We start from the raw sequence: 56,209 nt of genomic DNA on the forward strand, positions 1-56,209 counted from the left end.
GGTCAACTTGTCAAAGCCATCCTCGTCCTACAACTCCGCGAAGCCCGCTGAAATGGGTTCACTGCTGCTCAGCACGCGTATTGCCGAGCTCAAGCCGGAGAACATCCCGACGAGGGCCACGATCGTGGACTGCGTCGACGACACGAGGTTCCTGGTCCATGAGAAGAGCGGAAGCAGGGCCAAAGGCGGCGCAGACGTCGGACGGCATCACACCACCGCGGTGCTCACCCTCCGCAGGGGCTCCTGGTACGTCACCTCGTACATCCTCAAGGAGGCGGGGACGTGCTGACCCAGGTCCTGGTCTCCTGCGCGCTGACCACCATGGTGTTCGTGGCCTCCGGTGATGACGGTGGCGGTACCGGAATCGCGGAGTGCGGCAGCTTCGGCAGCCCAGGCTGCGCAACCGAGGCCAGGCGCTGGTGGGCCACCAACCGAACCGATCCGACCGGCGGGGGCCATTCCGGCAGCGGATCTGGCTCCGTTCAAGGCCCGACGTGCTCGACAGCGCCGGCACAGGCGCCGGCAGGAGCTCCCAGCAGCGGGCGATGGGTCCTGATCACCTGCCCAGGCCAGCCGCCGCTCCTCGTCCGCGACGGTGGCACGCCGGAAGGTGAGCCAGTAGACGGAGCGCCGGCGCTGACCCCGATCATGGTTGCTCTCATAGCTCGGGACCGCTTCACACTGCCATCGCCCGCCATCGACTCTTCGCCTAAGCCGTCCGACCCGCAGTTGGTCCGGCTCCCGATCTGGCTATCCGTTGGGCGGAGCATCTGGCATCCATACATGTCGACCGCCAGGGCCGGTGGCATCACCGCGACCGCTACGGCGACGCCGACACTCGTCACCTGGAACATGGGCGATGAAACCACGGTGACCTGTAAGGGCCCGGGAACGCCATTCAGACACGGTCGCGACGACGCACGCAAGGAGTCGCCGACCTGCGGCCACACCTACGTCAAGTCCAGTGCGACGAATCCCAGCGCGAAGTACCCGGTGACCGCGACGATCACGTGGACCATCACCTGGAGCGCCGCCGGGGAGAGCGGCACGTTCCCCCCGCTCATCACCACCTCCAGCACAAGCTTCCGGGTCGCCGAAAGCCAGGCGATCGTCACCAACTGAACGGGGGAACATGTTGGTAAGGACTGCCGCTCCGGCACGCCCGAAACCGGGTATGCCGAAACGACGCCGCAGTGTAGGCAGGGTGCTCTTCGGCGGCATCGTCGTCTTGGCATGCTCGTTCGCCTCGGCTGCGGTGACACTGCGCGTGGGGGCTGTTGAAACTGGGGCGTTGGCCGTCCAGACCGATCTGCAGGTGGGACACACCCTCACCGCGGCCGACCTCCGCGCGGTCAAGGGCTCGATGGATGCGAACCTTGTCCCGCCGGGCATGGCGCAGAAGGTAATCGGACGCCAGACGAAGGTGCCGCTGATGGCGGGCACGCTGGTCACCGAGAACGTCGTAGGGGACCCGGCTTTCCCGCAGCCGGGGCTTGCCGTGGTTGGCGTTGCGGTGAAGCCCGGCCAGTATCCACCGGACTTGGCCCCAGGTGACCGCGTATCCGTCTCACCGATTCCCGAAACCGGAGCGATGACGGATGCGAATACCAAGATGAAAGCCGTGGTCGCCGTGGTCACCAAGGTTGACCGGCCGGAACAGCCGCAGAACCCTGCTGTGGTCACCCTCCTGCTGCCACAGACCGACGCGCAGTCCGTCTCGGCTCCGATCGCCCAGGGTCTGGTGAGCTTGATGCAGATCTCACCGGAGGCACCATGACGGTGATCGGCGTGGCATCGGTGAAGGGCTCCCCAGGGGTGACGGCGTTCGCACTCGCCCTGGCGACCACCTGGCCAGGAAGCGCACTACTCGCCGAACTCGACGCCTCTGGTGGCGACCTGGCCGGATACCACGGGCTCCAACCGGATCCCGGCATCGCATCGCTCGCCACAGAGTTCCGCAGGGAACGCGACCCAGAAGTCCTGACCAGGCACACACAGACCTTGCTCAGCGGACTGAAGGTGATCGCAGCGCCGGCCCATCCCGCGCAGGCGTACGCCGCCATCAACGCACTCGCACCCGCGCTCCCCGCGCTCTTTCCGAAGCTCCTCCGTGACACGATGCTGATCGCCGACCTCGGGCGATTGGTCGGACCCTCGGTCGAGCTGGCTCGTTCAACCGACCGGCTCCTCGTTCTCGCCCGCGCCCATCTGACTGATCTCGCGCACCTCGATGGACTGCCCCCGAACGCGGAGTTGGTCCTTGTCGGTCGCGGTCCGTATCCGCCCAAGGAAGTCACGGACGCGCTCGGGCTGAAGGTCCGCGCGCACATCCGCCACGATCCGGTTGCCCAGGCATTCCTGGAGGGCCGACGCCGCCGTACCCGCCTGGTCAGGGCCGCAGAAGAGCTCTCCGCGACCTTGGCTACGTTCGTCCAACTGGAGCCGACTCCATGAAGGACTTGATCAAACAGATGCGCGTCGAGGTTGCCGACAGGATCGCCGCCCGCAGCCGCGCGGACGAGGAGGCCGGACGTCCGCCGATGACCCCGAAGGAGCGGCGCGAGTACGGCAGGAAGCTCACGACGGAGGCACTGGACGCGCACATCCGGCAGTCGATCGACGCAGGTCGTCCTCCACTGGATCCGGTCACCGAGGGGCAGATCGCAAAAGCGGTCGACAACCGGCTGTTCGGGCTCGCAGGGTTCCAGCAGTACCTCGACAACCTGAACATCGAGAACATCAACGCCAACGCCTTCGACGACGTGCACATCACCTATGCCGACGGGACGTCGGAACAAGTCGGCCCGGTCGCGGAATCCGACGAGGACATGGCCGAGACGATCCGTACCGTAGCCGCTCTGCTCGGCGTCGGAGAGCGCCGGTTCGACCCCGGCTCGCCCATGCTGGAAATGGAGCTCCCGGATGGAGCCCGTCTGGTCGCGACGATGGCCATCTCCCGGCAGACAGCCGCGTCCATCCGCCGCCACCGCTTTCCCGACGCCACCATGGACGATCTGTACAAAACCAGGACGTTCGATCGCCAGCTCCAAGGCTTCCTCTCCGCGGCCGTGCTGGCCCGCAAGAACATCTTGGTCGTCGGCGCGACGGGTGGTGGAAAGACGACCCTGGTCAGAGCGATGGCCTCGGTGCTGCCGCGAGACGAGCGGATCATCACCGTGGAGCACCAGTTCGAGCTCGGCCTGGACCGCGACAAGCAAGCGCACTCCAACGTCCTGGCCTTCCAGGCTCGCAAGTCCAACATCGAGGGTCAGGGCGCCGTCACACTTCCGGAGCTGGTCCGCATCGCACTGGGCATGTCACCCAGCCGCGTGATCGTCGGCGAGGTCAAAGGCGATGAGATCATCCCGATGCTCAACGCCATGACCCAGGGCAACGACGGCTCGCTCAGTACCGTGCACGCCAGCTCCAGCGATGGCGCGTTCAAACGGCTCTCATCCTTCGCGATGCAGGCCCCTGAGCGACTGTCGGCCGAGGCCGCGGCCATGCTCATCTCCGAAGCGCTGCACTTCGTCGTGTATCTCACGCTGACCCGCGACGGTATCCGCGTCGTCTCCAGTGTCCGCGAGATCGTCGGGTGTGACGGCATCAACGTCATCTCCAACGAGATCTACGCCCCCGGCCCTGACCGCCGTGCCATACGCAACCACCCGCTGCGCACCGAGACCCTGGACGAGTTCGAGGCAGCGGGCCTGAACGTCGACGAGTGGCTGGCCTCATGACGGAATATGCCCTGCTCGCAGCCCTGACAGGTGCCGGTATCGGTCTCGGGGTCGTTCTCGTCGCCACCGGGTTCAAGCCTCGCGTCGTCGAACCTCGCCGCCCGCTCGACTCCCGGCTCCTGGTGCGGCTGGCCGCCTGCGTGGGCGCCGCCGTACTCATCGGAGCCGTCACCCGCTGGCCCGTCGGCGCCGCGCTCGCAGGGCTGGCCGCGTGGTTCCTGCCCAACGCGCTTGGGCCGGATCGAGAGCACGCTCGGCAGGTCGCCCGCATCGAGGCGGTCGCGGTCTGGGCCGAGATGCTCCGTGACACCCTCGCCGCTTCAGCAGGTCTGCACCAGGCGGTCAGCAGTACCGCGGCCATCGCCCCTGAGCCGATCCGCCCAGAGATCATGGAGCTGGCCGCCCGCCTCGACCAAGGAGAACGGCTTCCGCACGGGCTGAAACTGCTCGCCGACGACCTCGCCGATCCGACCGGCGACCTGGCGTGCGGCGCGCTGATCCTGGCCGCCAAGCGGCAGGCCGGACAGCTCGGCGATCTCCTCGGCCGCTTGGCAGAGGCTGCTCGGGCACACGCGGTGATGCGGCTGCGCGTGGCCGCCGCCCGCGCGCAGACTCGCTCGTCGGTGCGGACCATCATGGCCGTCACGGTGCTCATGGCGGGTGGCCTGATGCTGTTCAACCGCGACTTCCTGGCTCCCTACGGCACCGCGATCGGCCAGGTCGTGATGCTCCTCGTCGGTTTGGTCTTCGCCGCGTCGTTCTACCTCATTCAGCGACTCAGCCGAATCGGCGAGCCGCCTCGCGTCCTCACGAACCTGGAGGAGTGATGGCCATCTCGCTGCTGCTCGGAGCCGGGATCGGCCTCGGGCTGGTGCTGGTGGCATTCGGCCTGCGGCCTGCCCGGCTGTCACTGGCTCAGGAGCTCGTACGGCTCCGCCACGGCACGCCGGCCAAGGCCTCTGCGGAGCCTGATGTGGTTGCTCGACTTGGTCGGCCGCTCGCCACCAGAAGGCCGGTAGGCGCTGCCATCGGGCGTGACCTGGCGGTCTGTGACAAGACGGTGGAGCGGTACTTCGGCGAGAAGCTCGCGGCCGGGCTGGTCTTCTCGCTGCTGGGACCAGCGCTGTACGGCACGCTCGCTCTGGCCGATCTTCGCCTGCCCTGGCAGGTTCCGGTGTGGAGCATGGTGCTGCTCGGCGTCGTCGGCTTCTTCGTACCTGACACCGCCATCCGGTCGGAAGCCGCGAAACGGCGGGCGGAGTTCCGGCACACGCTGTCGGCGTTCTTGGACCTGGTCGTCGTGTCGCTGGCGGGAGGCCGAGGCGTCGACGGGGCTCTTACCGACGCGGCAGCCGGTGGCAGCGGCTGGGCGTTCGTACGGCTACGCGCCACCCTGATGGCCGCGACCTCCGCCCGCCGTACCCCGTGGTCTGCCCTCGGGGAGATGGGCGAGGAGTACGGCATCGGCGAGCTGTCCGAACTGGCAGCCTCCGTCGCGCTGGCGGGCACCGAGGGTGCGCGGGTGCGGGCCTCGCTGGTGGCCAAGGCGGCGTCGCTGCGGGCCCATCAGCTGGCCGAGATCGAAAGCGACGCCCGTGCCGCGACCGAACGCATGAGCGTCGTGACCGTCGGGCTGTTCGTCGGGTTCCTGATCTTCGTCGGCTATCCGGCCATCGCGGCCGTTCTTACGGGGTTCTGAATCACATGGAGGTGTCTCGTGTTGCTCCGGCTCATGGTCCTGTTCGAGGCTCACCTGGAGAAGGTGCGCAAGGCCGTGAACGAACGCCCGGACGCGGGCTACTCCACCGAGACCGTGGTGATGGTCGCGATCCTGGTCGCCATCGCGATCGCCGTGGGCGCCATCTTGATGAGCAAGCTGCTCGCGAAGGCGAACTCGCTCGATCTCGGGTAAGCGAGCGGGGAGCGGTCGCCGCCGAGATGGTGATGACGTTCCCGTTCGTCATGGTGCTGATCCTGCTCGTCGTGCAGTTCGCCATGTGGCAGCACGCCGTGCACATAGCCGAGACCGCGGCGGCGGAGGCACTGGCGGTGGTCCGCGCGCACGGGGGAAGCACGGGCGCCGGTCAGGCCAAGGCGTCCTCGTTGTTGTCGCAGGTGGGTCGATCTGTGCTGCGCTCTCCGCAGGTGTCGGTCTCCCGTACGGCTGACGCGGCTCGTGTGGAGATCGCAGGGGTGGCGCAGGCTGTGGTGCCCTTCCTCGAACTGCCGGTCAGCTCGGTGGCGGTCGGGCCGGTCGAGCGGTTCCGAGGTGATCAGTGATCTGGTCAGGAGGGCAGTTGGGTCCAGGATCCTGCCGGATGCTCGGCCTTCGGGATCCACAGCGACGGCTGGAGTTCCCCCAGTGTGTACCCCTCATCCCAGGGGAACCGGTTCTGCCCGTCAGGCCAGAACAATTGCAGGAACGGCAGCGGAGGGCATTGGTAGAAGCGCAACGCCGTGCCGAACAGGGTCGAGTGCCAGCTGGCGTCGATCGTCTTGAGCATCACCAGGCGCTCTTCCAGCACATCGTCCCGCCGCTGGTCGGCGCGAGCCAAATGACCAGCGGCAATCTCCGCTCCCAGGGTGTTCAAACAGCTTCGCATGAGCTCGACGTCCAGCCCGAACATGGCGATCTCGGGGGAGTCGAAGCTGTGTCGCAGGCCGACGGTGAACGCCCATCCCGGCCCAGCATCGTCCTCCGGGATCATGACGACGCTCCAGCCGTACTCGTTGATGTGCTCGATCGTTCGGCGGTCACCACTGTCGAGTTCGAGGCAGACCACACACTGGCAGGAGTCGGGCATGTGGCTGAGCCTAGAGCAGCTCGTCTTGAACGAGAGCGGGGGTCGGCGACGGCAGAGCTGATCATGCTTACGCTGCTGCTGTTCGTGTTGGCGTTGTTCGCTGTCGCGGCGGGTCGGCTGGTGACCGCGCGGCTGGAGGTCAACAACGCCGCGCACCAGGCCGCGCGGGCCGCATCGATCGTGCGTACCCCGGCCGCTGCTGGTGCCGCCGCCCGCGCAGCCGCTGATGGAGCACTGGCCGCCAAGCGGGTCACGTGTGCGAGTCGGCAGGTGAACGTCGGGCTCGGCTCGTTCCGGCCTGGCGGGAGCGTCACGGTGACGGTCACCTGCCGGGTGAAGCTGTCGGATGTCGCGCTCGTCCACATCCCGGGCAATACGGCGCTGAGCTCGTCATTCGTGGTGCCAATCGACTACTGGAGGTCGCGGTGACCGGGTTCGTGGTGGCCATCGTGGGGGCGTTGTTCCTGTTCGCCGGGCTGGTGGTGGACGGCGGGCTGGCGCTGGGCGCGCGGGTACGGGCAGTTAACGAGGCGCAGGAAGCTGCGCGAGCCGGAGCACAGCAACTGGACCTGGCCGCTTACCGGCGGGACGCCGAGGTGCGGCTGGATCCGGGGCGGGCGCGGGCTGCCGCGCTGGCGTACATCGCGGCCACGCCGGACACAGCGATGGTCACGGTGTCCGGGGACCGAGTCACCGTCGTAGTCCACGCCGTCCAGCCCACGCAGATTCTCGGGCTGGCAGGACTCGGGTCGATCCGGGTGTCCGGGGAAGCCGCAGCCGTAGCACAGCGCGGTGTCACGGAGGTGATGAGGTGAGGGTCCTTTTCATCCTCGGCCGGGGAGCTCGATTCATGCTGGCCGGCGTCGTGCTCGTCGGGATCGAGGGCGGCGTGCCGTACATGCTGGTGCGGTTCGCGGGTCTCCCCATCCCGCGCGGTCTGCCGTCTTGGACTGCGGTTGAGCGACTGTTGCTGCACCCGATACCTGACCAACTCCTGCTCAGCGTACTCGCCGTCCCACTCTGGCTGCTGTGGGCCGCCTTCTCCCTGGCGCTCATCGTTGAGATCACGGCGCTGGCGCGGGGTGTCGAGCTTCACGTTCCGCTGCTTGGGCCGCTCCAGGCCATGGCCGCCGGACTGCTGGGCTCGATGGCGATAGCCGTTCTACCGATCGACCTGCGCACAGCGAGCACGCCGATACAGCCAGCCGCGGTACCTGTCGCGGCCGCGCAGGTCGTGGGAGTTGCGACCGTTGCCGACGGTGCTCCGCATGAGCCTCGCGAACGGGTTCACGTGGTCAAGCCTGGAGACAGCCTGTGGAAGGTCGCCGGTCGCAGGCTCGGCAGTGGGCTCAAGTGGCGCTCGATCTGGAAGCTCAACGCCGGTCGGCGACAGGTCGACGGCCAAGTGTTCACCGATCCGGACGTCATCCAGCCTGGCTGGCGTCTCCGTCTACCCGGTGCGCATCGGTCCCGGCCATCTGTTCAGGTCGAGCAGCCTCCTGCCCGAGAACCGTCGCCGCCCGCTCCAGCTCGAACGGCGCAGCCGGCAGAGCAAACACCGTCCGTGACTCCGGTGATCGTCACCATCGACATGCCGTCCGGTGGGGTCGTGGCCCTATCCGCAGTCGCAGGCATGTGCGTGGCGCAGGCGCTTGCCCGGTTCCATCGGCGACGCCGCCGAGTACCGCCCTCCGCCGCAGAAGGCGTCACGATCACGCCCGAGCCCGACATGCCGCCTGTGATCGAAGCTTCTCGCCGTGCCTACAACCAGTCGTTTCGCGAACAGGACCAGGCGCCGCCATCGGACGCCGAACTGATCCGTGCCGCGTCCGGTATCGAGGTGCCCGGCGACATCGTCATAGGTGTCCACGAGGACGGCTCTCCGGTGCGACTGAGTCTGGCGGGGATGAGCCTCGGACTCGCCGGGCCAGGAGCGCTCGATGTGGTCCGAGGGATCCTGTTGGATCTACTGCATCAGGCAGGCGACTTCCGTGTTGAGGTCCTCACCTGTGCGGCAGACGCGGCCCGGCTTCTCGATGTCGAGGAAAGCCGAGCCCACGCCCTGGCGCGAGTCGTACCTGGGCTGACTGTGCTGGAATCGATGGGGGCAGCGCTCGATCGGTTCGAGGAGATCCGCTTCACCCGACGGCGAATGCTGGCCGAACGAGAAGCAGGTCGCGTCGAAGAACTCCGGCAACGCGATCCGGGGGAGGCGCTGCCCATCGTGATCGTCGTTGTGACGCCGGAGGATGAGGTCGACACTCGTCTGAGCACCCTGTTGGAGGCCAGATGCGGCATGGGCGCCCTTCTGCTGGGCGACAGGCCTGCGGCCACCTGCCAGGTGGCCGCCGATCACTCGGTGTCAGCCGCACATGGCCAGGCTGGGAGGCCCTTGGCCGGCACGAACCTCGTACACCTTGCGGCGGGAGATCTCGTCGACGCACTGCGCGTACTTGGCGAGGCCCAACCTGATGCGTACGAGCAGGATGCGGCTGTCCCGCCGGGAGGCACGGTCGCTGAGTGGGAGCATCCGACGCCTGTATGGGTGCAGGTCATGGGGCGACCGGCTGTCCTGGTGAAGGGTCACGAGCAGTCGCTGCGCATTCGCGGGCTCAAGCTCTCGTTGCTCGTCTACCTCGCGTTGCACCCGCGAGGGGCGACGAAGGAGGTGATCAGTGAGGCGTTGTGGCCTGGCAAGCCGCCTGGTCACGAGTTTCACAGCCTGCTCCGGCATCTGCGCGACGCACTGGAGACGGCCACCGGTCTGACCGGCGAGTCGTTCGTCGTGGCCATGGACAACGAGACCTACCGCGTCGACGCCGAACGGATCGGCTTCGACCTGTGGGAGTTCCAGCGAGAGGTCAAGGCTGTGCGGGTCGCCGCCGACACGGCATCCCGGATCGCAGTGCTTGACCGCGCTGCAAGGCTGTGCGTCGGGGAGCTCGGCATCGGCCTGAGTGAGGAATGGATTCTGGAGGAGCGCTACCCGCTAACTCTGGCCCAGGTCGACGTCCTCACCCAGCTCGCGGAGCTGTGCGACGACCACGAACGCAGCCTGGAGCTGCTCGATCAGGCCCGACGTCTTGACCCGGACACCGAAGAGATCTGGTGTCGGATCATGCGACTTCACCAGCGGCTCGGCCACTTTGACCAGGCCAGGCACACCGGCCAACTGCTCCTGGCGCACCTACGGACCCTGCGTGCCGAACCTATGTCTACCACGGCAGAACTGCTGGCCGCGGTCCTGGGACGTCGGGCGCCCTAGGCTGCCTTTGACAGAAGAAGGGTGGAGACAGCCAAAACCAATCCTCATCAGGGTTGGGATCTGCTATGCGAATCATGTTGTTGAATTCTGCCACCGCGTCCATCTTCTCCCCATCGTCGCCATCAGCCGGGGCTGCCGGACGAGCGACGACAACATAGTTGTCCTGTGGACGGTATCCCCATGGCGCCAGCGCCATGGGGATACCGTATGAGGGCCCGAATGCCCCACCCAGGTGATCGCACGCGCTCTTACCCCTGCGGGAAGCGCCGGAGCTCGTCCTCCGCATAGATAGCCGCGAACGGCGGGGTGGCGCCGAACACGTAGACGACCGCTGCCCAGGCCCCGGCCGGATGGCGCCATCGCTCAAGCAGATCCCCCTGGCGCCAGCCATCCTTGGTCTTGGCCTCCCAGATGGCGACCGGGATGGTGCCCAGCACGCATCGAGGGCAAGGCGTCAGCCGGTCGGTGGATGTGTACGGGACCGGAGTGGGATATCCCGGCGCGCCGCACAGCTCGGCCAGGGACAGCGTGGCCTTGAGGACCTCGCACGTGGGTTCGTCGTGGTAGCAGATACCGCGGCGGTGCCCACCCGTCACAATGGATGGCAAAGGGTTGCGCGGGCAGACTTCGGGGTCGTCGGAGTGGTGCTGGTAGGTGGTGAACTGTTCCCTCTCGGGGTCACGCGGCGCCTGAGCATCGAATCCACGCGTGAACTTTCCGGGCATCGTCCCACTCTCCGTAGGTCGCGATGAGGTCGAGGAAGTTGCTGTCGACACCATCCCGTACAAGTCCGACAATTTCGATCTATTTGTGCGTCGCCCGATCGGGTCGGCGTAGATCTAGTCGGCCATTCGCTGGAAGATGAGGCCATTCTTCTCAGTGGGGCGTTGAGAAGGGACGTTGTCAGGGCTGATGATCGCGATGAGCCGGTCCAGGCCCACCTGCTTGAATCGAGTTCCAGACGCGACTCTACGTCTTCATCGTACAAAGGTTCGATATATTGCCAATGGCGTCAGGGGTTGCCCTTATATCCAGGTGTAATTCTCGTCGGTGACGGCAGGCAGAGCGGCGTCGGTGAGCGTGGCATGTGGAGAGGACAGTGCGGCGAGGGCGGGCCCGATCGGAGGGAAAATGGGCAGGTCGGCGGTTTTGCGGTAGTCGATCCATTCGACGATGCCCACCTCGCGACCGCCATCGGGCAGCTCGTCGTGCTCCTCGGCCGCCATCCGGTCACGGACCTCCGGGCTGACATGCAGCCGGTAGACCAGATGCAGTTTGCGCGGCGGCGCGGTGGGGCCAGGGCGGGTGACCATCTGGTCGGCCACCCACAGCAGTTGAGGCGGCGTGGCCTGGTCGATGTTGAGGGCGAGTTCCTCGGCCAACTCGCGGCCGAGCGCCGCCAGGAGGTCCTCGCCGGGTTCGACGTTGCCGCCGGGTGGGGTGTAGTGGACGGAGTTGGCGCGGTCGCGGCGGATGAGTGCGACGTCGTCGCCGCAGAACACGAGAGCACCCGTGCGGATCTTGATCCGAGTGAACGCCGCCGCGTGTTCGGCGGGGTTGGCTGTCATGGCCGTCAGTATCGCGGCCTGAAGGCCGGCACCGGGAGGAATTGGTGAGACGCGCCCGGGCACCGGTGCCGACCTCTGCTCTCGCTGTCAGGCGACGTCGGCCAAACCGGGCAGGGCGAACGTCTGGCTCCCTGCGGCCAGGTCGACGTGCTCGATGAAGCCGTCCGGAAGCACAAGCTGATGCCTGCGCAGCCAGCAGCCGGTGGAGCGCTCCACGGGGGCGAGATGGCAGGGGTCCATCTCCTCCACCAGCAGGCTGGGCGTGGCGGTGGCGGGGTTCTTGCCGCCGGCCAGAGCCACGGGCAGGTATCCCTTGGCGTTGAACGGCAGCGGCGTCAGGCGCCAGATCGGGCCGCGTACGGTGGACAGGCTCGCCTGCCCGAAGCCGCGTTCCTCGCGGGGAGTCATCGGCTCGCCGTTGGTGGCGGCCAACCCGCGGAACAGGCCCTGAGCGCGGCCTTGGTTCACGATCTGGCCGGTGTCGATGGAGAAGCGGCGGGAGAAGAACAGGCGGGGTGGATATCCGGCCAGGTCGAGAGCTCGGGCATAGGCGGTCGCCTGCGGAAGGACCTGCTCGCGCAGGTGGCGGGCGGCGCGGACGTCGATCAGGTCAGCGGCGTCGGCTTGCTCGGCCAGGGAGGCGAGGACGGCTTCTACGTCACCGCGCGTGGCGGCGAAGTCGTCGCGGCGCCGGAGTCCGCGGCTGCTCTTGTGGGCGAGCAGGGCGTTGAGGAACCAGCGGGTGGCGTCGGTGTAGCCGGACACCTTGCGCGCCTCGGTACGGGGGTAGAGGTGCAGGGCGGTGAAGGTGCCGTCGTCATGGAAGTCGGGGTCGGCGGCGTAGTAGGGGCCATCGGCGTTGCTGAAGCGGTGCAAGCGCACGGATCGGGCTCGATGTGGGAGCGCCAGCATCCCGGCGAGCGCGGCCTGCACCGTGGCGGCGTCGGGCGCGGCGGCGTCGGAGACGATGTGCAGGTACAAGGCGCCGGGCTGGGAGAAGACGGGCTGCGTGCGCTCGTCGAGCCTCTCAATGATCGTCTCGGGCATCGGCTCGTGGCCAGGGTGTGCGGCGACGAGCAGATGCGGCCCGCAGGCCAGAATGTGGTGGCCGTCGATGTGTGTGTCGATCAGCTCGCTCAGGCCGAGCAACGGCGCGAACCGCAGCTCGCAGGCAGCGGTTGCCGCGCCGTGGCCGAGCCGGTCGAGCAGCGGCCGGTAGGTGGCCAGCGCGGCGGCCAGGTCCTCGATGTAGGCCTTGCGGGACATACCGACCCCGCGTCCCGCGTAGCCGATGGTGTAGGGCGTGATGGAGAAGCGGATCCCGTCGAAGACGTCGCCGAGCTCCTTGACCAGCCGCTGGTGCATGTCTCGCAGAGGCTGGGACCGGGCTGAGTAGCCGACCGTGGAGACGCGGAACCGGACCTTGAGCACGTCGCGGGCCAACGCCGCGTAGGTGTCCAGGTGCGGGTAGGAGGCTATGTCGTTGTCGAGATAGGGGAAGAGGACGCGAGGCCGGTGGATCCGGCCAGAGGCGATCGCCAGATCACGTTCGGCGGCGACGTCGGCGAGCGACGTCACGAACTCGGTCAGGCCGTACTTGGTGAACTGCCACACGTCGCGGCCTGCGGCTTGTGAGCAGAAGGCGCACCGGTTGAAGCAACCGACGGCGGGCGCGAGGTACTGCAGGCGGGTGAAGGCCTCCTCGGGTAGGCCCCGCAGCTGGTCGCGCAGGCCGGGGAGAGCGGACGTCGTCATCTTGAGTCACCTCTCGAGAGTCGGAGCGGGAACGGAGTGGAGCCGGCGGCCGACAGCGTCCAAGACGGCGCGGCCGAAAGCAGACAGCGAGTGGGGTCCGTCGAAGGGACGGCAGGCGCCTGCGGTGATCGCTTCGGCCGTACCGAGCTCGGCTCCGGGCAGGCACCTCACGTCGGCTGTGGGCAGGTTGGCCAGCAGCAGTTCCCCGCGGTCGGCGTCGGCCTGCGCGGGATGCGCGCCCGGCTTGGTCCAGATGAGGCTGCCTTCCACGAGGCGATAGATGCCGGGCCCGTTCAGGTTGGTCACCGTCACGGGTTCGGTTCCGCGGTTGCGGAGCTTGAGATAGAACGGGCCTGGCTGGGTCTGGGTCGCCGTCGTGACGGTGTCCGCGTTGAACTCCTCGGCTGGCGGTAGCCAGTCCACCTGGCCGCCGAGCAGCGCGGTCAGGTGGGCGGTCACGAACGGCGGCAGGCCGCGCAGCTGCTGGTTGACGCCAGAGACTTCGGTGGTGCCCTGCTTGCGGCAGTTGATCTCGTTCAGCTTCACGCTGCCCTCTGCAGTGAGGATCGCATCCAGGCCGAACAGTCCTGCGTAACGGTGCGTTCTCCACGCCCATACACCGACCTGTACGGCTGCCGCTATCAGATCGGCGGCTGCCTGCTCAGGCCACGGCCGGGACCAGTCGTTGCCAGCGCTCTTGCCCGACCCGATCCCGGCCTCGCCGACGCCCACGGCTTTGTGGGAGGGCCGGTCCACGTACACCGCCACTCCGCCAGAGCCGTCGGGGATGGACAGCGCCGTGGTGTTGGAAGACCAGCCGGGGATGAACGCGGCTACCTTGTACGGGCCGAGCATCTGCGCCGCTTGGGCCAGGTCGGTGTCGGTGTCGACGAACACGGTGCCGCGCCCCCCGGACTCGGCGCCGCACTGCACCACCAGGCGGTTGGTGCCGAGCTTGCGGCGCAGCTCGGCCAAGGCGGGCAGGCGGCCGGTCACGCGGATGGAGCGGATCCGCAGTCTAGCCGGAACGCCTGCGGCTCTCAGGAGATCGTCGAAGTCGGCCTTGTCCTCCAACTGGCGACGTAACCCGCCATCCACCGCGGCGATCGTTCCGCGCGGCCCCGTCCACTCCCGTAAGCGTGACGTGCTGTACCAGGTCGCGATGACTGGCGGAGTCGACAGAGTCGACATCAACTCGCGGGCGGCGCTGTCGACGACGTTCAGCCAGGCGTGCCGCTCGGCCGGGCCACGCACACGGGTGGATGCCTCTTCGGCCAGGCTTGCCTCCGGGGAGGCAGCCTCCCATCCGGCGTAGCAGGCGATGGCGAGCGCGGGACGCGCGGACGGCACCGGATGCGAGCCCGCATAGGCCGTACGGCCGGAGCAGGCGAAGCGTTCGACACTGACCAGAGGCCGCCCGCCAAGGGCAGCACGCAGAGCCCGGTCAGCGGCTTCCACCAGCGACGGGTCCGGCGATCCCAGCCCGGTCATGCCGCGCTGTGTTGGTCGCAGGCGGGACGGGGCAGCAGTTCCCCCGGACGGTCTGTGCCCATTGCCAGGTCGATCACCTGGGCGGCCATTTCCCCAGGGGTGTGTAGCGAGCTGTCGAACACCAACAGACGATCATGACGGCGGCCCATACCGTGCACGAGTGTGGCCGTGAAGGCCTCTGCGAACCGCCTGTCCTCAACCCCGCGAATGTCGACCGCGTCAGGCTTGAGGCGGGTGCCCAGTCGGCGGCGGCGGACCTCTACCGGGGCGTGCAGGTAAACGGCCACGTCGAAGGAAGCGAACAGGCGTGACCAGCGCAGCGCGAGGGCGGCGGCCAGGTAGGGGCCGCCCGCCATGCCGAAGGCCACCGTGCGGTCCACGTACCCGTCTTGGATGATGATCGCGTCGCGCGGGTCCGACTTCACCAAGGCAGCGTCCACCGCGTATCCGGCGAGGAAGGCGGCAGTGATGAAGCCGCTGTCGGGCTGGCGTACCCGCCGCAGCTTCCTCAGCAGCGGCTCCAGTGGGTGATGTTCGGCGAGCATGCCGCGATGGCATGCGGCTTCGATCCCTCGGGTACCGAACTCGCCAGCCAGCGCTTCGACCAGCGTGGTCTTCCCTGACAGATCCAGCCCGTCGACAAGGATTCGCATCGGCGATCTCCCCTTCTATAGAGGCGTGGGGCCGACCCGCTGGTGCGGGCAGAGCAATTTGCCGCCGGGTCGGCGATCAAATCCCCCGCTTGAAGCAGGCGGCTGGGTGACGGGCCGGCCCACCACAGCGGTCTCCTCTGGAGCGGGCTGGCTTGCACCTCACCATCAGTCGCGTGAAGTCGCAGGTGAAGAGCATGGGTGTTGCCTTCGGTTGCCGTTGGGTTGCCTTGCGTTGCCTTTGCCCTGGTAGCTCTTCACAGCGTCAGCACAACGACACACACTGAGGGCCGAGCCCTTGACCGAGGGGACACGATCGTGGACGCGGCCATGTTGGCCTGACTGGCTACTGCTGGCGTTATGTGACGATCGCACCGTTTGCGAGTCGCCGTGGACACCGACGGGTACGTTGCAAGTACTCGACGACGTAGGAGGGCGGCCCGTGGACCGTCGGGGATTCCTGATCACCTCTACCAGCGCCCTAGCTGCCATCGCCGCGCAATGGGCGACAGCCCCGCAGGCGCTGAGCGCGACCACCGGCCGTCGAGTCGGCCACCAGGTTGCTGACCTCTTCGACCAGCGTTTGGACGCCCTGCGGCATCTGGATGACCATGTCGGCTCGTGGCAGGCATACGATGCCGCCACCGCCGAGCTGCGGCTGATCACCAGCACACTGAAAGATGCCTCCTACACAGGACAGGTCGGCCACCGCCTCTACGGCTGTGCCGCCGAAGCGTCGCGACTGGCGGGCTGGTGCGCCTACGACGACGGGCACCACGCCGCTGCCGAGCGACACTTCGTCACCTCGCTGCGCGCCTCCGCGAGCGCCGGAGATACCACCCTCGGTGCCAGCACCCTGGCGTTCTGGGCCAACGTCCGCTACTCCAGCGGCGACCCGCAGGGCGCGCTCGACCTCATCGACGGCGCGCTGGCCAGCTCCGGCAGGATCACATCCCAGCGGGTGTTGGCCATGCTGTACGCACGACAGGCCCGCGCCCACTCCAAGGCGGGCGAGTCCGCCGCCGCCTATCGAGCCATCGACACCGCGCTGAACGCTTACGGGCACGCCGGGCCACCGGATGAGGATTTGGCGGCGATGTACTGGATCACCGCGGGAGAACTCCACCAGGTCGCCGCCAGCGCAGCGCTCAGTCTTGGTGAACCCAGGCGGGCTCTGGCGCATTTCGATTTGGCCGTCCACGGCCACGACCCGTACAACGCCGCGAAAGAGGCGCGCGGTACGGCTATCTACCTGGCCAGGCATGCTGAGGCGTACTTGGCGCTGGATGAGCTGGACGCGGCAGTCGAGACTGCCGAGCGGGCCCTGGACTTGATGGGCGGTGTGGACTCTGCGCGCGGTACGAGCGCGCTGGACGAGCTCCGAAGCGGCCTGCTGCACCACAAGGATGTACCGGTTGTGCAGAGCTTCCTTGTGATGACCGCCTGAGCGATCCCAGCACTTCCCTGGCACATCACTCGTGAGCAATGCAGAGCTGCTCGAAGTGGGCCGTACCACCGTTCTCACTCTCCACGGGAGCCGAACGGGAAATGTGTGTCCGTGCATGCTCCTCTATGTCACCGTGACCCCGGCGGCAGGCCGATCGTGTACTGGCAGCTGACACGATGTACAGCTGACCTGCGGAGACGGACATGGGGATCCTGGAGGCGTTCCACGGGACGCACACTGCTGCCGTGCGGGCCGGGTATCGCGCGATCGATTGGTCGCTGCCAGCGCTGCGGTGCGACAGGGTTCGGGTCCGGGCGCACACGTGCGAGTGCGGCGAGGTGTTGTTCGAGTTCTGCCTGGCGGGTGGATTGTCCTTCATCAGGCGCACGGTGCGGCACGGCGAGGGCGTCGTGGTTCACGAGTCGGACTGGTTCGTCACTCGGGTCGTGGAGCGACTCTGGGAGCAGCTTCTACGTGGCGAGGCTCGTTGACTGGGTGCTCGTGCTTTCCTGCACGCGCCGGGGCGTGCGCGGGGTTGATTTGAACGCGACGGGTGGGCGGGCGCGTATGCCCAGGTGGGGCGGCCTTTGACCCCGTCGTCGCGTACCGCGACTCGTAGGCAGATCGCGGTCATCCACTTCAAAGGGCCGGGCGGCGGCGCTTTCCTGTACAAGAGTTTCATCGGACGATTTCTTTGTTTTCCCATTCCCTGAAAACGCAAATTAACTCACTAGGCCAGTCTCTCTCTTTTTGCTTTTCGTTCTCCATTATAAGCGCTCTGACCTGCGAAAACTCCCTAGATACTCTCCGTAATTCATTGATTCGATCTCGCTTTTGCGGTTCAATTGAATTGAGAGAAGAAAAAGGCGCCGCGCGGGGCGCGGTGCGGGAGATCGGAGCAATCGTGGAAAAGGGAATGCCTGGCAAGTGCGTACCATCCAACGTTCCCGGATCAACTCTTGGGCCGGAAGACATGGCGCGCGTAACGCCGGAAGACTGGTGGGAAATTCAAAAGCTGTCGCGCGGCTACTGCCGTACGGTCGACGCCACGCGGTCACGCAAGCGAATGGACGGAAGCGCAACCGTCGTCAAGGGCGGATACGCCCCGTACGGGACTGACGACGTGTCGGACGATGTCACGCAGGACGCCGTGCTCATGTTCGCTCAGCGTCTGCGCGACATCATCGCGAAGTGCGCCTGTACCCCGGATGGGGAAGGGTGGATCTACGTTAGGCGCGACGGCGCGGAGATGGTCATCATGCGAACGACTCTCAAGCGGTGGGCGGTTCGGGATGCCGCCGCGCGCAACGGCTACCGGGTGGACGTGCCCCCGGAGAAAATCGACGCCACGCCGGGCGCGCAGCTCATGCGTGGGCTCCCCCATGCCCAGAACGTCACCCATGCGGCGATCGCGTTCTGTGCCGCTCAGAACAGCGCCACCATCTTCCGTCAGGCGTTCGGGGACGGTTCGGACTTCCCGGTCCTGGCTCAGGTGTACGACGTCGCCGCTCAGGCAACGGATCTGGGACGTGCGGGCGTGCTCGCTTCGGCAGCTCAGCGGGTTCACGGGGGCGTGTACGGCTCTCGCCGGAACGTGATCCGGGTGCGGGATGCCGCGCGGACGGAATGGCGAGAGCTGTCGGCACGCCTCGACGAGGCCAGAGACGCCATAGTGTACGCCAACGCAGAACCGACCGGCGACTGACGGAATAGCCGTCAAATGGGCCCCAGGGACACCCTGGGGCCCATTTATATGAACGCACACAGCCCTATTCCTGACCTTTCGAGGGATATTGGGAAGGTCAACCGGAAGTTGAAAATCCGTGGACGTTTGGACATCGGATCGCCCCGTATTTAAGTGAGTGCCGAAAGCGCGCCGAACAAACGGCGCGAGCGCGCGACCGGCGGTAGAGCCATCCGCATAGTTTTCAAGAATGCGGACGGTTGAGTCGTTCCGGTGCCCGTATTTAAGTGAAGGCAAGGAACGCTATCACCCCGCGTCAAGCAAGTGCGGAGAGACCAAACGCTCGGCCTTCCGCGCACGGGGGACGCATATATCCGAGAGAAGGAGGGAGACGATCATGGCTGCCGATTGGGCGGTCGGAGATTTGACAGTCGCCGGTGGTGGGCGCGTGATGCGGATCGTGGCGATCGGCGAAGTCCGGGATGATACGGCGACGCTGGTTCCGGCGGCCGACCCGGACAGGAAGCACGAATACGGCGTCACGCGCGCGCTGGACCCAATGCCCGCCGGGGCGGAGGTGATCACGTGCCTGGGGTGTCTGTGGAAGACGCACCTGTGGACGGACGCCACCCACACTAACCGCTGGTCGGGGGTTCGGATGCGGCTGATCCGCTGCTCCAGGTGCTATGTGGATCTTCTCGGCTTCCGTGACATGGAGCTACACACCACCAGTTCCACGATCCGACCGCATCACCTCACCAAGTAAACCGGGAGTGGCGATGAACCATGCCCTCATCCTGCCCACCGGGTGGATCATCAGCCCACGTCTGATGCCCGCCTGGCCGATCGACGCCGATCACGTCCTGGAGTTGGTCCCCGCCGAACGGACGTCCGACGGCCGGATCAGGTGGCGCTACCGGCTCACCCGCAAACGCCGGGTGATCTTCTCGGCGTCCGACATCTACTCCAGCGTCGGCGCGATGTTGAGCACGGCGGAGCTGGTCAACGCCGCGCGTACCGTCCTTGCCTTCCTGACGCTGGACGCCGGGGACACGGACGCTGACTACTTCACCGACTACACGAAAGCGCAGCTCGCATGGCGCGACACGCACGCCGAAGGGCTGTCCCTGTTCGCCATGGACGGTCTCTGCGGTTACTGCGGCTCCGAGGAGCACCCCTCTCCCGGCTGCCCTGCGCGGTGAGGCGGCGTGCCGTACGGCTCCGCTCCCGGCCGGTACGGCACGCTCCCTGACCGCCCGCCGAAGGGAGAAACACCATGTGGTTCGGTCTGTGGTACGGCGGCAACGGCTACAGCACGCCGGAGCTGTCCGACCTGGAAGAGTTCCCGTCCCTGGCCGACGCCGGGGCCAAACTGATCGCCCGCCACCGGGATGGTTACTGGCGCCGCTCGCGCTTCGCGTTCGTCGACCGCGACCCGGCGGACGTACTCACTCCATGCGTCGGCGACGACTGCGAGATCTGGATTTACCGCTCCCGCGAGTCGCTCGACTACCCCGACCGCCGCCTGTGGCTCGGCCCGCGCGGCGGCATTCGTTCCGAATCCTGCTGACCAACCATCCCGTCTGCCCCCGGCCAGAACCCGGCCGGGGGATTTCGCTTCCCTGGAGGTTGACCATGTCCAACGACACCGTACGGCTCAGCAACCCGGCCGACTTCATCGCGATCGTCCCCTACCTGCTGGGCTACCACCCTTCGCCCCCGTCGATCGTGGCGATGGCGTTCGATGCCGAACCCACCCGGTTGCTCGGCGTGGTCCGCTTCGACCTCCCGAACGACTCGGCGGAGACGCCGCAGCTGGCCGAGCGCCTCGGCAAGCTGCTACGGCGCAACGGCTGCCACGGGGTCTTCCTGATCGGGTACGGGCCGGGTGCGCTGGTCACTCCGGTCGTGGACGCGATCACCAGCAGGCTCGACGGGATCCACCTCGTGGACGCCGTCCGAGCTGAGGACAACCGGTATTGGTCGTACTGCTGCGCCGATCCGGGGTGCTGCCCGCCCGACGGCGTGCCGTACGAGATCGCCGAGAGTCGGGCGGCCGTCGGGGCGGTGCTCGCTGGGCTGGTCGCGCGGCCGGACAGGGAGACATTCGCCCGCACGCTCGACCCGGCCAACGGGGACGACCGTGAGCTGGTCACCGCCGCCACCCGGACGGCGTGCGCGCGCACCCGCGAACTACTGAAGTCCGCGAATGGCGCCTACTGGTACCGGGAGGGGTTGGACCGGGTGGCTGAGGCGTTCGACACAGAGCGGCTCACCGCCGATCAGGTCGCGTGGCTCGGCGTGCTGCTGACCGGGATCTTCGTACGCGACGGCGCCATGACCTTCATCGGGCGGTACGACGACGACGCGCACATCCGCCTGTGGACCGACGTCACCCGCCGGGTGGATCCGGCGTTCGCCGCCGCGCCCGCCGCGTTGCTGGCGTTCGTCGCCTACCGCTCCGGGAACGGCACGCTGGCCCGGATCGCGGTGGAGCGCTCGCTGACCGCCGACCCGGGATACCGGTTCGCACTGCTGACCGCGTGCGCCCTGGACCACGGCATGCCGCCGGAGACCCTCGCGTCGATGGACTGCGCTGGGCTGGCCGACGACATCGCCGCGAAGGTCGACGAGTTCCCGCACGTTGCCTGCCCGATCATCCCGGAAGGGTGGTGACGTCGTGGGGTACGCCGCTGCCCGGTCCGCCGTCGTCGACGGCGTGACCGGGCGGCCGGTCACCGTGACGGCGGACGTCTCGCCCGGACTGTCCTCGGTGACCGGCTGCACTCCAGAACAGCGCGACCGGATCCGCGCCGCGATCATTAACAGCGGGTACGACTGGCCGGACGGGCGCATCACGCTGTCCGCCGAGCTGTACGGATCGATGACCGATCTCGCGGTCGCGGTCGCGCTGCTCGCCGCTGACGGACAGTTCCCGGCGGAGCTGCTGGCGAACGTGACACTGCTGGGCGAACTCGACCTCGACGGTCGGCTTCGCCCGGTGTGCGGCATCCTGCCCGCCGTGTCCGCCGCCGGGAACAGCGTGCTGATCGTGCTCGCCGGGTCCGCCGCTGAGGCGGCTCAGGTGCCTGGTGCGGTCGTAATCCCGGTGGTACGACTGGCCGAGGTGGTCAGCTGGCTGTCTGATGGCGCCCTGCCCGTGCCCGGCCGTCCGGCGGACGTGTCGCCGGTGCCTGCCCTACCGGCGTTGGACCTGGCCGATGTGCCCGGCAATCATGCCGCGCGGTTCGCGCTGGAGGTGTGCGCGGCGGGCGGGCACCATCTGTTCCTCGCCGGGAACGGCCCGGGTGTCATGCTCGCCGAACGCCTGCCCGGCATCCTGCCGCCGCTGGACGACTCCGCCGCGCTGGAAGTCGCCGCGATCTACTCGATGGCCGGGCGGTACGACCTGGCGCCGGGCCGGGTGCCGCCGATGTCCGCGCCGCACCATACGACCACGCTGGCCGGGGTCGTCGGCAATCTGCACCGTCCGGGCATGCTCTCCCTTGCCCATCGGGGTGTGCTGGTGCTGGACGATGCGCCGGAGTTCAACCGACAGATTCTCGGCGCGTTGCGGGGGGTGCTGGAGTCCGGCGAGGTGCGGGTCTCCGGACGGGATCGGCTGATCCGCTACCCGGCGCGGATCCAGCTCGTGTTGCTGGCCGCGTGCTGCCCGTGCGCGGGGTCCTGTTCCTGCACCCCGGCGGTACGGCGGCGTTACCTGGAGCGGCTCGCCCGGCCTATGCCGTACGTGGAGGTGCGCGCCCAGCTCGAACGCCCAGCTCGGGTCGTCGGGCGGGGCGAGCCGAGCGCGGTCGTGGCCGTGCGGGTGAGTGAGGCTCGCGAGCGTGCCGCTGCACGGCTGGCGGGCACGCCCTGGAGGACCAACGCCGAGGTTCCCGCCGCTGAGCTGCGTACCCGCTTCCCGGATGCGCCGGATGCGATCGCGCTCCTGGACCAGGCGGTATGCACCGGCCGGATCACGTCGGCGACCTTCCCCCGGCTGCTGCGCGTCGCCTGGACACTGGCCGACCTTCGCGGCGCTCATCAGCCGTCCGAAGAGGACGCCGCGCGCACGCTCGGGCTGTGGAACGGGGTGTGTGATGCGCCCCGGTGACCCGGGTCCTGGTACGGCCGTAGCGGGCTGAGGCGTTGCGCTCGCACTACTTCTATCCCGGGGTGGTCACCGAGACCGCGGCCAGTGGGTGGCTGCGGGTCCGCCTGGACGACGGTCCCTTCCGGGCGCCGTGGGAATACGGCATTCAGACCTTTCACGCGACCGATTTCACGCTCTGGCCTGTGGTTTCGCCGCATGCGCTCTCTGAACGAAAGGAATCCTGTCATGGTCGACTTCGACGACCTGGCGGTGAGGGTCGCCGCGCTGCTCGACGGCTTCACCGCCGACCTCGAACCGCCCCGCCCGCCGTACCTGATCCGCGCGGGACGGCGCCCGTCTCGTCCTCCGTCCCGCGCAGCGCGCCCCGGAGCGGGCGTGGGTGATCGCCGGCTATCCGAACGGGGACGTCTCCCTTGGCCTGCCCCGGCACCAGATCACGGTGGCCGCGGCTCGTGGCCCTTCGGCGCTGGCCGCTGAGATCTCCCGGCGACTTCTGCCAGGCTATGAGAGAGACTTGGTGATCGTCCGCCAACGTCAGACGCGGGCTGCCGCCGAGCGTGTCGGCCGTGCCCAGCTCATCGCCAGGCTGGTCGAGACGCTCCCCGGGGCCCGGGTCGAGGAGCACGACCGGCGAGCTTCCGTCCACTGGTACGGCGATGGTGTGAGCTGCACGATCTCCACTTACGGAGATGGGGGTAGCTGCCGCATCGAGATGAACGGGATCCGCTCCAACACGGCCGAGCGGTACGGGATCAGTAAATGTCGGTGTCCGTCCATAAGATCACCGGTCATGACAGAGATCAGCGCCGAGGCGTGGACGACGACGGTGGGCCTGTGGGTTCACTATGGACAGGCCTATCTCATCGATGACATCGACGATGCGGAGGGCCCGGCAGACTTGACCGACGACCACCCGGAGCATCCTGTTGGGATCATCAGGGTTGGTGACGATTACGCTTTCCTGGTCACCGGTACACACACCGGAACGGTCAGCTTCTCCATTGCCGTGGCTGCGTCAGAGCCTGCCGCAGATCTGGATGGGTACGAGGACGTTGTGGAAGTCAGCTTCGAGTCGGAGGGTGGCAGTGTCTCCCTACATGAATGGGGTGGCGGGAACGTCCACGAAATTCCGGAGCTGCCCGCCGGTCCTGGTTGGTACCGTCTGCGCTACCACGCTGCCGGGATGGACCACGGGCATGAGGGCAATGAGGACGGGCCGGCGCCGGACCGGTATCTGCTGCAGATCTGGCCTGCCGGGGAGTCTGACCCAGTCGTGGTCAAGAGCACGAGCAGCATGCACCGGTACTGGATGACCGCTGGATAGCCGTACCTGAACGAGGGGGAGCGAGATGAACGCGGAGACAGCGGACTTGCTCTTCGACGTGGTCAGACGGCTGGAGAAAGGCATCGTGGCCCGTGATTGCCCGGTGATCGTCGCAGTGGAGGGCGCGCGCAAGCTGGTGCTCAGCGACTACGACTATCTGCGCGACCGGGATACCGCGATCACGTTCGAGCATCGAGCAGCGGCCAAGGGCAGGGAGATCGGCGCGGTCCGGTGGGTGCTTGCCGTACCGCAGGTGTGGTTCTTCGAGCCGCCGAGCACGGTCAGCGTGCGGGCGGTGTCAAACCATCCGCTGCGTGAGGGTGAGCAGGAAGCGATCACCTGGATGAGCTTTGACCTGGCGGACGGTGTCGACTACGGACGGGTGGCCTACGCGCGGCGTCCCAGCGGGGAGCCGGTCTTCGAGGAGCCGGAGATCTTCGATGTGGGCATCAGCCCCAGGCCGGAGGCGCCAGGGTACGCCCTGCTTCAGGCATTCGTCCAGGACGAAACGGAGCCGACTCCCGGAGGAGCCGGCTCCTGACCCTTCCAACTTGCCTTTGAGAGAAGAAAAGGTGGAGACGGGTCACTTCGAATCGTAGGTCAGCGGGAATGCTTGCGGCGATTAGGGCCGACTCCAAGATCACGGAGAATAGTCCCTGATCGAACGACCCCACGAACCCGGTGGGGCCTTCGTGCGTCAAACCACGCGTGATCATGATTCTTGCAGTGTCGCTCGCCCTTGCCCCCGTCCAGATCCCCAAGAACTTCCTGCTGAGCGAGAAGGCCGCTCGTACACCCCAGTCGGACGAGGTCAGAGCCGAGGAGCGGTGGGAGATCAGTGACAAGCTGAACAAGCCCTTGTTGGGGAATCCATGTGGGCGCAAGGGTGCCACGACGGCGGACCGGTCGGCCGTGCGCACGATTGTCCACCACACCAGTGCCCCTTCGTACTCCGGCGAGCAACTCGTGATCTATCGGAGCACCAAGGCGGCCAAGAAGGCCATGAGCAAGCTGTTCGCCGACGCCGGGCAATGCGCAACCCAACCGGACGGCAAACCGTACAGCTGGACCGGCGAAGGGAAAACCCGGTGGGTGGTGAGCCGCACGCGATTGGCGCACGAGGCTGCACTGATGCGCATGATGATGTACGACAAGCTCAACAAGGAATGGTCTCCCCTGTTGTCGGGCCTCGTGGCGCGCAAGGGTCGTGCGCTGATGATCCACATCGGCGATCAGGAAGCCCTCGGCTATGAGCGGAAGCAAACCGTCAAGACCCTGCGTAGCACTGCCATCAAAATGGCGGCGAAGGTATGCGCGCTGCCCGGAGTCTGCTGATCCAGAAAGCTGGCATAGCGTCCGATCGCGCGGTGTCACTTGACATCAACTTCGCTGCGCTCTTCGCCGGGCGGGGTCGGTGTGAAGCGATCCAGCGTAGATCCGCTGCTGGCAGCCGTTGTAGAGCGCTGTGCGTTCGAAGGCCAGCCCGATCTTCTCCGCGACGCGTTGGGACGGCCGGTTGTCTGGGTTGATGATGGCGATGAGCTGGTCCAGACCGAGGACGTCGCGGGCGTGATCGCGGCAGGCATGGGCTGCCTCGGTGGCGTAGCCCTTGTTCTGCAGGTGGGTGCGGAGAAGGTAGCCGACCTCGACATGGACGGTGCCTTCGACGTTCTGGGGCGTGAGACCGCAGTTGCCGGCGAATTCGCCGGTGTCGCGCAGCGTGAGCAGCCACAGGCCGTGGCCATGCTCGCGATAGAGACGCTGGTTCCATTCGATCCAGCGGGCCGCCTGCTCTCTGCTCATCGGCGCCGGGTAGTAGCGCATGACCTCGGGATCGCCGAGGAGCGCCGCCATGTCGTCGAGGTCGGCCGGGGTCATCTCCTGGAAAGACAGGCGCTTGGTGGGGGCAGGAATCGCCATCGGGGCTCCTCTGTCAGCGCGTGCGTCATTACCCGGCCGCGGGCAGCCGGGTAACAACAGTGGCGGGGGTGAGCTGCAAGGATGGCTTTTCGCGGGGTGGAGAACAAGACTGTTTCTGCGCCGAGGCCTGTGGGATCATGGGCGTAGGCGTTACTTGGGGCTTGGTCGGATGGCGATCGAGTAGCCGGCTCTGTCGATGGGGTCCACTCGGACGACCGCGCCTGTGTGCGGGGCGTTGACCATCTCCTTGGCGTTGATCGCCAGACCCACGTGATCGGGCCCGGAGCGGGAGGAGTCGGTCTCGTAGAAGACCAGGTCGCCGGGCTGGATACTTGAGCGGGGAACCTTGCGCCCAGCTCGCACCTGTTCGTATGTGGTGCTACCGATGCCACGGCCCGCCTTCGCCCAGGCATATTCGGTGAGGCCGGAGCAGTCGAAGCCTTCGATGCCGGCGCCGCGGCCGATGCCGTAGGACGGACCGGACGGGCCCCCACCACCCCAGCTGTACGGCACGCCCTTCTGGGACAGGGCGGCGCGAACGGCGGTCAGCGCTTTGCCGACTGCGGTCGGGAGCTCCTTGGCGCTCTCTTCGGGCAGGTTGTCGATGGTGCCGAGCGCTGCGGACAGCTCGGCGCAAAGTTGCTTGGTCAGGGTGTCGACCAGCTCCGCTGCTTCCCGCCTGTTGGTTTCGGCGGCGGGATCGTCGATGGAGATTCCCCGGCGGAGTCCTGCGGCAAGGTCGTCGATCAAGGCCTGCTTGGGGATGCCGAGAGAGGCGGCTGCTTCGATGCTGTCCTGGATCGTCTTCTTCTCGTGTGCCGACAGCTTGGGCACGTCGGTTGGCTGTCCCGTGGGTGGTCTCCCACGGGCGGTGCTCCTTGCTTGCGGCGTGGCGTCGATGGCGGCGACGATCCGCGCCGCGCGGTCTTCGTGCTTGGCGTAGGCGTCGGGGAAGGCCGAGTGCTGCACGGCTTGGGCGGCTTCGGTGAGGGGGCGGGTGTCCCAGTCGCGCACCTTGATGAGGCGGTTGTAGAAGGTGCGGGCGGCGTAGGCGGTGTCGGTGACCTGGGCGCGGGTACCCCAGCCGTGTTGCGGGTGCTGCTGGAAGACGCCGTGGGCCTGGCCGTTGTCGCCGGCGACTCCATCGCGGAGATTCGACTCCTGGAGGGCGGTGGCAATCCCGATGACCGCCGCGCGCTCGGGTAGGCCGAGTTCTGCGGCGGTGTCGATGATGGTCTTGGCGTTGGCGGACTGTTCGCGGGTGAGGCCGAGGCGCTTGATGGGGTGGATCCGTTCGGCAGGCCGTACGTCAGAGGAAGGGACGTAGGCGCAGACGGCGGCGGCGCGCTGGTCGGGCTGGGCGGTGATCGCGGCGTGCTGGGCGCCGCCGGCCATTCCGGCGAGCAGAGCGACGCCGGAGACGAGGCCGCCGCCGGTGGCGAGGAGTTTGGCGAGGCCGAGTTCGGCGATCATCGGGTGGTTACCTCCGGCGTGGTGCGGCCGAGGTGGGGCCAGTGGTGAGCGAGCTCGGCCAGGCACAGCCGGGGGCCGGTGGATTCGAGGGGGAGCCAGATCGGTCCGGCGGGGCTGTCTTCGGCGGTGCGGGTGGCGGTGGCGACGGGGGCGAGGTCGGCGCGCAGGCGGGTGCGGAGGTTGGTCTCGCGGCGGGGGCTGTGCAGGGAGTACAGGACCGGGGTGACGATCGTGGCGGCCAGGGCGAGCGCGGCGTAGCCGTTGAGCTTGGCGGAGACCCGGTCCAGGGGCTCGGTCCCGTTGTCGTATTCGAGGAAGAAATCCAGGGCCAAACTGTTTTCGCTCCACCGGCCGTAGCCGTCGGGGCGGGCGGATTCGCCCCACATGGCGGTGCAGCTTTGTTCGGGCCACCATTTGAGCAGTTCGGCGTCTGCGCTGTGGCGTGAGTGCCAGGCCAGGTCGGCGAAGAAGGTGTTGACGCCGACGTGGTGACCGAGCCGCTGGTTGTGAGCGATGGCCAGGACACGGTCGCGGCGGTAGCCAAAGGTGGCGTAGTCGACGCCGTCCTCGGCGGCCAGGACGGCGGCTCCGGCGGCGCCGAGCACGTAGTGGTACGGCGCGGCGCCGCTGCCGATCGGCTGGTTGGGGCGGAAACGCTCCAGCACGCCCATGTGGGTGAGGATGAGCAGCCGCTTGCGGGTGGCGGCGTCTGTGTCGAAGTAGAGGCGCTGAATGTGGTGGGAGGTGAGCACGCGATGGGTCCATACGGCGCGCAGGATTCTGCGGTCACGGGGCGTGAGCCGTACGGCCAGCGAGGTCAGGACGGCGGCGCTGAAGCGGGGTGGTGTCACGGGTGTTCTCCTTCGTGGTCGAGCCGGGGGTCTTCCGGCTTGGGGATGGCGGGTACGGCGTTGCGGCCGTGGATACGTGCTGCGCTCGCCCGGATCTGGAGGGCGCCGTCGGGTGACGGTTCGGGCAGGGGGCGGGTGCGCAGGGTGAACGGGGGCGTTTCGGCGGAGCGGACCACCAGGCGGGCGGCGGCTTGGAAGGCGTCGAAGTTGGCCAGGTCATGTGCGGTCAGGTGCGGGGTGAAGTGGTGTTCGACCTCGCGGGCGTCGCCGGGCGAGAGCGAGAAGTAGATCTTGTTGCGGGCGTCGGAGGAGACGGCTTGGCGCAGGTCGCGCGGGAGCTGGGCGAGGTGCTGGTGCGCGAGGACGAGGGAGATGCGGTAGGCGCGGGCCTCGGCGAGCATGTCGCTCAGCGCGTGCGGGAGGGTGAGGAAGTTGTGCGCCTCGTCCACGTAGAGGGCGGCGTGGCCGCGGGTGCGGCCGAGTTTGGCGCGGCGGGAGGCGGCTTGCCATACCTGGGCGAGGATGACCGAGCCGAGCAGGCGGGCGGTGTCGTCGCCGAGGACGCCCTTGGGCAGGCGGACCAGCAGGATGCCGCCGTCGAGAATGTCATCCAGGTCGAAGGTGGAGGTGGCTGAGCCGAGGATGTCGCGGACGAACGGCCGGAGGAGGAAGGCGCGCAGCTTGTTCATGATGGGGCGGTGACGGTGGCCTGGGAGGGTTCGGGTAGGGCCTCGTACCAGTTCCAGAAGCCGCGCAGGATGGGGTCGCCGATCGCGGCGACTACTCGGTTACGTAGCAGCGGATTGGTGAGCAGAGCGGGGATGTCGGCGAGGGTGCCGCCGGCGTGGGCGAGGGTGAGGGCGCAGCCGCGCAGGATGTCGTCGGTGCGGGGTCCCCAATAGTCGGCGTAGATCTTGTGGAAGATGCCGACGAGGTTGTCGACGGTCATGTCCACCTCGCCGCCGCCGAGCGCGTTGAGCGAGGGCTTGGGATGGGGGTCGTCGGGGTCGATCAGGACGACCTTGTGCGCCTTGTCGGCAGGGATGAGACCGAGCAGATCGCGGACCAGGTCGCCCTTGGCCTCGATGACGACGGTGCCGCGTCCGGCTTCGATGTCGGACAGGATCATCTGGGCGAGCAGGGTGGACTTGCCGGTGCCGTTGGGGCCGAGGACGTGGACATGGTGGCAGGAGTCGGCCACGCGCAGCGCGACCGGGCGGGGGTGTCCGGCGTCGGCGTAGCCGAGGACCTTTCCGGTGCGGGAGATCTGCGGGGAGGGCGGTACTGCATGCGCTCCGGCGCGGACCAGACCGGGGATGGCGGCGTCGAGCGGCAGGTGGGCGAGCGCGGCGAGTTCGGGGACCGACAGCAGGAATCCGCGGCCGAGCCGTCGCGTGGCCAGGTGATGGGCCGGGCGTAGGAGGCGGCGCCGTTCGAGCCGGTTGTGGCCGGAGTAGAGCGCGAAGGCCGAGGCGATCGCGTGAGCACGGCCGCGGTTGGTGTGGGCGCGGGCGTCTCCCGCCGGGGCGTCGGCGTGTACGGCGTAGCGGACGGCGACCTCGTAGCGGGGGTGGTGGGTCTTGTCGCGCATGGCACGGGCTTCGGCGGACTCCTCCAGCCGGGTCACGCGCTCATGCGACGTGCGACGGGCGCCGGGTCCTGGGGCGATGAAGTCCAGGACGGCCCGCGTCAGCCGTACCAAGCCGCTCGATGTGAGGGACAGACGGTGGCCGGTGACGGGGCGGGCGAGGATCTGGACGGCGGCGCGTTGGCAGGTCGGCAGGCCGACGGCGGCTCCGACCAGGGCGCGTAGCGGGTCGGAGCGGTGGTCGTGCTTGAGCGGGAGACGTTCGTCACGAGCCAGGGCGAACTGTCCGCCGATCGCCTGGCCGGTCAGGGGAACGGGCGGGGTGACATCGGCGACAGTGGTGCGGGCCGATGGCCAGGCGGCCTCGATCGCGTGCTCGACCAGCCGCCGGGGGACTACGCCGGGCACCCACAGGCGGATGCGGACACCGGCGGCGGTGAAGAGGTACTCGAAGGCCAGGTGGGGCTGGCCAAGCAGGGTGCGTTTCCAGGCGGGGTGCAACAGGCCGACCAGGTTGCCCCACAGCGCCTCCGCGCCGGGCAGGTCGGCGACGGGCGGGGCGAGGATCTCCACGCACCGGGCGGCGCGGGTCAGGCGCGCGTGGCGTAGCCGTACGAGCATCAGCCTGGCCAGGAGGAACGCCAGCTCTCCGCCGATAGCCCAGATGGCCAGGGTCCAGGCGTGGGCGATGAGCCATACCCAAGCGGCGTCGAGGAAGGCGTCGGGGTCGTCGAGGAAGTCGTAGATCACGGGGCTTCACCAGCCCGGCGTCGGCGGGTGAGGATGGGGGCATGCCGCGCATCGAGACGCCTTGGGGCGTATGGGAACCGGCTCCACTGGCCGAGGTCGTCGAGCTGTTCCGGAGGCTGGACGTGCCGTGGTGGGTGAGCGGCGGATATGCGATCGAGCTGGCTGTGGGCCGCGCCTACCGGGAGCACGCGGACGTGGACATCTCCGTGTTGCGCCGGGATCAGCTGGCTGTACGTCGCCTGCTGGCCGGGTGGGACGTGCACGTGGCCGACCCGCCTGGCACGCTGCGGCCGTGGCCGGTGGACGAGGTCCTGCCGGTGGAGGCGCACGACATCTGGGTGCGCGAGCACGTCGATGGGCCGTGGCGGTTCCAGCTCATGGTGGACGAGGCGGAGGAAGGCGAGTGGATCTACCGGCGGGACGCGCGGATCCGCCGCCCGATCGCATCGGTAGGGGTCGCCCATGACGGCTTTGTCCGGCTGACGCCGGAAGTCCAGTTGCTGTTCAAGGCCAAGGGCCGGCGTCCCAAGGACGAGCAGGACTTCACCGAAATGCTCCCGCTGCTGACCGAGGCGCAGCGGGTTTGGCTGGATGAGGCGCTGGAGATCGAGTTCGGCACGCATCCCTGGCGTGACCGGTTGCGCAGGGAGTAGGCGGTGGACTGGAACAGCCCCGGGGAGCTCATGGGGTGCGACGACCCGGTTGAGGTAGATGCCGGATTTGACCGCGGTGACCCGCTGATCGGGGTCGCGGTGATCGGGCTGGCGCTCAACGTGCTCGACCCGAGCGCGGTCGCCCCGCGTCTGCATCGCGCCATGCGAAATCTCGATTCTCAGGTCCGCTACAGCGGCGCTTTGTCCGTGGGGCACATGGCCCGGCTCAACGGCAGTGTGGACGGCACCTCGCTCATGCTGCTGCGAGAGCTTCTGGGGGATCCGGAGGTTGGTGGAACTGCCGAGGACGCGCTGGAAGACGTCTGGATCTACGTGAAGCGGTCTACGCTGCCCGGGTGGCTGCGGCGGAGAGTGGGACTGGCGCGCCTCAGGGGAAAGCTGGATCTGTACCGGTGGCTTCTCGTGGAGGGTCGGCGCGAACGTAGGAACCGGTCTCAAAGGTCCGCCTCCTCGTAGTCGAGGAGTTCCTGGGGACTCGAGGTCACGGTCGAGTGCTCCCAGGGGCTGCTGATCACCTGGAAGGCGACACGCTGCTGGCCAGCTGCGAGCAGGCCCATGCCGCGTTCGGCGGAGAGCAGGAGTTGGCGTTCGCCGTCGGACAGGCGGAAGGCGTCGGTGACCTTGTCGATGGCCTGCGGTGCCTGTCTGAGCAGGATCTGGGTTGTGGAGTTGGCAATGACGGCCTGGCCCATGTCGGAGCCGAGGAGGTCGGCGGCGTCCTGGGTGATCACGCTCAGGCCGGCCCAGTGCTTGCGGGCGGCTTTGGCCATGCGCAGCAGGAACCTGGCGCCCTCGGGGTCCTTCATGAGCAGCCAGGCCTCGTCGACGACGACCAGGCGGGGGCGGCGGCTGTTCGGGTCGCTGACGCGACGCCAGACGGTGTCCAAGGTCAGCAGGGTGCCGACGGTCTTGAGCTCCTCGGGCAGGTCGCGCAGGGAGAAGACGATCAGATGGGAGTCGGGACGGGTACTGGTGTGACCGTCGAAGAGCTGGCGATGGCTGCCGCTGACGTACGGCGCGAGCCCTGCGGCCAGCTCCTTGCCCTGCGGATCGTCGGTGAGCACTTTGGCCAGGTCGTGAAGGGAGGGCGGGCGGCGTTTCCAGGTGCGCGGCTCGCTGGTGATCCCGGCCTGTTTGTAGGTGGCGAGAATGGCGCGGTCGAGGATGGCCTTGGCTGCGTTGTTCAGCGGTTCGCCGAGAATGACGGCGATCAGGGTGTGCAGGAACAGAGCGCGCCGGGTGAGCGGATCGTCGCCTGGCTTGGATCTGGGTGGCAGGTCGAAGGGGTTGAGCCGGACGCCCGGGGCGCCGAGGTGGAGGTAGGCGCCGCCGACCGCCGAGGCGAGGCGGGCGTATTCGTCCTCGGGATCGATGACGGCGACCTCGACTCCGGCATACAGGGACCGGAGCGCTTCGAGTTTGGCGAGGTAGGACTTGCCGGCGCCGCTGCTGGCCAGGATGACGGAGTTGTGGTTGGGCTGTTCGAACCGGTCCCAGGCGACCAGCGAGGCCGACGACAGGTTGGCGCCGTAGAGGACCGCGGTGGGGCCGAGATCGGCGGTGAGGTCCGGCGACGTAAAGGGGAAGGCGGCGGCGAGCGCCGGGGTGTCGAAGGTGCGGCGCATGGCCAGGTTGTCGTAGGCCAGCGGCAATGAAGAGATCCAGCCCTGGAGCTGGCGGTAGGTGACCTGGCGGGCGTCCAGCAGCAGCGAGGCGGCGAGCGCGCGGACCTGGGCGCAGGCGTCGTCCAATTCGGTGGCGGACGTGGCGTGGACGGTCAGGTAGATCGAGGCGCGGAACAGCTTGGCCTGCCCGCGGGCGATCCGTGAGGCCAGGTCCTGGGCATCCTCGGCGGCGGCCTCAGTGCCGGGATCGAGGAGCCGCCCGTGCTGGTGGTCGTTGCGCAGGCCGGATTCCAGCCGGGCGAGTTGTTTGCGGAGCCGTTCGGAGGCGATCAGTGAGGGGATCGGCTCGATGTGAACCGACACGTCCAGGCGGCATGGGTAGGTGAGCAGGGGTTCGAGCCAGCCGGGGCTGACCTCGCGGGGGAACCCGGTGATGGCCAGGGTGGCGCAGACGCTTCCGGCGATCTGGAGGCGGCGGGGTTCGACTTCGACGGCGTCGGGGCCGAATCCGCTGGTGGCGGGAGCCGTACGGCGGAAGGGGTGTCTCACCAGCGGCCTCCGATCACGTCGTCAGGGAGCGCGAAGTCGTCGCCGAGGGGCGGTGCGGTGGGGTCGAAGCAGGCGTGGAGCAGGCCGGTGACGCCTGGCGGGTCGAGGAGCTTGATGGTCAAGCCGCAGGCGCCCAGCACGCGGGAGGCCTCATCCAGGCGTCGCAGGGCACGGGAGGCGGCAGCCGTACGGCCCTGTGAACCGACGATCGGCTCGCGGATGATGAGCAGGACCTGCCGTCTGAGCAGGTCGTGGCGGGCGGAGAGGTTGGCCAGGAAGGCGGCGTGCTCGCGGGCCGCATGGGCGAGTGCCGGGTGCGGGAGCTGGGGTGCGCTGCGGTGCAGGTCGGCGATGGTGTCGGAGAGGTTGACCCGTTCGGCGCGGACCAGGATCTGGATCGGGCCGGACAGCGCGTTGAGGCAGCGGCCGAAGACGGCGACGAGGGAGTCCTGCTCCTCCGGTGTCCGCAGGGCGAAGCTGACGGTGGAGACCTCGGCGACGGCGGCGACGCCGTCCGGGCCCAGATCGATCAGTCCGTCCTGGCCGACGCCGCGGGCGGGCAGCTTGAGCGGGGCTGGCAGCGGCCCCGTAGAAGCGGCGATCCAGGCAGGGGCGGCGGGGATGTCCTCGGCGGTGGCGACCAGGTGCTTGGGGGCGTGCCGGTGGCGCAGGGCGAAGAGCAGATAGCGGTCCAGGGGGATGCCGTCGTGCTGGACGATCGCGAGCAGGATGCCGGCCAGGCCCACCGGTACGGCGAAGGCGGCGAAAGCCCAGAGGGGCATGTGTTCGCCGAAGGTCAGGTAGGCCCCGTATAGGAGGGCGCCGGTGCCGCCGAAGACGAGGACCTGGCGGGCGGTGAAACCGGCGATGATCTTGTCTGGGGCTTCCACATTGGCGGGGATGCGCACGGCGTCGGTCCAGGTCATCGGCCGTCATCTCCTCGAGGTCTGCGGGTACGGCGGCGCGGCGGCGTCCACATGGGTGTTCCGGGGTTCTCCGGCCATTCGGAGGTGCCGGGGATGGGCGCGTTCGGCGCGACGATCGGACGTACGGCTGGTCGTGGGGGTGGTTCGATGGCGCGTCCTTGTGCCTGGGCTCGCAGTTGCTGCATCTGGCCGAGCCCGGCAGGTCCTGCGGCGTAGTAGGTCTCGCGCGGGTAGCCGTACACCGGTTGGGTGGCGGGCACGGGTCCTGGCGGCCGTGGGGTCGGCCGGTACTTGCCGGCGACGGTAAGACCTGTGGGTGCGTGCTTGACCGGCATGAGCTCCCAGTCCTGCTCGCGTGGCGGACGGCGGGCGCCGACGGGGGCGTGCTTGACCGGTCCTGGGCCGCCGACGGCAGCACTGGCAGCGGTACCGGCAACCGAGGTGGCAGCGGCGGCACCGGTCAGCGCGGCGGCAGCCGGAGCGGCAGGGCCGGCGGCAAGGGCGGGCAGCACTCTGCCCGCCACCGCCTTGGCCGCGGCAGCCTTGCCGCCGCTTCCTCCGCCCCGGCCGCCGCCCCCGCCACCCCGGCCTCCGGCTCCTCCGCCCCGGCCGAGGTGGAGGGCCCGCAGGACGGGGGAGGTGAGCTTGTAGGCGAGGGCGTACTTGACCATCCGGCCGATCGCCGAGCCCCTGCTGGGCAGGAACACGGCGCGGGAGACCCAACCGGGGATGCGGACCAGGATGACCAGCAGACAGAGGGCGAGCAGCAGGTTGTAGAGCTGCCCGGCAGGGTGGAGCCCGGCGGCCTCGCGACCGTCCTGGTTGAAGAAGATCCGTACCGCTGTGACGAGGGTGAGGGACTGGGCGACCTGGATGAGCAAAAGTCCGGAGAAGGCCCTCCACCACAGCCGGGTCAGCCCGTCGGTCTGCGGCAGGGCCAGGCAGGCCAGCGCCAGCGGCGCCGCGATCACCAGCAGGGTCGTCATCGCGAGGCGGAAGACGAAGGTGATGAGCAGGAGCACCAGCAGGACGACCGCGACCAGGCCGAGCAGGGTGTAAAAGATCTGGTTGTCGCTGGTCGGCAGGATCATGTAGCGGATGGAGTTGGAGGCGCGCTTGGCATCGAAATCCTGGCCGAGCAGGGCGGAAGAGACGCTGTTGGCAAGGTCGATGAGCTGGCTGGTGAGGAAGAAGCTGAAGTTGACCAGCCCGAAGGCGACCGCCAGGCGAGGGGCGATTTCCTTGAAGGCGTGTCGGGTCTGGACGGTCTCATGCCCCATGACCAGGATCCCGGCGAGCACGACCAGCAGGACGAAGGCGGCGTTGGCGATCGCGGCGGTGGCCTGCCACAGGTCCTGGATGCGAGCCTGACCGGACACGCTCGGGGTGGACAGCACGGTGCCGGCCAGCAGTTCCAGCAATGGCTTGATGGACAGGGCGACCAGGTTCGCGAACCAGGTGTTGATCTGTCCGGTGATCCAGCCGCCGACGCCGACGTTCACGCCGGTCGACGGCAACTGGCTGTCGGGAGAGGGCGACGGGCTGGGAGCAGGGTCGGCCCAAGCGACAGGGGCGGCAACGGTCAGCGCGGCGATGAGGAAAACGGCACCGGCAGCGAGGCGGAAGGCCGTTGCCGCAGTGGAGGACGGGCGCGGCAGCGATGCGGCGGTAGTCATGGCAGTCACCCGCCGACCACGTTCTTCAGCACGTTGACGAACAGCGGCGCGAGTACGGCAAGGGCGTAGCCGAACGCGGCGGCCTTCAGGGCGGTCTTTGCCTTCTGCACCTCGCCGGGGTCGCCGCCCGCTACCAGATAGCGCAGCCCGCCGATGGTGAGCATCAGCGTGGCCAGGGTGGCCAGCAGGCCGATCAGCCAGTTCCGGAGATTGTCGAAGACCTTACCGAGGTCGCTCGGTACGGCCATAGCCTGCGGCGGTGAGCCGGTCTCGGCAAGTGCGGCGCTTGCCGCAACGGCAAGGAGAGTGGCAAGGAGCAGCAGCACCGCCAGCACCCGGCAGAGGTGCCACGTCCATCGTCGGCACCCGCGCCCGCTGTTCGTGCCGGGTTCAGCCGGGCGGCTGCCGGTACCGTCGGGGTAAGACGGAGGAGCAGGCGTTGCCGTACCGTCCGGCAGGTCCAGCGCCGGAGCGTCCTGTGGCAGCCGTGCCATACCGGCTGCCGCCGATCGTCGCCGGGCGGAGGTCCGCGCGGAGCCGGGTGTGGTGCCCCGGCCTCCCTTCGTGACATCGAGCTTGGATGGGATATCTGAGGAATCCCGGCTCCACGCGGAAATCTGTGCCTCTACCTCTCTAGTGCAGGCAAAGGTGATCGTTAGGGGCAGCCCGGCGCTGACGTCTCCGGCCTCGACCGCGGCACACAGCACCGGCTCGGCCCGTTGCCGCCGCTTCTTGGCAGCCTCCTCGCTCAGCCCGAGCTCGGCTGCCGCATCGGCGAGGGTGCGCTGCTCCAGCCGGGTACGGCCGATCAGCTCGGCGTCCAGCTCGCCGACCACGCCCTTGGCCACCGCGTCGAACAGCACGAAATCCGGGTGGCCCCAGGGTGGGCGGGGTGGCACCGACACCGTCACCGGCAATGGCCTTCCGGAGGTGGACTCGGCCAGCTTGCGGGCGCGTTCCCCGGCGCGGCGGGCCTCGTTGCACAGCCGCGGCCGGACGTTCGGCACATCGAGATCGATAGTGCGGAGAGCTTCGACGAACCGGGTCAGCACCTCGTTGTCGATGTCGGCGGGGTCTCCGGCGAGGTAGCCGCCGGTGATGCGTCCGGCGATGCCGCGCAGTGCGGGCAGTGCCACGCCGACCGCGCCGATCAGCCACATCGCGCCGAGGAGGCGGGCGCGCCGTATCGGCTCCCGCCAGACCGCGTCCCGCGCGGCGTCGCTCACGGCGCGTCGGGTCAGCACGGTGCGCAGTTCGGCCAGCGGGATGGGGCGCTGCGGCAGGTCCGGCGCGAGTGCGGCGCCGTCCAGGGTCAGTCCGTACGGCTCGCCGGCCACCAGCTGGAAGATGTGCTCGGCGGCGTCCATGGGCGAACGGTGGTGAATCTCGGACTCCATCGGAAGCCTCCAAAGGCGCGAGGAATTTCCTTTCTCGCCTCCGGTGTAGAAAGCCGCTCAGGCAAATCGCTGGCGTGTCCGCTGGCACCTTCAAGCGAGTTTTCCCGGCCAAGTTGCCAGCAGTGTTGCCGCAGCTAAAGCGCTAGTTGCCAGTGCTCCTGCCTGCGGTTTGCCAGTCGGCGGTTTTCCACTGAGGGCATCTGAGGAAATCGCCCCCACCCGCCATGAACCGAATCCGGTACGGCGCCTCCGAGGAAACCTCCGGAAAAGCGCTGACGGTCGTTCCGATCACGTTGCAGACCGCTCGGGCGTTCATCGCCTGGTCCCACCGACACCTGATGCCGCCGCAGGGCGCCAAGTACGCCATCGGCCTCAACTCCGACACCACGCTGGTTGGCGTCGTCGTCGCCGGACGTCCCGTCGCCCGCGTCTTCGACGACGGGCTGACCATCGAGGTCACCCGCCTGTCCACCGACGGCACCCCGAACGCCTGCTCCGCCCTGCTCGGGGCGGCCTGGCGGGCCGCCCACGCCATGGGCTACCGCCGTCTGATCACCTACACCCTGGCCGACGAGCCCGGCACGAGCCTGCGCGCCGCTGGCCTGCGCCGGATCGCCGACCGTCCCGCACGCTCCGGCTGGGACACCCCCAGTAGACGTAGGACCGCCCGCGGCGCCGACGGCGTGGACCGCGTCCTGTGGGAGATCACCCGGCAGGCCCGGTCATGACCGCCCGCCCGGCACTGCGCGTGCTCTCCCTCGGTGCCGGAGTGCAGTCCAGCACCCTGCTCCTGCTCGCCATCGAGCGCGCCATTCCTCGCTTCGACACCGCGATCTTCGCCGACACCCGGTGGGAGCCTGCGGAGGTCTACGCCCACCTCGATCGGCTGGACAAACTCGCCACCGACGCGGGCATGCCGATCCGCCGCGTCTCTAGCGGAGATCTGCGCCGGGACGCGCTGGACCCAGAGCACCGCTTCGTGTCCATGCCGCTGTTCGTCCTCGGCCAGGACGGATCCAGAGGGATGCTGCGCCGGCAGTGCACTCAGGAGTACAAGATCGCCTGTCTCAAGGCCGAAGCCCGCCGCCTGCTCGGCTATCCACACCCGGCCCGCGTCCCCAAGGACGTCTACGCCGAGCAGGCCATTGGCATCAGCGTCGATGAGTTCCACCGCGCCAAGGACGCCACCGTCGGCTACCTGCGCAACATCTTCCCGCTGCTGGATCTCGGCTGGAGCCGGGCCGACTGCCGTGCCTACCTGACCAGCAAGGGCTTCGCCGATACCCCGCGCTCGGCGTGCGTCGGCTGTCCTTACCACCGCGACAGCGAATGGCTCCATCTGCGCGACACCGACCCCGACGGCTGGGCCGAAGCCGTCGCCTTCGACGAAGCCATCCGCCATGGCCATCCCCGAGCCCCAGGGATCGGCGCCACCTACTACCTGCACCGCTCCCGTCGCCCCCTCGCAGAGACCGATCTCAAACCCGGCCTAACCGAGGACGACCACGTAGAGGGTTGCTCCCCGTGGTCATGCCGCTCCACCGCAGGGGAGGCGGATCAGTGACTCAGCACTTGCCGGAAGCGCTCGCAGATTTCAACGACAGCAGCCTCGTCAGGCAGTGTCCCTTCGCTGAACATGGCCATCTGCAGGGCCGGACCATACGCCCCGAACCGGTCCATGTCGGCTTTGGATGCGGGCTGGACCACAAAGTGAATGTGGCAGGGCCGCGCTTCGGCGTGGGACCACAGGCACACGTAGACCTGCTCCGGGCTGATCACCTCAGTGATCGTGGCCGATACCTGGCGCAGCAGCGGTCCCAGCTCGACGCTCTCCGCCTCGGTGAGGTCCGCGACATGCTCAACGTGCCGGACCGGCTTGACGATCAAGGTGCCCAGCCCCAGCGGGCCGACGCAGTGCTCCACCACCCAACAGCCGGTCTGGAGGATTCGTCCTCCCGGCAGCGGGCGCGTTCCAGACGTCAGATCACAGGCCATACAGATCACGGCAGCATCCTCGCAGGCATCGCCCTGCCCGTGCTGTTCGCGTGCACGATGGTCGCGGCCAACCTGCTCAGTACCTCCCTGACCGTTCCGGTCGGCTTCGGCCTGACCGCGCCCGGCGGTGTCTATCTGGCCGGTCTGCTGTTCGCCCTCCGCGACGTGATCCACGAACGATCTGGCCCTCTCACCGTGCTGTACGCGCTGTTCGCCGGTCTCGTCCTGTCTGGGCTGCTCGGCTCGGGCCGGGTCGCCGCAGCCAGCGTGGCCGCCGTCACCCTCGCCGAACTGATCGATACCGCCGTCTATGTCTGCACCCGCAGTCATGGCGTGATTACCGCCGTGGTGGCCTCCAACACAACGGCGCTGCTCGCCGACACCGTGGTCTTCCTCCACATCGCCTTCGGCTCCCTCGCCATGGCCCCCGGACAGATCGTCGGCAAGAGCTGGATGACCGTGCTCGCCGTCCTGATCGTCGTCGCGGTCCGCCGGAGGTGGTCGCGATGAGGTTCTACCTCGGCACCCACCAGCCCAACTGGCTCGCCCGCATCCCCGATGTCCCGCTCATGCTCTCCCACCGGCGTCTCGCCTCGATGCGCCGTCTCCCGATCGCCGTAAGCCGCTGGGCGCTGGATTCCGGCGGCTTCACCGAACTGTCCCTTCACGGCGGCTGGACTACCGACCCTGTCGTGTACGGCATCGCGGTACGCCGCTATCAGCAGGAGATCGGCAACCTCGACTGGGCCGCACCCCAGGACTGGATGTGCGAACCGCAAATGCTCCGCCGTACCGGCCGTTCCGTCGGCGAACACCAGCGCCTCACGGTTCAGAACTACCTGCGGCTCCGCGAGCAGAGCGTGCCGGTCATCCCGGTGCTGCAGGGCTGGCGTTTGGCCGACTACCTACATTGCGTCGACCTGTACGGCAAGGCGGGCGTGGATCTGACGGCAGTTCCACTGGTCGGGGTGGGAAGCGTCTGCCGTCGCCAGCACACCGGCGAAATCGCGGAGATCACCTCCACCTTGGCCGATCAGGGGCTCGCTTTGCACGGCTTCGGCGTCAAGACCAGTGGGCTGGGCCGCTACGGTGACGCCCTCGCCTCGGCCGATTCCATGGCCTGGAGCCTGCGGGGCCGCTACCTGCCCGGCTGCACCCCCAGCCACAAGAGCGAATCCAACTGCCTGACCTTCGCCCTCACCTGGCGGAGCCGCCTTCTGCAGGAGGCGGGTCAGCGATGACTACCCTCTGCGAGCAGGAGCGCCATGGCGCTGACGACGTCCGCGACCGTGTGATCGGGCTTGAGCCCCTCGACTGTCCACGGCAGACCACGATCGATCCAGACCGTGGACAGTCCCGCCCGGCACCCGCCGACGATGTCCTTCTCAGGGTCGTCGCCGATCACCCAGCCTCCCTCGCTGAGCTGTGCGCCGCAGCGAGCTGCCGCGATCTCGAACAGTCGGATGTCGGGCTTACGGACACCCTCGGCGTCGGAGATCGCCCACCCATCCACATGCTCGGCAAGACCGGTCCGCTGGATCTTGCCCTTCTGGTTGTCGGCCATCCCGTTGGTCACGATGGCGACCTGCCAGCCGACCGCGCGCAGCCGGTCGAGAGCGGCCAGCACCTCATACGGGCAGACGACCAGCTCCGGCAGCCTCGCCCGATAGGTCGCCCACAACTGCCCGACAGGCTCGGCCAAGCCGAACCGCTCGCGTACGGCGGCGAAGAAGGTGTCCATCGGCAGCGCCCCATCATCATCGAGGCGGATCATCCAGGCCGCGTCCTGGTCGCGCAACCCCCGCTGCTCGACGAACTCGCCCACCCAGCGGCGAAACGCGTCCAGCCGATCGATGAGCGTGTTGTCCAGGTCGAAGAGCGCCAGCTTCTGCACGAGTACCCACCCTATGGCGATCTTCCCGAATACGCCCGCCCTTGGATCGGCTCGATGTGCACCGGGTTCGGCGGGCTCGACCTGGCCGTCATGGGCGTCTACGGCGCTCGCCTGGCGTGGTGCGCCGACAACGACCCGCACGCAGCGGAGATCCTCGATGCCCGCTTTCCGACCGTCCCGAATCTTGGCGATCTGACCACCGTGGACTGGAGCGCCATACCGCGCGTGGACATCGTCACCGCCGGATTCCCCTGCACCGACATCAGCTACGCCGGCCGCGGCGCCGGACTCACAAAGGAGACCCGCAGTGGACTCTGGTTCACCATCGCCGACGCCCTTCGCGTCCTACGACCTGGCCTCGTCATCCTGGAGAACGTCGCCGCCCTCCGCAGAAGGGGACTCGACCGTGTACTCGGGGACCTGGCCGCCCTCGGGTATAACACGGCATGGACATGCCTACGCGCCAGCGACGTGGGAGCTCCCCACCGCCGCGAGCGTCTGTTCATCCTCGCCGTCGCTGCTGCCGACCCCCGCAGCGTGCAATCCCAACGACGGGGAACGCCTGGAGTCCTGGCTGGACCGGCGCACCCGGCAGAAGCCCGGCCGGGCCATGCCGTTGGCGATCGCGATCAAACTCCTCCCGCCCACCCCGAAAGCCTCGGACGGGAGCAAGGGCTATCCGACGCTGCCCGGCACCGTGACCAGGATTGGGGCCCCTACGAGCCAGCCCTCCGGCGATGGGAAGCCATCCTCGGCCGACTCGCCCCCAACCCCACCGAACTCGGAACTCGAGGCCAGCCCAGACTCGCCGCGATCTTCGTAGAGTGGCTCCTCGGTCTGCCCGAGGGCCATGTCACCGCGGTCCCCGGTCTTTCCCGCACGGCCCAACTCAAGGTTTTGGGCAACGGCGTCGTCCCTCAGCAGGCCGCACTCGCCCTCAGGATTCTCACCGACCGTTTGGGCGGTGAGTCGTGAAGCAGGAATCGTGCTGGTGGAGCTATGCCGCATGCGTCGGGGCTAATCCCGATCTCTTCTATCCGCCGCAAGGCGGTTCCTCAACCGAAGCGATCACCATCTGCCGCGCCTGCCTGGTGAGGACCGAATGCCTGATCCACTGCCTCATCCATGGCGAGATCTACGGAATCTGGGGCGGCACCACCGAAGCCAAACGGCGCGACATCCGGCGGGCGGTGACTCGGTGTCCGTAGCCGAGAACGACCCTCCCACCAGGCCACATTTCCCCTCCCAGGGACCTCTCAAGCCACAGCCCCCTCCCTACGCTCAACAAGAGGAGGCCGAACCACTCGGAATCGAGATCGAGCTCGTCCCACTCCGCGGGGCGGACGGACGGTCGCTGCGTGCGACGCAGGCGAGCGTGATCCACGAACTGCTGTGCTGGTTCGCCGCACATGACACCGACGAGGAGAACGATGAGCAGATGGGGATCGGGAGGCGGCCAGGACCCGTTTGACGGTCTCCGAGTCGCCTGGTGCGGCCGGACCTCGACCGAGGACCTGCAGGACCCCACCCTTTCCCTGCCCCGACAGCTCGACAACAGCCGGGCGGCCCTGCCGCTCGGCGCCGTCATCGTCGCCCACTTCTACGACATCGAGTCCGGCCGCAAGAACCTCGAAGACCGCGGGTACGGCACCGCCCACGAACACTTCACCATCCCCATCCCGCGCGACGGCGGCATCCAGGACCTGCTGGCTGAAGCGGCCCGGGACAACCGGCGCTTCGACGCGGTGATCTGCGAGTCGATCGACCGGATCTCCCGTCGCACCTTCTACGGCACCAAGATCGAACACGACCTGGAGCAACTCGGCGTCGCACTCTTCGCGGCTGACGAGCCCATCACCCTGAACGGCAAGCGGGCCACGGCGATCCTCACCCGCCGCGTCAAGCAGGGCATCGCCGAGTGGTACGCGGTGCAGATGATGGAGGCTTCCTGGGACGGTCTGCGCACCCATACCCAGCAGGGTTGGAACGTCGGCCGTCCGCCGTATGGTTATCTTCCCGACAAGGTGCCGCACCCGGTTCCCGCGAAGGCGGCCGACGGCAGGTGCAAGACCAGGCTCGTCCCTGACCCGGTTCGCGGCCCGGCCATCACGCAGATCTTCGCGTGGCGCGTGACCGAGCGCCTGGGCTACGGCGACATCGCCGATCGGCTCAATGCCGACCGCGAGCGCTATCCACCGCCGGAGTCGCTGAACCCGAACTTCCGAGGCCGCAATGCCTGGTGCCGTTCAGGAATCAGGGAGATGCTGCTCAACCCCAAATACACCGGTTACATGGTGTGGAACCGCAAGGCGACCACCAGCCGTCGGGGGAGCAGCCGCAGCATGCTCAACCCGCCCAGCGCCTGGGTCTGGTCCACGCATCCCACCCACGAGCCACTGGTCACCAGAGAGACGTACGAGGCTGCCCAGAAGGTCGGGCGCACACGAAACACCTCCCGCGCCGGCTCGGATGTCAACAGCCACCCGCGGACCCGCCACACCTATCTCCTGCGTTCGTTCGTGTTCTGCGAGCTGTGTGGCCTCCGGATGAACGGCCAGACCGAGACCCGGCGGAAGGTTGGGGAGTACGCCTACCACTTCTGTCAGCCCAGCATCAATAACAAGGGCAGGGAAGACCGCTTCCCCGATCACCCCAAGGTCGTACGAGTGCGTGAAGACACTCTCATCGCCGCCGTTCACGACCTGTTCCAGCGCCGAATCTTCGGCCCGCACCGTCACGAACTGCTCGCCGCAGAACTCCCTGTGAGCAGCGACAAGGCGGAACAAGAGTGGGAGTCCCGCTGCAAGGCGCTGAAGAGGAGCGTCGCGGACATCGTCAGGAAGCAAGACCGCCTCATCGCTCAGATCGAGGACAACGACGCCGATCCCGAGTTCTCACGCCGCCTGCAAACGCGCTTCTCTGAGCTGGAGAACAACCGCCGAGCCAAGTCTCATGAGCTCGCCGAGGTCCAGGCGGACCCGCCCGCCCGAGACCATCAGGTCGAGCTGCTTCACATGATCCCCCTGCTCCAGACCAGGCTCGCCGACCTCCCCGTTGCCCTGCAGCGCAAGCTCTTCGCGGCCTTTCACCTGGAGATCCGCTACGACCACAGGATCCGGATCGCCCTGATCAGAGTCACCCTCGACGCCGAAACCATCGAAGGAGTCGCCGCTATGGCAGAACACGTCCCTGACAACGAAAACAGCCGCCCGCTGGATGCGGGCGGCTGTGCCGAAGTTTTGCTACGTGCCCCCGGCATGATTCGAACATGCGACACCCGCTTTAGGAGAGCGGAGACCAATCCGTCTCCTGGGGCAGCTTGACCTGGGAAAACAGCCTACGCGCCGCGGGGGACGCGCAAGATCATCCCGTACATATCCCCGGCCTCGATCGTGAGAGCAACCATGGCACCTGATGGCAAGCCGACCCTGAGCGCAAGGTCCGCCAGGCAACTGTAGGTGACAGAAGCGGCGCGGCCGGAATCCAGTCAGGCATATGTCCCGAATTTCCGATTTAGGGCAAATTTAGGCACTGTGCATTGAACGGATGTAGCTTGTAGCGTTCCAGGCACGCGGAGGACAAAAGCCCTCCGAAATCGCGGGATTCTGCCTACAACCGCCCGTTCGATTTGTAGATTTCCAGTACGAGGTTGTGACCATCGACCACGGCGAGGAGAGTGCAACTTGGATACCTGGGACGGTGCGCTCATCCGGTCTCAGGTGCCGACGAGTCTGGTGGGGATCGCTCGTCAGGGCAGGCTTGCTCGCGACTACGGCAACGGTCCAAAGGCTGTCGGGCTCTCCGAAGTGGACGAGACAGCCTTGGCACTCATCGATCTTGCGGCAGAGCGTCGAAAGAATCTCGCGCTTGTGTACCCAGCACCTGCTGGGGAGGTCTCAGTTCTACTAGCGGCACAGCTTCTCCTGCAGCGATTTCAGCGGCACGAACCTTTGCCGGCGATTGGCATCGTGACCGCGGACACTACCCGTGCTGCACATACCTGGGAGCGGCTCAGCATCACGACTCATGGCGAGCACGTGAAGTTATCGGAGGTGTTCGCCTGTTTCCGTGCGGGGCCGAACGGCGAGGCCCCGCACGGCGGGCGACGTGTCCGCGGGTTGATCGTAGGGGAACGATCTGTCGGCTGGGATGTCGACGGTCTCATCGAAGATCACCTTGCCGGTGCGGTGCAGGGCGGCCTCAAGGTTCCGTCTGTCGAGCTCTACGCGGATCCTCTCGACCCGCGTCTTGAGTCAGCGGCAACTCGAGGCGTACTCGTCTGGGGCTGGCCCGAGTCCGAGCTCACCCACGGGCAGCCTCGAACTCCCATCTTCGAAGATCAGACTCCCTTCTCTGTCGCGCATGAGCGCCTCCGCACGCTCGCGGAGGGCGTGTCCGTGGCGGTGGAAATTTCACGTCATGATGACGCGGAGGCAGCTATCAGGCGTGCTCGAGAGGACCTACGGGTTCTTCGTGAACTCGCGGGTCCCCATCCGACCCGGAACATCAGGAAGGGGCTGAGTGTTGCGTGGCATCATCTGTCCACGCTCACGGCATTGCCCTGCCGACCTTTGGATTTCGACCGATTCGCGAGTCTGCCTCCGATAGGGGCACGGAAGACGAGCGCCTTCGCCGCCGAGATCGTGGCTTGGGCTCGTACTCTCGAAGGCGATCTCTCCGAGATCGCGGCGCTATTAGCTGGCGATCTCGACGAGCTCCGGGCAGTTCTGGATCTAGGCCACCCATTCCTCCACTCGCTCACAAAGATTGCCGAACAGGGCCCTGAAAGCGTTGCCATAGTCAAGACGCGTACGGCAGCTCGCGCCCTTGCCTTCAGTCTTTGCGGGGACCCAAACGCGAGGGATCTGAAGGTAGGCAGCCTGTCCATCGTCGGGATGAGCAAACTTCACAGGTCTGGGAGCTACGACAACGCGATCATCGTGGGAGTGCCGGCCAAGTGGGACTGGCACCGCGTAGATTCCGGGCTCGCGCGGAGCGTTCGGGTGCTCGTTCTGGGCCGGGAGGATGGCCGAGTGTGCGGCAAGGTTGGCCGGGCTCTGAAACGTTACCGTGAACACTGGGGAAGTCCTGCGGTTCGAGGCGAGACATGGCGTGCTCTCCTCCGCTGTGAACCGCCACCAGCGCCGCACTGCAGGTCCAGACCAGACAGGTTGGTCGTCCTGGACGATAGAGAGCAGTTCGTTCAGGACAGTGACCCGTTCGACGCTCTGGGCTCCCTGTCCCAATTTGAACCGCTACGGATAGGCGAGGAAGGCATCGAAGAGAGTTTGGCGGTACCGAACGAGCAAGGAGGCTGGATTGCTGAGGTTCCTGCTCTCCGCGTGGAGACCGACCTCGGCAGCATCATGCTGGAGGTCGGCAGACACGTCGAAGTCCGAGACGGTAGGACCGTAACGGAGCGCCAACCTGAGCGGCTCGTCCCCGGGATGCGTTTGCTCATCGGTCGCAAAGCGGGTCGGCTCGGCCTCCTCGAAGCGCTGGAAGAACGCCTTCATAGCCGGCGACCAGATCTCGTTGTTGGCCGTCTTCTGATTGATGACCTCCATCAGCGGATCCGTGCCAGACTCCGGGAGACGGATCTCACCTGTCTAGCGTTGCACGAGAGGCTGGAGAGACTTGGCTGCGACAAGGGGATCGCAGCCGTCCGAGGTTGGGTCTCCGGCGCCTCTACCCTCGCCCCCCGTGACCTGTCTGATCTCTGCCACTTGAACAACGTCCTAGATCTGGAATTGAGCGAAACCCGTCTCAAGGAGCTCTTCGCAGCGGTACGGCGTTGGCGAGGTTTCCGGCGGTCAGCTGGACGAGCGCTCGCCGAAGCCGCCCGCGCCTCGACAGTGCCCCCTGATCACGCCCGGACGGATGGTTACACCGGTCTCTCCATCGCCGACTTGAGAGAGGCCGTGATCGAGGCAAACGTCATCCGGGTCGCTTCTCCTCCCATTCCCACGCCGCTCGCTGAAATCGGCCATTTGGAGACGTCATGACATATATCTTGCAGAACAAGGATGGCGAGAAGTTCGTTCGCTGGCTCCTGGACCGAGTAATACATGACGCTCGGGGGGATAACCGAGACTCTCTTGAGGTTGCTCCTGAAGGGCGGTTCTGGCTGGGACGACTCGCTCCTGAGGCTCGAGTAGAGAAGAGCAAACTCGGCAAACGCACTGCACGCATTGAGCCCTGCGAGGCGGGGTTTCGCCTACGGCTCAGCGAACTCGACGGACGCCTGATCAAATGCCGTGCGCAGGCCGTCGCCTGGAGAAAAGTCGAGACCGAGCGTAAGGATCCAAACGCGGAGCGCTGGCATAAGTCGGATCCGGTGGCAGTTGAGCTTGATCTTCAAACGCCACGTACTCTCGATGAGATACAGAGCGCTGGTCGAAAAGAGTTCGAGGTCGGCTTCAGCCGCGTGGGCGCGAGTGGCCTGGCATGTGAGATACGGGCGGAGCTTGAGCGCGGGAAGCAGGGGCCAGAGTTGGTCATCACCTTAGTGAACGTTTCTCCGGAGGCACTTGAGGGCTGGGACACGACTGTCTATGAAGCCCAATTGGAAGCTAGCGTCGGTCCCACAGAGAGGTTCGTGCTGGACGACCTCGACGACTCTTTTCGCTACGATAGAACTGTCGCAGCGTACGGGGTGAACACCGGGGTCGAGGATGACTCGGGCATGGTGTTCCGAACCACTGATGTCGCATCCTATGACCAGCCACGACCCGAATTCTGGGACCACGATTTCGCCGGAGCCCCGCCGGGTCTCGACTTCGCAACGCTTGCTGAGGATCCGATTCCAGCTATGCGCCGCCTGGTCGCCGCACTGGAACGCTGGGGAGACCGCTTCTGGTCCGAAGAGACGCTTGAGCAAAGAGCTGTCCAGGAGAACTGGAGCACCAGCATGAAGGCATTCGCCTTCGCTGAATCCAAGGAGTTCTCTACGGAACTAGACAGAATCAGACAGGGATTGCACCTTCTGGAGAACGATTCGAATTTGCTCCGGGCCTTCAAATTGGCCAACCGCTCGTTCTGCGAGTCCCCGGTGGTCAAGCACACCGGGTGGCGTACCTTCCAGATCGGCTTTTTTCTTTGCAACATTGCCTCTCTTGCTCCCAGCACAGCCGAGCGCGAACGCGAGTTCGTCGACACCCTCTGGTTTCCCACTGGAGGCGGTAAGACCGAAACGTACCTGCTTTTCGTGCTCGTCGCCGCCTTCCATGACCGCCTCCGAGGCAAGACCCAGGGCATCACGTCATGGGCGCGGTTTCCCCTGCGGATGCTGTCGCTTCAGCAGACCCAGCGCTTCGTGGACGTCCTTGCAGCCGCGGAACTTGTCCGTCGCCGTGAGGACATCCCCGGTCATAAGTTCTCTGTCGGCTTCCTTGTTGGAAAGCAAGGGACCCCTAATAAGATCCCTCCCATAGCCAGACCTGGAGACCCAAACCCAGCCGACCCATCCATGCCGGGCCGTTATCGGGTTCTACTGAGGTGTCCTTTCTGCGGGTCTGAGCAGCTGGAGATGGAATTCGACACGATTCAATGGATCCTGAATCATCGGTGCAGGAACGCTGGTTGTGTCTGGGGAGACCAGCCACTGCCGTTCAGGATCGTGGATGACGAGATCTACCGCACCCTCCCTACCGTCGTGCTCGGTACTCTGGACAAAGCCGCAAGCGTCTCTTGGTCAGCCCAGATGCGGGGAGTTTACGGGGCACCGTACGGAACTTGCCCTGACAAACACGGCTTCACCTACGCGCCCCGGTCCGGCACGGAGGGTTGCCTCTACCCCGGGTGCAACAAAGAGCCCCGTCCACTGTCGCAAGATGAAAAGCTATTCGCTCCAACGATCCGTATGCAGGACGAGCTCCACCTACTCAGAGACAGTCTTGGAGCCGTCGATTCCCACTATGAGGCACTCCTCGACGGCCTGCAGGCGCGCTTTGGCGAAAACCCGAAGATCATCACTTCATCAGCGACACTGGTCGGTCACGAACGCCAGACGGAGATGCTTTACCGCAGGACCGGCCGGACCTTCCCCCTGCCCGGTCCACGAGCTGGCCATTCATTCTGGCTCCAGCACAGCGACGCTCTGGCCCGTTGCTTTGCCGGGTTGGCTCCTCGCGGCGTTACCTTGGAGTACGCCACCGACCAGCTCTGCGAGTCCCTCCAGGAAGCTGTTCGCAGGGCCGTTGAGCACCCTGAACAGGTCGCCGAGGAACTCTCCCTCGATCCTGAGCGTCTTCCCGCGCTGATCAGTGTCTACGGCACCGACGTCGTCTATGGCACGACGCTGAAGGACGTCGAGGCCGCTGCACGATCGTTCGAGTCCCAGATCCGGATCAGTCCGGTTCGAGCAGCCACGCTGACCGGACGAACGCCCCTAGAGGACGTCCGGGAAGTCCTCGCCTGCCTGAATGACCCTGAGAACGACTTCTACGAACGGATTCACCTGATCGCCGCATCATCGATGCTTTCTCATGGCGTGGACATCGAACGGCTGAATGTCATGGTCATGTTGGGACTGCCGCTCTCTACAGCGGAATTCATCCAAACCACATCTCGGGTGGGCCGGCAGTACCCGGGACTAGTGATCGTTCTTCACAAGATCGGCAGGGAGCGGGACGCAGCCGTCTTTCGGTCCTTCCCGTCCTTCGCCCGTCATGCCGAACGGTTGATCGACCCGGTTCCCATCACCGCCAAGAGCAGACGAGTTCTGGAACTTACCTTCGCTGGCCTCATCATGGGCAGAATATTGGGCGTCCATGAGCCGGCCGCACTCGCCGCTGGGCTCAAGCAGCTCACCACGGCAGGGTTCACCAAAAGGGCCTTCGCCCAGCTTCCGGTACTTGAGGAGGAAGAACTCAAGGAACTCATCGAGATGCTCGGTTTCACAGGAGCCCTTGACAGTCATCTCCGGCAAGACTTGCGTAACTACGCCAGGGAATTCTTCCGAGCGCTCAACGATCCAGCGGTGAATGTGAACTTTACGAATGAACTGCTCTCACCTCGTCCCCCGATGAGCTCGCTTCGCGACGTTGAGAAACAAGCCCCGGTCTATTCCAAAGGAGGACAGCAGTGAGAGTCGAACGGGGCGCGTCACAGATCCTCTTCGGGCTCCTTCCCGGACAAACTGTGGACCTTGAGGGGCGTATCTGGAAGGTCGCCAAATGGTCCGATCCTATCGTCGTTACTATCGACCAAGAGACCGTCAGATCGGTCCTCCTCCAGGCAGCCTTTCCTTGGACCCAAAACGACAAGGACGATGGCCTGGCCCAACAGCTCCGTACAAGGACGCCGATCGAGATTGTAAAGCTCAACGAGGACAGAGGCGTCCTGGTCGAGCCGTTCCCGAAGCAATGGCGCTGTAAAACGTGCAACCGCGTCACCCAGCAGGCTCCAGGCGACCGCTGCAAATGCAGCGCGATCAAGAACTGGGCGCAAATGCAATTCGTTGCCTTTCACGGCTGTGGGGCCTCGAAGGAGCCGTACATCAGGCGCTGCCCCCAGCACAACGCTGTCGCGGTCCGTTTGCCCGGCACTGAGTCCGCGAGAGAGCTCTTCTTCTACTGCCCTGAGTGCCCAAAATTTCAGCAGTACGGATTTCCCTTCCAGCGGTGCGAGTGCACGTCTGACGACAACAAGAATGCCCAGATGAGCATCAACGTCCACCGAGCAGGACAGGTGTTCTCACCTCAGTTCGCCGTCGTAGTAAATCCTCCTGATCCCGCGGACGCAGCTCGAGCTCGCGCGACGGGAGGGGGCGCAAAAGCACTGGAATGGGTGCTCAACGGCATGCAGGAGTCCAACCCGACCGCAGGCCGCCAGACGCCGGCAGAACTCATAGCAGCGCTCAGGCAGGGGTTCCCGGGCTTGTCCGATGAGACCTTGAACGACATGGTCCAGCGGGCCGTCGACAGTGGTGAAATGGCTGCCTCAGATACCCCGCCACTAGATCTCCCACAAGCTGTCCTTGAGCTGGCGCAGGAAGAGGCGCTCAATCTGTCCTCCGCGGTCCTTACAGGACGGGTCCGAATCAGGGAAATGGTGGATGCCGCTGGCCCGCCGCTGAGAAGCTTGTATGAAGGCAGGTACCTTGACGCAGTCGCCGAAGCCCGGCTGGCCAGCGTGGATCTTCTGACCAATTTCCCAGTCGCGACGTTGGCCTACGGCTTCACGCGGGGCGACAGCACGCCGGGCGAGTCCCGGCTCGTCACTTTCAAGGAACGCGGCCGCACCAGGGCTTATGCGTCGCTAGCCAGGACTGAGGCTCTGCTTTTCCAGCTGGACCCCGTCGCCATCCATCGTTATCTCTTCGCCGCCCGATGCCACCTGCTGACTCCGTCCGGCGATGCACGGAACGCTCGGATCGACATCCTGCGAAACGTCACTATGCCGACCCCTGTCCAGGAGGACCCACAACAGCTCGGCCGTGAGCTCCTCACAGTCCTTCATTCCTACGCCCACCGCACGATCAGAAAATTGTCCACCTTCGCTGGAATCGAGCGTGACTCGCTCGCGGAATACCTCCTGCCCCACCATCTGTCATTCGTTGTCTACGCTGTGGCAAGAGGTGACTTCGTCCTTGGCGGCCTCCAGGCGTGTTTCGAGACGAACCTCCATCGAGTCCTGGAGGAAATTGCGGAAGGCGAGTCGCGATGCCCACTGGATCCAGGCTGTCGCAGCGGAGGTGGTGCGTGCATGGCCTGTCTTCACCTCGGCGAACCTTCTTGCCGCTGGTTCAACCGCTTCCTCGACCGATCAGCTCTGTTCGGTCGATCCGGCTTGCTGAGTCTGTAGTAGTAACGTGGATGACACTGAATTGGTGGGCGGCGCGCTTTTCGAGGCACGCAACCCCATGGCTGCTGCAGCGATCCTAGCCGAGGCGCTCAATGGTCAGTGGATTACACGAGCCGAAATGCGCGCCGTGGGTCTGGACCCAGATCTCTTTGAGATCATTCGTCGACGGCTGAGTGATGATCCTCTCCGCATCGAACGCGCCTGTCTCACAGGTGCGGCTTGGGCGCGAGGGCTACAGGCTGCCCAACAGGTGGATCCCTGGGAGCTCGTCGCGACACTTCCCGGCCATGTCAGTCTCCCGCAAGGTCTGAGACGGACTACTGGCGAAACCTTGGTGCAGTTGATCACTGCGGCACAGGTACATGTGAAGGCGGTTGCCCCCTACATGACTCGGGGCGGTCTCGATCATCTGGGCCCGGGGTTCGCAGCCGCAACGAAACGCGGCGTCGAAATTGAAATCATGATTCCCAGCGGGGCCTCGCTCACCTCAACTACTCTTGCTGAGATGCTAGAGATCATAAAGGATGAGGGCGACCATAGGAGACTTCGAATCGTCAGCTTCCATAGCAATGCGCCGTGGGCCCACCTTAAGGTTCTCGCCGTGGATTCGATTGCGGCCTACGTCGGTAGCGCGAATTTCACCGCATCCGGAATAGGAGGGCGGAATTTGGAGATGGGAGTTCTCGTGAGAGGTGCGCAAGTCGCCGCGATCGAACAGGTCCTGGAGACATTTAAACAGCCTGTCTGACGATCTGGTCGTACTGTCTGACTAACCCAACGGCAAAGGCTGCAGGGAGAGGATGCTGAAGTACTTTCCTCCTCTAGTTCGGCGAAGGAGGTGGCCTGTGATCATGTGTTGGCAAGATAGGTCTCATAAAGGCGGATGCCCTGTTGGCCGCGCTAGGCACGATTCTCACTTGGCAGCCTGGCGCGCGTCGATAATCAAGTGGAGTAGTCAACTGTATCACTTTTGCGCGTTTCGTGGATTTTGCTGCTGCTGAAACATGTCTAAGGAGAGTCAGGCTGCCGCGACCCTGGCTCTGTCGACGCGGAATAATAGGGCCTAGTCTGCCGCGCCAGAAGTCTTGCTGCTGAACTTGCCTGTACAATACCAATCACTTGCCGCGAGTGCCTCGTACATCGCACCCTTCCAACTGTTCACGTTCTTATCATGGGCGCTCTCAGCTACTTTGAGAAGGTGCGAGCGAAGGCCCAACTCGCCCAGCGCCTCAAACATCCCTTCATGGAGTTTTTGTACACTGAACAGCTCCGAGTTCGCTTGGAAGGAATATAACTCTCCAAGGCGAAAAGTTTGGAAATGGTAGTGTGCCCGCGAAGTTAGGTCGCTTGACCACCCAGAAGGCGCTTCGACCGCATAGCTTGTAATGGTGGGGATGCTCGACGTGATGTGGCATCGCAGCCACCGGTCCTGAGCGACGTCCTCAAAGTATGGATTTAGGGTTTGGTCTCCCGCGGTAGCGGGAAACTTGTCGAGCTTGATTTTATTGCAGTCGGTACAAGCTGGAACGAGATTGAGTGGGGCAACCGAGAGAGCAGGAAAGCCGCGACGCGGCAGATGATGGTCTAGTGTTGACACTTCCCGTATGCCACACAGCGGACATATGCCATTGGGTGCACCAAGCTTTATTTCATCATAAATCCTACGGCCTGATGATCCTCTGTCTGCCATTCTCTGCTTATATAGGCCTTCTGAAAGGTCACGCGTCGTGACTTCTAGGGTGACTCCCAGACCTCTTTCCTCTGGCCGGAACTCTCTAGCAACGAGGATATGTAACGAGCGCTGGCTTGCCGACTCTTCATACTTCTGTACAGCCTTCTCGATCGGCTCGATAGCGCTCAGATATTTGCTCTTGACGTTATCGCCACTGATCATCTCAAGGCAGGACATGTAGGCGAGTCTTGAGGAGATTCTTGGATGGGGAAGTGGCCACATTAGTGCGCGCCCGCCTGTGCTTTGACGGCCAACAGAATCCGGAGAATCCCTTGTGCCTCTGCACCCAGCCGGCCCTCAAACCGTGCCATCGCATCTTCGAAAGTGTTCACCTCTGCAGCTACACGACGAAGCTCTGCGTGATATCCCGCCTGAGTGACTTCAAGGCCAAATACTTCGTGAATCAATACGCCCACGTTCTCCCCAAAAGTTTCGATCTGAGGACGATCGGCGACTGATTGATTCCCACTTCTTCGCAGTTTCCAAACACAGTATCGAGGGACCTCCTGAAGAACGACAGGCGAGTGCGTCGCTATAATCGCAACGCCATTCCGATCGGTTAGGAGTTCAGATAGCGCTCGTATGAATGCTGCAAGTAGGGGTGGATGCAGGTGAGACTCGGGTTCGTCGAAGAGGACGAGCGATCGCTCGCGAATCTCTTCGACAAGTCGCGTCATTGTAAGTAGGACTATCTTGTGCCCGGAGCTCGCTTGGCGAAACAGGTGGGAGAGGTCGGAATCGATTGATCCTGTGGCGATATCGCTAGCGTCTCCTCCGGCAGCTTCCGCTCGGACTGCTTGCAGCACGCTCAGGTCCCGAAAAATCGGGTCGGTTTCAAGGGCGCGAATAGCCCTCATCCATCTGGCGCGCAACGCCGTACTGCGCATACACGATTCGACGCTATTCAGAAAGTCGTCGGACAGCTGATCGATGCCCTTTGGGCTTCTATCATCAGTGGCGATATCGCCGAGGCCTATGTATGATACGGGGACTTTCTGCTTTTCGAATGAAAACAGAGTGTCGGTATCGTCCACCTCCCTGCTGGCAACTGCAGATAGAAAGGGGTCGAAGGCGCTGAAGCTTATGAACACTACGTTCGAGAAAGGAGGGTGATCTTCCTCGCCGTCAGAATCTCGGTCGACAAAGCGACCTGGGTCCTCCTGGCCCGTATCCGGTGTCAATGCGGCTGACATGCTCTTTAACAGAGTGGTTTTCCCGACTCCATTGCCACCAATCAGGATGTGCATGTTCGTCGATGGCTGACTTTCCGCCTTAACATGGAAAGACAAGCTTAGAGCGGCGCTAGGACTTGACTCCGCGGCCATCTTAAGATAGCGGAATTGGTAGTCTGTCAGTCGAGCCCCGCCGCGAGCGATCCGGCGAAATTGGACTTCAGCCGTTGATCTAGGAACGGTTCGGAACAGCGACTTGGTTGTGACTTCGTGGTCTATAGCATCGGAGAAAATTTCTCCGTCAAGCGCAATGTCGCGCAGAGACGAAAGGACGTGCTCCCGAAGTTGAAGCGTGGCCAACTTCTCGTAATAAGTGTCATCTTGCCCTAGAGAGAAGAACTCGGGCCCCAAACGGTCGAACCTCTCCGGAATGGGAGGATGTCCGTGGCTGAGAGAGGACGAGCCGATTTTGACTTGTCCAATCTCGTGCATAATCTGAGAACGGTCGCGAAAGTGGAGAGTGAAGAGTGTCCTGAACCCGTGATCGTCCCAGGAGTCCGGTATAAGAATAAGTGCTTCGTCAGTATCGCTGGGAGGTCGTTGTTGGCTGGTAAGGACGATAAAGGGCACTCGAACATGGCGCACTGTTGTGGTTGGGACTAGCTCTGAACCCGTTCGTGTTTGAGATAGACGAGCGATCTCGAATCGGCCGAACACGTCGACAAGACGATCAATCGTGTTTTGGGCAGCTCGGCTCCGTGCCGGCACCAGGCCAAAAGTCGGGGCCCAGGAAGGGGTGTCCGTGTCTCGCTGCACAATCAGAATCGGCTTCTGTTTTTGTGTTGCGACTCTCCGGGCAGCCCCTTGCATGGCGTCATGCTGGTCGTGCCGCTCGATGAGGAGAACCAGGAGGCTGGCGTTCTTGGCGCGATCGGACTGGGTGGCTCGGACCTTGAGGTTGGCCGCCTTGCCGATGTAGGTGACGTAGATGAGTTCAGCGTCAAGTCCGGTGAATTCTGCGAGCATCTGCTCCAGTTCGCGATACTTGACGTTGCTCGTAGAAGAGTGGTCGGCCGACTCGAGGATCTGGCTGAGTTGCTGCAGGCGTTCCTCGACTGTCATGGTGGTTAGACTAGCGGTAGAGATCGGTCGTCGATAGTCCTAAGTCGAGTGTCGCTGATACGAAGTTCCAGTGGCGAGACGGGACTACGAACGTGCCATGTGTTCGATGTGTGCCTTGAGTGCCAAGGCGAACGGCTCCTGGTAACGAAGTCGACTCTTCATCAGTCGATTGTAGAAGCCTGTGCTGGCTTTGAGACTCAGTGGTACTGCAGCT

At 66.0% G+C, this 56,209-nt stretch carries 55 protein-coding genes, 1 tRNA gene and 2 pseudogenes (1 of these 58 cut by a window edge); 36 read left to right on the top strand and 22 right to left on the bottom strand.

The genetic code is table 11. The features are described from left to right. From ACFSKW_RS26820 to ACFSKW_RS26860, 9 genes and pseudogenes are all read left to right on the top strand, one after another. The coding region (locus tag ACFSKW_RS26820) for a hypothetical protein (RefSeq protein ID WP_379575212.1) at positions 1-289 on the top strand (289 nt) is incomplete at its 5' end. After that, complete coding sequence (locus ACFSKW_RS26825) at positions 283-1,122, top strand: hypothetical protein (RefSeq protein WP_379575213.1); 840 nt, start codon at positions 283-285, stop codon at positions 1,120-1,122. The genes ACFSKW_RS26820 and ACFSKW_RS26825, both read left to right, overlap by 7 nt. A gap of 82 nt (positions 1,123-1,204) precedes the next feature. After that, positions 1,205-1,777, top strand: coding sequence for a hypothetical protein (locus tag ACFSKW_RS26830; protein ID WP_379575214.1), 573 nt, complete (start codon positions 1,205-1,207; stop codon positions 1,775-1,777). Then, positions 1,774-2,454, top strand: a complete 681-nt coding sequence (locus ACFSKW_RS26835; protein WP_379575215.1) for a hypothetical protein — start codon at positions 1,774-1,776, stop codon at positions 2,452-2,454. The genes ACFSKW_RS26830 and ACFSKW_RS26835 overlap by 4 nt, the downstream gene beginning before the upstream one ends. After that, positions 2,451-3,740, top strand: a complete 1,290-nt coding sequence (locus ACFSKW_RS26840) for a CpaF family protein (RefSeq protein ID WP_379575216.1) — start codon at positions 2,451-2,453, stop codon at positions 3,738-3,740. Before ACFSKW_RS26835 ends, ACFSKW_RS26840 begins: the two co-directional genes overlap by 4 nt. Further along, on the top strand, positions 3,737-4,567 hold the full coding sequence (locus tag ACFSKW_RS26845) for a type II secretion system F family protein (RefSeq protein WP_379575217.1): 831 nt from the start codon (positions 3,737-3,739) through the stop codon (positions 4,565-4,567). Before ACFSKW_RS26840 ends, ACFSKW_RS26845 begins: the two co-directional genes overlap by 4 nt. Further along, positions 4,567-5,439 carry a type II secretion protein F gene (locus tag ACFSKW_RS26850; protein ID WP_379575218.1) on the top strand — a complete coding sequence of 291 codons (873 nt, stop codon included), beginning with the start codon at positions 4,567-4,569 and terminating at the stop codon, positions 5,437-5,439. Before ACFSKW_RS26845 ends, ACFSKW_RS26850 begins: the two co-directional genes overlap by 1 nt. Positions 5,440-5,457: 18 nt before the next feature. Further along, complete coding sequence (locus tag ACFSKW_RS26855) at positions 5,458-5,652, top strand: hypothetical protein (RefSeq protein ID WP_379575279.1); 195 nt, start codon at positions 5,458-5,460, stop codon at positions 5,650-5,652. 20 nt (positions 5,653-5,672) lie between these two features. After that, positions 5,673-6,020: pseudogene (locus ACFSKW_RS26860) on the top strand (TadE/TadG family type IV pilus assembly protein); the annotation flags it as partial. A 5-nt stretch (positions 6,021-6,025) separates the two neighbouring features. Here ACFSKW_RS26860 and ACFSKW_RS26865 read toward each other — a convergent pair. After that, the gene (locus tag ACFSKW_RS26865; RefSeq protein WP_379575219.1) at positions 6,026-6,544 is read right to left on the bottom strand and encodes a DUF4262 domain-containing protein; all 519 of its coding nucleotides are present in this window, start codon (positions 6,542-6,544) and stop codon (positions 6,026-6,028) included. Between ACFSKW_RS26865 and ACFSKW_RS26870 the strand changes: the two genes are divergently transcribed. Genes ACFSKW_RS26870 through ACFSKW_RS26880 form a run of 3 tightly spaced genes read left to right on the top strand, consistent with a single transcriptional unit; the run spans position 6,545 to position 9,809 of the window. Continuing rightward, the gene (locus ACFSKW_RS26870; protein WP_379575220.1) at positions 6,545-6,973 is read left to right on the top strand and encodes a TadE/TadG family type IV pilus assembly protein; all 429 of its coding nucleotides are present in this window, start codon (positions 6,545-6,547) and stop codon (positions 6,971-6,973) included. After that, the gene (locus ACFSKW_RS26875) at positions 6,970-7,359 is read left to right on the top strand and encodes a pilus assembly protein TadG-related protein (RefSeq protein ID WP_379575221.1); all 390 of its coding nucleotides are present in this window, start codon (positions 6,970-6,972) and stop codon (positions 7,357-7,359) included. Before ACFSKW_RS26870 ends, ACFSKW_RS26875 begins: the two co-directional genes overlap by 4 nt. A 35-nt stretch (positions 7,360-7,394) precedes the next feature. Continuing rightward, the gene (locus ACFSKW_RS26880; RefSeq protein WP_379575222.1) at positions 7,395-9,809 is read left to right on the top strand and encodes a LysM peptidoglycan-binding domain-containing protein; all 2,415 of its coding nucleotides are present in this window, start codon (positions 7,395-7,397) and stop codon (positions 9,807-9,809) included. A 248-nt stretch (positions 9,810-10,057) separates the two neighbouring features. On the opposite strand, the gene ACFSKW_RS26885 is transcribed toward ACFSKW_RS26880, so the two are convergent. From ACFSKW_RS26885 to ACFSKW_RS26905, 5 genes are all read right to left on the bottom strand, one after another. After that, complete coding sequence (locus ACFSKW_RS26885) at positions 10,058-10,534, bottom strand: hypothetical protein (RefSeq protein ID WP_379575223.1); 477 nt, start codon at positions 10,532-10,534, stop codon at positions 10,058-10,060. Positions 10,535-10,834: 300 nt separating this feature from the next. Beyond that, the gene (locus tag ACFSKW_RS26890; protein WP_379575224.1) at positions 10,835-11,377 is read right to left on the bottom strand and encodes an NUDIX hydrolase; all 543 of its coding nucleotides are present in this window, start codon (positions 11,375-11,377) and stop codon (positions 10,835-10,837) included. Between the two features lie 87 nt (positions 11,378-11,464). After that, entirely contained in the window at positions 11,465-13,132 is a 1,668-nt protein-coding gene (locus ACFSKW_RS26895; protein WP_379575225.1) for a hypothetical protein, read from the bottom strand. A gap of 6 nt (positions 13,133-13,138) precedes the next feature. Continuing rightward, complete coding sequence (locus ACFSKW_RS26900) at positions 13,139-14,623, bottom strand: hypothetical protein (RefSeq protein ID WP_379575226.1); 1,485 nt, start codon at positions 14,621-14,623, stop codon at positions 13,139-13,141. Further along, a complete protein-coding gene (locus ACFSKW_RS26905; protein WP_379575227.1) occupies positions 14,620-15,276 on the bottom strand; it encodes a nucleoside/nucleotide kinase family protein in 657 nt (218 codons plus the stop codon). The genes ACFSKW_RS26900 and ACFSKW_RS26905 overlap by 4 nt, the downstream gene beginning before the upstream one ends. Positions 15,277-15,715: 439 nt before the next feature. On the opposite strand from ACFSKW_RS26905, the gene ACFSKW_RS26910 reads away from it, so the two are divergent. The 11 genes from ACFSKW_RS26910 (at position 15,716) to ACFSKW_RS26960 (ending at position 25,180) form a co-directional block, all read left to right on the top strand. Beyond that, positions 15,716-16,720 (top strand): hypothetical protein, encoded by a 1,005-nt coding sequence (locus tag ACFSKW_RS26910; RefSeq protein ID WP_379575228.1) that lies wholly within the window; start codon positions 15,716-15,718, stop codon positions 16,718-16,720. A gap of 203 nt (positions 16,721-16,923) precedes the next feature. Continuing rightward, the gene (locus ACFSKW_RS26915) at positions 16,924-17,211 is read left to right on the top strand and encodes a hypothetical protein (RefSeq protein ID WP_379575229.1); all 288 of its coding nucleotides are present in this window, start codon (positions 16,924-16,926) and stop codon (positions 17,209-17,211) included. Between the two features lie 482 nt (positions 17,212-17,693). Continuing rightward, entirely contained in the window at positions 17,694-18,425 is a 732-nt protein-coding gene (locus ACFSKW_RS26920) for a hypothetical protein (RefSeq protein ID WP_379575230.1), read from the top strand. A 376-nt stretch (positions 18,426-18,801) separates the two neighbouring features. Further along, the gene (locus ACFSKW_RS26925; protein WP_379575231.1) at positions 18,802-19,170 is read left to right on the top strand and encodes a hypothetical protein; all 369 of its coding nucleotides are present in this window, start codon (positions 18,802-18,804) and stop codon (positions 19,168-19,170) included. 13 nt (positions 19,171-19,183) lie between these two features. Beyond that, positions 19,184-19,606: a hypothetical protein gene (locus ACFSKW_RS26930; protein ID WP_379575232.1), complete on the top strand. Its 423-nt coding sequence runs from the start codon at positions 19,184-19,186 to the stop codon at positions 19,604-19,606. A gap of 74 nt (positions 19,607-19,680) precedes the next feature. Beyond that, positions 19,681-19,974 carry a hypothetical protein gene (locus tag ACFSKW_RS26935; RefSeq protein WP_379575233.1) on the top strand — a complete coding sequence of 98 codons (294 nt, stop codon included), beginning with the start codon at positions 19,681-19,683 and terminating at the stop codon, positions 19,972-19,974. 65 nt (positions 19,975-20,039) lie between these two features. Then, positions 20,040-21,080, top strand: a complete 1,041-nt coding sequence (locus ACFSKW_RS26940; protein ID WP_379575234.1) for a DUF4192 domain-containing protein — start codon at positions 20,040-20,042, stop codon at positions 21,078-21,080. A 4-nt stretch (positions 21,081-21,084) separates the two neighbouring features. Continuing rightward, complete coding sequence (locus tag ACFSKW_RS26945; protein ID WP_379575235.1) at positions 21,085-22,521, top strand: YifB family Mg chelatase-like AAA ATPase; 1,437 nt, start codon at positions 21,085-21,087, stop codon at positions 22,519-22,521. 379 nt (positions 22,522-22,900) lie between these two features. After that, positions 22,901-23,845 carry a hypothetical protein gene (locus ACFSKW_RS26950; RefSeq protein WP_379575236.1) on the top strand — a complete coding sequence of 315 codons (945 nt, stop codon included), beginning with the start codon at positions 22,901-22,903 and terminating at the stop codon, positions 23,843-23,845. Between the two features lie 25 nt (positions 23,846-23,870). Next, positions 23,871-24,386, top strand: coding sequence for a hypothetical protein (locus tag ACFSKW_RS26955; protein WP_379575237.1), 516 nt, complete (start codon positions 23,871-23,873; stop codon positions 24,384-24,386). Positions 24,387-24,571: 185 nt separating this feature from the next. Next, positions 24,572-25,180 (top strand): hypothetical protein, encoded by a 609-nt coding sequence (locus ACFSKW_RS26960; RefSeq protein WP_379575238.1) that lies wholly within the window; start codon positions 24,572-24,574, stop codon positions 25,178-25,180. A 45-nt stretch (positions 25,181-25,225) separates the two neighbouring features. On the opposite strand, the gene ACFSKW_RS26965 is transcribed toward ACFSKW_RS26960, so the two are convergent. The 5 genes from ACFSKW_RS26965 to ACFSKW_RS26985 all read right to left on the bottom strand — a co-directional run bounded on the left by ACFSKW_RS26965 (position 25,226) and on the right by ACFSKW_RS26985 (position 30,427). After that, positions 25,226-25,765, bottom strand: coding sequence for a GNAT family N-acetyltransferase (locus tag ACFSKW_RS26965; protein ID WP_379575239.1), 540 nt, complete (start codon positions 25,763-25,765; stop codon positions 25,226-25,228). Between the two features lie 150 nt (positions 25,766-25,915). Then, the gene (locus ACFSKW_RS26970) at positions 25,916-27,238 is read right to left on the bottom strand and encodes a C40 family peptidase (RefSeq protein ID WP_379575240.1); all 1,323 of its coding nucleotides are present in this window, start codon (positions 27,236-27,238) and stop codon (positions 25,916-25,918) included. Then, complete coding sequence (locus ACFSKW_RS26975; RefSeq protein WP_379575241.1) at positions 27,235-28,089, bottom strand: replication-relaxation family protein; 855 nt, start codon at positions 28,087-28,089, stop codon at positions 27,235-27,237. Before ACFSKW_RS26975 ends, ACFSKW_RS26970 begins: the two co-directional genes overlap by 4 nt. Beyond that, positions 28,086-28,778, bottom strand: a complete 693-nt coding sequence (locus ACFSKW_RS26980; protein ID WP_379575242.1) for a TraM recognition domain-containing protein — start codon at positions 28,776-28,778, stop codon at positions 28,086-28,088. Before ACFSKW_RS26980 ends, ACFSKW_RS26975 begins: the two co-directional genes overlap by 4 nt. Next, the gene (locus tag ACFSKW_RS26985; protein WP_379575243.1) at positions 28,775-30,427 is read right to left on the bottom strand and encodes a DUF8128 domain-containing protein; all 1,653 of its coding nucleotides are present in this window, start codon (positions 30,425-30,427) and stop codon (positions 28,775-28,777) included. Before ACFSKW_RS26985 ends, ACFSKW_RS26980 begins: the two co-directional genes overlap by 4 nt. Before the next feature lie 41 nt (positions 30,428-30,468). Here ACFSKW_RS26985 and ACFSKW_RS26990 point away from each other — a divergent pair, with 41 nt between their 5' ends. Continuing rightward, positions 30,469-31,080 carry a nucleotidyltransferase domain-containing protein gene (locus tag ACFSKW_RS26990; protein WP_379575244.1) on the top strand — a complete coding sequence of 204 codons (612 nt, stop codon included), beginning with the start codon at positions 30,469-30,471 and terminating at the stop codon, positions 31,078-31,080. Positions 31,081-31,083: 3 nt separating this feature from the next. After that, on the top strand, positions 31,084-31,557 hold the full coding sequence (locus ACFSKW_RS26995; protein ID WP_379575245.1) for a hypothetical protein: 474 nt from the start codon (positions 31,084-31,086) through the stop codon (positions 31,555-31,557). Here ACFSKW_RS26995 and ACFSKW_RS27000 read toward each other — a convergent pair. The 4 genes from ACFSKW_RS27000 to ACFSKW_RS27015 are packed head-to-tail and all read right to left on the bottom strand — an operon-like array spanning position 31,536 to position 37,244. Next, positions 31,536-33,275, bottom strand: a complete 1,740-nt coding sequence (locus ACFSKW_RS27000; protein WP_379575246.1) for a VirB4 family type IV secretion system protein — start codon at positions 33,273-33,275, stop codon at positions 31,536-31,538. The genes ACFSKW_RS26995 and ACFSKW_RS27000 overlap by 22 nt on opposite strands. After that, positions 33,272-34,201, bottom strand: coding sequence for a PrgI family protein (locus ACFSKW_RS27005; RefSeq protein ID WP_379575247.1), 930 nt, complete (start codon positions 34,199-34,201; stop codon positions 33,272-33,274). Before ACFSKW_RS27005 ends, ACFSKW_RS27000 begins: the two co-directional genes overlap by 4 nt. Further along, entirely contained in the window at positions 34,198-35,877 is a 1,680-nt protein-coding gene (locus ACFSKW_RS27010) for a conjugal transfer protein TrbL family protein (RefSeq protein ID WP_379575248.1), read from the bottom strand. Before ACFSKW_RS27010 ends, ACFSKW_RS27005 begins: the two co-directional genes overlap by 4 nt. A 5-nt stretch (positions 35,878-35,882) precedes the next feature. Continuing rightward, complete coding sequence (locus tag ACFSKW_RS27015; protein WP_379575249.1) at positions 35,883-37,244, bottom strand: RNA polymerase sigma factor; 1,362 nt, start codon at positions 37,242-37,244, stop codon at positions 35,883-35,885. 254 nt (positions 37,245-37,498) lie between these two features. Between ACFSKW_RS27015 and ACFSKW_RS27020 the strand changes: the two genes are divergently transcribed. Continuing rightward, positions 37,499-38,002, top strand: a complete 504-nt coding sequence (locus tag ACFSKW_RS27020; RefSeq protein WP_379575250.1) for an XF1762 family protein — start codon at positions 37,499-37,501, stop codon at positions 38,000-38,002. Continuing rightward, a complete protein-coding gene (locus tag ACFSKW_RS27025) occupies positions 37,999-38,838 on the top strand; it encodes a hypothetical protein (RefSeq protein WP_379575251.1) in 840 nt (279 codons plus the stop codon). The genes ACFSKW_RS27020 and ACFSKW_RS27025 overlap by 4 nt, the downstream gene beginning before the upstream one ends. On the opposite strand, the gene ACFSKW_RS27030 is transcribed toward ACFSKW_RS27025, so the two are convergent. Continuing rightward, positions 38,832-39,161 carry a hypothetical protein gene (locus ACFSKW_RS27030; RefSeq protein ID WP_379575252.1) on the bottom strand — a complete coding sequence of 110 codons (330 nt, stop codon included), beginning with the start codon at positions 39,159-39,161 and terminating at the stop codon, positions 38,832-38,834. The two genes, ACFSKW_RS27025 and ACFSKW_RS27030, sit on opposite strands and share 7 nt — an antisense overlap. Between ACFSKW_RS27030 and ACFSKW_RS27035 the strand changes: the two genes are divergently transcribed. Both ACFSKW_RS27035 and ACFSKW_RS27040 read left to right on the top strand, forming a co-directional pair. Beyond that, on the top strand, positions 39,129-39,779 hold the full coding sequence (locus ACFSKW_RS27035) for a VUT family protein (RefSeq protein WP_379575253.1): 651 nt from the start codon (positions 39,129-39,131) through the stop codon (positions 39,777-39,779). The genes ACFSKW_RS27030 and ACFSKW_RS27035 overlap by 33 nt on opposite strands. Next, positions 39,776-40,510 (top strand): deazapurine DNA modification protein DpdA family protein, encoded by a 735-nt coding sequence (locus ACFSKW_RS27040; protein ID WP_379575254.1) that lies wholly within the window; start codon positions 39,776-39,778, stop codon positions 40,508-40,510. Before ACFSKW_RS27035 ends, ACFSKW_RS27040 begins: the two co-directional genes overlap by 4 nt. On the opposite strand, the gene ACFSKW_RS27045 is transcribed toward ACFSKW_RS27040, so the two are convergent. Beyond that, positions 40,501-41,163, bottom strand: a complete 663-nt coding sequence (locus tag ACFSKW_RS27045; RefSeq protein WP_379575255.1) for an HAD family hydrolase — start codon at positions 41,161-41,163, stop codon at positions 40,501-40,503. The two genes, ACFSKW_RS27040 and ACFSKW_RS27045, sit on opposite strands and share 10 nt — an antisense overlap. A gap of 54 nt (positions 41,164-41,217) precedes the next feature. Here ACFSKW_RS27045 and ACFSKW_RS27050 point away from each other — a divergent pair, with 54 nt between their 5' ends. The 3 genes and pseudogenes from ACFSKW_RS27050 to ACFSKW_RS27060 all read left to right on the top strand — a co-directional run. After that, positions 41,218-42,138 carry a DNA cytosine methyltransferase gene (locus tag ACFSKW_RS27050; protein WP_379575256.1) on the top strand — a complete coding sequence of 307 codons (921 nt, stop codon included), beginning with the start codon at positions 41,218-41,220 and terminating at the stop codon, positions 42,136-42,138. Then, a complete protein-coding gene (locus ACFSKW_RS27055) occupies positions 42,135-42,371 on the top strand; it encodes a WhiB family transcriptional regulator (protein ID WP_379575257.1) in 237 nt (78 codons plus the stop codon). The genes ACFSKW_RS27050 and ACFSKW_RS27055 overlap by 4 nt, the downstream gene beginning before the upstream one ends. A 222-nt stretch (positions 42,372-42,593) precedes the next feature. Continuing rightward, positions 42,594-43,538 (top strand): annotated as a pseudogene (locus ACFSKW_RS27060) (recombinase family protein); the annotation flags it as partial. A 519-nt stretch (positions 43,539-44,057) separates the two neighbouring features. On the opposite strand, the gene ACFSKW_RS27065 reads toward ACFSKW_RS27060, so the two are convergent. Next, on the bottom strand, positions 44,058-44,348 hold the full coding sequence (locus ACFSKW_RS27065) for a hypothetical protein (protein WP_379575258.1): 291 nt from the start codon (positions 44,346-44,348) through the stop codon (positions 44,058-44,060). A gap of 62 nt (positions 44,349-44,410) precedes the next feature. Beyond that, positions 44,411-44,479: transfer RNA gene (locus ACFSKW_RS27070), tRNA-Arg, on the bottom strand. Between the two features lie 367 nt (positions 44,480-44,846). On the opposite strand from ACFSKW_RS27070, the gene ACFSKW_RS27075 reads away from it, so the two are divergent. The 4 genes from ACFSKW_RS27075 to ACFSKW_RS27090 are packed head-to-tail and all read left to right on the top strand — an operon-like array spanning position 44,847 to position 52,717. Further along, positions 44,847-47,168 (top strand): DISARM anti-phage system protein DrmE domain-containing protein, encoded by a 2,322-nt coding sequence (locus ACFSKW_RS27075; RefSeq protein WP_379575259.1) that lies wholly within the window; start codon positions 44,847-44,849, stop codon positions 47,166-47,168. Beyond that, on the top strand, positions 47,165-50,251 hold the full coding sequence (locus tag ACFSKW_RS27080) for a helicase-related protein (RefSeq protein ID WP_379575260.1): 3,087 nt from the start codon (positions 47,165-47,167) through the stop codon (positions 50,249-50,251). The genes ACFSKW_RS27075 and ACFSKW_RS27080 overlap by 4 nt, the downstream gene beginning before the upstream one ends. Then, positions 50,248-51,969: a hypothetical protein gene (locus ACFSKW_RS27085; RefSeq protein WP_379575261.1), complete on the top strand. Its 1,722-nt coding sequence runs from the start codon at positions 50,248-50,250 to the stop codon at positions 51,967-51,969. The genes ACFSKW_RS27080 and ACFSKW_RS27085 overlap by 4 nt, the downstream gene beginning before the upstream one ends. 7 nt (positions 51,970-51,976) lie before the next feature. Then, positions 51,977-52,717: a phospholipase D-like domain-containing protein gene (locus tag ACFSKW_RS27090; RefSeq protein WP_379575262.1), complete on the top strand. Its 741-nt coding sequence runs from the start codon at positions 51,977-51,979 to the stop codon at positions 52,715-52,717. A 315-nt stretch (positions 52,718-53,032) separates the two neighbouring features. Here the strand turns inward: ACFSKW_RS27090 and ACFSKW_RS27095 are convergent, their stop codons facing one another. The 3 genes from ACFSKW_RS27095 to ACFSKW_RS27105 all read right to left on the bottom strand — a co-directional run. Continuing rightward, positions 53,033-53,878, bottom strand: coding sequence for an HNH endonuclease (locus ACFSKW_RS27095; RefSeq protein WP_379575263.1), 846 nt, complete (start codon positions 53,876-53,878; stop codon positions 53,033-53,035). Between the two features lie 44 nt (positions 53,879-53,922). Continuing rightward, a complete protein-coding gene (locus ACFSKW_RS27100) occupies positions 53,923-55,995 on the bottom strand; it encodes an ATP-dependent nuclease (RefSeq protein WP_379575264.1) in 2,073 nt (690 codons plus the stop codon). Positions 55,996-56,079: 84 nt separating this feature from the next. Further along, on the bottom strand, positions 56,080-56,209 hold the 3' end of the coding sequence (locus ACFSKW_RS27105) for a DNA cytosine methyltransferase (protein ID WP_379575265.1). It continues 1,055 nt past the right edge of the window; only the last 130 of its 1,185 coding nucleotides appear in the window; the start codon falls outside the window, past its right edge — the gene reads right to left on this strand; it ends in the stop codon at positions 56,080-56,082.

It is taken from the genome of Nonomuraea mangrovi (assembly GCF_042681425.1).
GTDB lineage: Bacteria > Actinomycetota > Actinomycetes > Streptosporangiales > Streptosporangiaceae > Nonomuraea > Nonomuraea mangrovi.

What these genes read in the sequence shown, in the direction of transcription:
- ACFSKW_RS26835 (WP_379575215.1), top strand. Translation starts at nt 1,774, where the DNA reads ATGACGGTGATCGGCGTGGCATCGGTGAAGGGCTCCCCAGGGGTGACG.
- ACFSKW_RS26840 (WP_379575216.1), top strand. Translation starts at nt 2,451, where the DNA reads ATGAAGGACTTGATCAAACAGATGCGCGTCGAGGTTGCCGACAGGATC.
- ACFSKW_RS26845 (WP_379575217.1), top strand. Translation starts at nt 3,737, where the DNA reads ATGACGGAATATGCCCTGCTCGCAGCCCTGACAGGTGCCGGTATCGGT.
- ACFSKW_RS26850 (WP_379575218.1), top strand. Translation starts at nt 4,567, where the DNA reads ATGGCCATCTCGCTGCTGCTCGGAGCCGGGATCGGCCTCGGGCTGGTG.
- ACFSKW_RS26865 (WP_379575219.1), bottom strand. Translation starts at nt 6,544, where the DNA reads ATGCCCGACTCCTGCCAGTGTGTGGTCTGCCTCGAACTCGACAGTGGT.
- ACFSKW_RS26880 (WP_379575222.1), top strand. Translation starts at nt 7,395, where the DNA reads ATGCTGGCCGGCGTCGTGCTCGTCGGGATCGAGGGCGGCGTGCCGTAC.
- ACFSKW_RS26885 (WP_379575223.1), bottom strand. Translation starts at nt 10,534, where the DNA reads ATGCCCGGAAAGTTCACGCGTGGATTCGATGCTCAGGCGCCGCGTGAC.
- ACFSKW_RS26890 (WP_379575224.1), bottom strand. Translation starts at nt 11,377, where the DNA reads ATGACAGCCAACCCCGCCGAACACGCGGCGGCGTTCACTCGGATCAAG.
- ACFSKW_RS26895 (WP_379575225.1), bottom strand. Translation starts at nt 13,132, where the DNA reads ATGACGACGTCCGCTCTCCCCGGCCTGCGCGACCAGCTGCGGGGCCTA.
- ACFSKW_RS26900 (WP_379575226.1), bottom strand. Translation starts at nt 14,623, where the DNA reads ATGACCGGGCTGGGATCGCCGGACCCGTCGCTGGTGGAAGCCGCTGAC.
- ACFSKW_RS26905 (WP_379575227.1), bottom strand. Translation starts at nt 15,276, where the DNA reads ATGCGAATCCTTGTCGACGGGCTGGATCTGTCAGGGAAGACCACGCTG.
- ACFSKW_RS26915 (WP_379575229.1), top strand. Translation starts at nt 16,924, where the DNA reads ATGGGGATCCTGGAGGCGTTCCACGGGACGCACACTGCTGCCGTGCGG.
- ACFSKW_RS26920 (WP_379575230.1), top strand. Translation starts at nt 17,694, where the DNA reads ATGGCGCGCGTAACGCCGGAAGACTGGTGGGAAATTCAAAAGCTGTCG.
- ACFSKW_RS26925 (WP_379575231.1), top strand. Translation starts at nt 18,802, where the DNA reads ATGGCTGCCGATTGGGCGGTCGGAGATTTGACAGTCGCCGGTGGTGGG.
- ACFSKW_RS26930 (WP_379575232.1), top strand. Translation starts at nt 19,184, where the DNA reads ATGAACCATGCCCTCATCCTGCCCACCGGGTGGATCATCAGCCCACGT.
- ACFSKW_RS26935 (WP_379575233.1), top strand. Translation starts at nt 19,681, where the DNA reads ATGTGGTTCGGTCTGTGGTACGGCGGCAACGGCTACAGCACGCCGGAG.
- ACFSKW_RS26940 (WP_379575234.1), top strand. Translation starts at nt 20,040, where the DNA reads ATGTCCAACGACACCGTACGGCTCAGCAACCCGGCCGACTTCATCGCG.
- ACFSKW_RS26955 (WP_379575237.1), top strand. Translation starts at nt 23,871, where the DNA reads ATGAACGCGGAGACAGCGGACTTGCTCTTCGACGTGGTCAGACGGCTG.
- ACFSKW_RS26965 (WP_379575239.1), bottom strand. Translation starts at nt 25,765, where the DNA reads ATGGCGATTCCTGCCCCCACCAAGCGCCTGTCTTTCCAGGAGATGACC.
- ACFSKW_RS26970 (WP_379575240.1), bottom strand. Translation starts at nt 27,238, where the DNA reads ATGATCGCCGAACTCGGCCTCGCCAAACTCCTCGCCACCGGCGGCGGC.
- ACFSKW_RS26980 (WP_379575242.1), bottom strand. Translation starts at nt 28,778, where the DNA reads ATGAACAAGCTGCGCGCCTTCCTCCTCCGGCCGTTCGTCCGCGACATC.
- ACFSKW_RS26990 (WP_379575244.1), top strand. Translation starts at nt 30,469, where the DNA reads ATGCCGCGCATCGAGACGCCTTGGGGCGTATGGGAACCGGCTCCACTG.
- ACFSKW_RS27005 (WP_379575247.1), bottom strand. Translation starts at nt 34,201, where the DNA reads ATGACCTGGACCGACGCCGTGCGCATCCCCGCCAATGTGGAAGCCCCA.
- ACFSKW_RS27010 (WP_379575248.1), bottom strand. Translation starts at nt 35,877, where the DNA reads ATGACTACCGCCGCATCGCTGCCGCGCCCGTCCTCCACTGCGGCAACG.
- ACFSKW_RS27015 (WP_379575249.1), bottom strand. Translation starts at nt 37,244, where the DNA reads ATGGACGCCGCCGAGCACATCTTCCAGCTGGTGGCCGGCGAGCCGTAC.
- ACFSKW_RS27020 (WP_379575250.1), top strand. Translation starts at nt 37,499, where the DNA reads ATGAACCGAATCCGGTACGGCGCCTCCGAGGAAACCTCCGGAAAAGCG.
- ACFSKW_RS27025 (WP_379575251.1), top strand. Translation starts at nt 37,999, where the DNA reads ATGACCGCCCGCCCGGCACTGCGCGTGCTCTCCCTCGGTGCCGGAGTG.
- ACFSKW_RS27035 (WP_379575253.1), top strand. Translation starts at nt 39,129, where the DNA reads ATGCTCAACGTGCCGGACCGGCTTGACGATCAAGGTGCCCAGCCCCAG.
- ACFSKW_RS27040 (WP_379575254.1), top strand. Translation starts at nt 39,776, where the DNA reads ATGAGGTTCTACCTCGGCACCCACCAGCCCAACTGGCTCGCCCGCATC.
- ACFSKW_RS27050 (WP_379575256.1), top strand. Translation starts at nt 41,218, where the DNA reads ATGTGCACCGGGTTCGGCGGGCTCGACCTGGCCGTCATGGGCGTCTAC.
- ACFSKW_RS27080 (WP_379575260.1), top strand. Translation starts at nt 47,165, where the DNA reads ATGACATATATCTTGCAGAACAAGGATGGCGAGAAGTTCGTTCGCTGG.
- ACFSKW_RS27095 (WP_379575263.1), bottom strand. Translation starts at nt 53,878, where the DNA reads ATGTCCTGCCTTGAGATGATCAGTGGCGATAACGTCAAGAGCAAATAT.
- ACFSKW_RS27100 (WP_379575264.1), bottom strand. Translation starts at nt 55,995, where the DNA reads ATGACAGTCGAGGAACGCCTGCAGCAACTCAGCCAGATCCTCGAGTCG.